The 57,671-nt window shown below is 56.3% G+C and carries 44 protein-coding genes (1 of these 44 running past the window's edge); 18 read left to right on the top strand and 26 right to left on the bottom strand.

Annotated elements, in window-relative coordinates; translation table 11 throughout:
- Positions 1–503: preprotein translocase subunit SecA (secA, locus tag PHP98_00005; GenBank protein MDD5482024.1), on the bottom strand; the 503-nt coding region annotated here is incomplete at its 3' end.
- 42 nt (positions 504–545) lie between these two features.
- Between secA and PHP98_00010 the strand changes: the two genes are divergently transcribed.
- Positions 546–1,757: a protein kinase gene (locus PHP98_00010; protein MDD5482025.1), complete on the top strand. Its 1,212-nt coding sequence runs from the start codon at positions 546–548 to the stop codon at positions 1,755–1,757.
- Between the two features lie 85 nt (positions 1,758–1,842).
- Here the strand turns inward: PHP98_00010 and proS are convergent, their stop codons facing one another.
- Positions 1,843–3,375, bottom strand: coding sequence for a proline--tRNA ligase (gene proS, locus PHP98_00015; GenBank protein ID MDD5482026.1), 1,533 nt, complete (start codon positions 3,373–3,375; stop codon positions 1,843–1,845).
- 143 nt (positions 3,376–3,518) lie between these two features.
- Between proS and PHP98_00020 the strand changes: the two genes are divergently transcribed.
- The 4 genes from PHP98_00020 (at position 3,519) to PHP98_00035 (ending at position 7,200) form a co-directional block, all read left to right on the top strand.
- Entirely contained in the window at positions 3,519–4,118 is a 600-nt protein-coding gene (locus PHP98_00020) for a LemA family protein (GenBank protein ID MDD5482027.1), read from the top strand.
- 151 nt (positions 4,119–4,269) lie between these two features.
- Entirely contained in the window at positions 4,270–6,216 is a 1,947-nt protein-coding gene (locus PHP98_00025; GenBank protein ID MDD5482028.1) for a M48 family metallopeptidase, read from the top strand.
- A gap of 76 nt (positions 6,217–6,292) precedes the next feature.
- A complete protein-coding gene (locus tag PHP98_00030) occupies positions 6,293–6,844 on the top strand; it encodes a DUF6036 family nucleotidyltransferase (protein MDD5482029.1) in 552 nt (183 codons plus the stop codon).
- Positions 6,841–7,200, top strand: a complete 360-nt coding sequence (locus tag PHP98_00035) for a hypothetical protein (GenBank protein ID MDD5482030.1) — start codon at positions 6,841–6,843, stop codon at positions 7,198–7,200. The genes PHP98_00030 and PHP98_00035 overlap by 4 nt, the downstream gene beginning before the upstream one ends.
- A gap of 102 nt (positions 7,201–7,302) precedes the next feature.
- Here the strand turns inward: PHP98_00035 and PHP98_00040 are convergent, their stop codons facing one another.
- The 9 genes from PHP98_00040 to PHP98_00080 all read right to left on the bottom strand — a co-directional run bounded on the left by PHP98_00040 (position 7,303) and on the right by PHP98_00080 (position 16,324).
- Complete coding sequence (locus PHP98_00040) at positions 7,303–7,986, bottom strand: phosphopantothenoylcysteine decarboxylase (GenBank protein ID MDD5482031.1); 684 nt, start codon at positions 7,984–7,986, stop codon at positions 7,303–7,305.
- A gap of 322 nt (positions 7,987–8,308) precedes the next feature.
- Positions 8,309–8,881 (bottom strand): flavoprotein, encoded by a 573-nt coding sequence (locus tag PHP98_00045; protein ID MDD5482032.1) that lies wholly within the window; start codon positions 8,879–8,881, stop codon positions 8,309–8,311.
- Positions 8,882–9,411: 530 nt separating this feature from the next.
- Positions 9,412–10,230, bottom strand: coding sequence for an MBL fold metallo-hydrolase (locus PHP98_00050; GenBank protein ID MDD5482033.1), 819 nt, complete (start codon positions 10,228–10,230; stop codon positions 9,412–9,414).
- A complete protein-coding gene (locus tag PHP98_00055) occupies positions 10,227–11,201 on the bottom strand; it encodes a zinc-binding dehydrogenase (protein MDD5482034.1) in 975 nt (324 codons plus the stop codon). Before PHP98_00055 ends, PHP98_00050 begins: the two co-directional genes overlap by 4 nt.
- Positions 11,198–12,229, bottom strand: coding sequence for an alcohol dehydrogenase catalytic domain-containing protein (locus PHP98_00060; GenBank protein MDD5482035.1), 1,032 nt, complete (start codon positions 12,227–12,229; stop codon positions 11,198–11,200). The genes PHP98_00055 and PHP98_00060 overlap by 4 nt, the downstream gene beginning before the upstream one ends.
- A 96-nt stretch (positions 12,230–12,325) precedes the next feature.
- Positions 12,326–13,315: a LacI family DNA-binding transcriptional regulator gene (locus PHP98_00065; protein ID MDD5482036.1), complete on the bottom strand. Its 990-nt coding sequence runs from the start codon at positions 13,313–13,315 to the stop codon at positions 12,326–12,328.
- Positions 13,316–13,317: 2 nt separating this feature from the next.
- The gene (locus PHP98_00070; GenBank protein ID MDD5482037.1) at positions 13,318–14,469 is read right to left on the bottom strand and encodes a hypothetical protein; all 1,152 of its coding nucleotides are present in this window, start codon (positions 14,467–14,469) and stop codon (positions 13,318–13,320) included.
- A gap of 69 nt (positions 14,470–14,538) precedes the next feature.
- Positions 14,539–15,867: an alpha-galactosidase gene (gene melA / locus PHP98_00075; GenBank protein ID MDD5482038.1), complete on the bottom strand. Its 1,329-nt coding sequence runs from the start codon at positions 15,865–15,867 to the stop codon at positions 14,539–14,541.
- A 130-nt stretch (positions 15,868–15,997) separates the two neighbouring features.
- Positions 15,998–16,324, bottom strand: a complete 327-nt coding sequence (locus PHP98_00080; GenBank protein ID MDD5482039.1) for a hypothetical protein — start codon at positions 16,322–16,324, stop codon at positions 15,998–16,000.
- A 187-nt stretch (positions 16,325–16,511) separates the two neighbouring features.
- Here PHP98_00080 and PHP98_00085 point away from each other — a divergent pair, with 187 nt between their 5' ends.
- Both PHP98_00085 and PHP98_00090 read left to right on the top strand, forming a co-directional pair.
- Complete coding sequence (locus PHP98_00085; GenBank protein ID MDD5482040.1) at positions 16,512–17,852, top strand: UDP-glucose/GDP-mannose dehydrogenase family protein; 1,341 nt, start codon at positions 16,512–16,514, stop codon at positions 17,850–17,852.
- The gene (locus tag PHP98_00090; GenBank protein ID MDD5482041.1) at positions 17,849–18,829 is read left to right on the top strand and encodes an SDR family oxidoreductase; all 981 of its coding nucleotides are present in this window, start codon (positions 17,849–17,851) and stop codon (positions 18,827–18,829) included. The genes PHP98_00085 and PHP98_00090 overlap by 4 nt, the downstream gene beginning before the upstream one ends.
- Here PHP98_00090 and PHP98_00095 read toward each other — a convergent pair.
- Positions 18,808–20,514, bottom strand: coding sequence for a glycosyltransferase family 39 protein (locus tag PHP98_00095; GenBank protein ID MDD5482042.1), 1,707 nt, complete (start codon positions 20,512–20,514; stop codon positions 18,808–18,810). The genes PHP98_00090 and PHP98_00095 overlap by 22 nt on opposite strands.
- Before the next feature lie 87 nt (positions 20,515–20,601).
- On the bottom strand, positions 20,602–21,624 hold the full coding sequence (locus tag PHP98_00100; GenBank protein MDD5482043.1) for a tRNA-dihydrouridine synthase: 1,023 nt from the start codon (positions 21,622–21,624) through the stop codon (positions 20,602–20,604).
- 145 nt (positions 21,625–21,769) lie between these two features.
- Here PHP98_00100 and PHP98_00105 point away from each other — a divergent pair, with 145 nt between their 5' ends.
- The 4 genes from PHP98_00105 (at position 21,770) to PHP98_00120 (ending at position 28,358) form a co-directional block, all read left to right on the top strand.
- Entirely contained in the window at positions 21,770–23,494 is a 1,725-nt protein-coding gene (locus PHP98_00105; protein MDD5482044.1) for a glycosyltransferase family 39 protein, read from the top strand.
- A 53-nt stretch (positions 23,495–23,547) separates the two neighbouring features.
- Positions 23,548–24,711: an aminotransferase class I/II-fold pyridoxal phosphate-dependent enzyme gene (locus tag PHP98_00110; GenBank protein MDD5482045.1), complete on the top strand. Its 1,164-nt coding sequence runs from the start codon at positions 23,548–23,550 to the stop codon at positions 24,709–24,711.
- A 109-nt stretch (positions 24,712–24,820) separates the two neighbouring features.
- A complete protein-coding gene (locus PHP98_00115; protein ID MDD5482046.1) occupies positions 24,821–25,783 on the top strand; it encodes a glycosyltransferase in 963 nt (320 codons plus the stop codon).
- Positions 25,776–28,358, top strand: a complete 2,583-nt coding sequence (locus PHP98_00120; protein ID MDD5482047.1) for a DNA topoisomerase III — start codon at positions 25,776–25,778, stop codon at positions 28,356–28,358. The genes PHP98_00115 and PHP98_00120 overlap by 8 nt, the downstream gene beginning before the upstream one ends.
- Here PHP98_00120 and mutM read toward each other — a convergent pair.
- From mutM to PHP98_00145, 5 genes are all read right to left on the bottom strand, one after another.
- A complete protein-coding gene (gene mutM / locus PHP98_00125; GenBank protein MDD5482048.1) occupies positions 28,297–29,124 on the bottom strand; it encodes a bifunctional DNA-formamidopyrimidine glycosylase/DNA-(apurinic or apyrimidinic site) lyase in 828 nt (275 codons plus the stop codon). The genes PHP98_00120 and mutM overlap by 62 nt on opposite strands.
- A gap of 9 nt (positions 29,125–29,133) precedes the next feature.
- Positions 29,134–29,439 (bottom strand): RNA-binding protein, encoded by a 306-nt coding sequence (locus PHP98_00130; protein ID MDD5482049.1) that lies wholly within the window; start codon positions 29,437–29,439, stop codon positions 29,134–29,136.
- Between the two features lie 277 nt (positions 29,440–29,716).
- Positions 29,717–32,932: a hypothetical protein gene (locus PHP98_00135; GenBank protein MDD5482050.1), complete on the bottom strand. Its 3,216-nt coding sequence runs from the start codon at positions 32,930–32,932 to the stop codon at positions 29,717–29,719.
- 19 nt (positions 32,933–32,951) lie between these two features.
- On the bottom strand, positions 32,952–34,991 hold the full coding sequence (locus PHP98_00140) for a hypothetical protein (protein MDD5482051.1): 2,040 nt from the start codon (positions 34,989–34,991) through the stop codon (positions 32,952–32,954).
- A gap of 225 nt (positions 34,992–35,216) precedes the next feature.
- Complete coding sequence (locus PHP98_00145) at positions 35,217–37,178, bottom strand: VCBS repeat-containing protein (GenBank protein MDD5482052.1); 1,962 nt, start codon at positions 37,176–37,178, stop codon at positions 35,217–35,219.
- A 296-nt stretch (positions 37,179–37,474) separates the two neighbouring features.
- Here PHP98_00145 and PHP98_00150 point away from each other — a divergent pair, with 296 nt between their 5' ends.
- The 6 genes from PHP98_00150 to rpiB all read left to right on the top strand — a co-directional run bounded on the left by PHP98_00150 (position 37,475) and on the right by rpiB (position 44,853).
- Positions 37,475–38,587, top strand: coding sequence for a M24 family metallopeptidase (locus tag PHP98_00150; protein MDD5482053.1), 1,113 nt, complete (start codon positions 37,475–37,477; stop codon positions 38,585–38,587).
- Between the two features lie 81 nt (positions 38,588–38,668).
- A complete protein-coding gene (gene purD / locus PHP98_00155; protein ID MDD5482054.1) occupies positions 38,669–39,931 on the top strand; it encodes a phosphoribosylamine--glycine ligase in 1,263 nt (420 codons plus the stop codon).
- Positions 39,932–40,055: 124 nt separating this feature from the next.
- A complete protein-coding gene (gene purE / locus PHP98_00160; GenBank protein ID MDD5482055.1) occupies positions 40,056–40,613 on the top strand; it encodes a 5-(carboxyamino)imidazole ribonucleotide mutase in 558 nt (185 codons plus the stop codon).
- Complete coding sequence (locus tag PHP98_00165; protein MDD5482056.1) at positions 40,610–41,893, top strand: S41 family peptidase; 1,284 nt, start codon at positions 40,610–40,612, stop codon at positions 41,891–41,893. The genes purE and PHP98_00165 overlap by 4 nt, the downstream gene beginning before the upstream one ends.
- Positions 41,894–42,055: 162 nt before the next feature.
- Positions 42,056–43,159 (top strand): L-threonylcarbamoyladenylate synthase, encoded by a 1,104-nt coding sequence (locus tag PHP98_00170; protein MDD5482057.1) that lies wholly within the window; start codon positions 42,056–42,058, stop codon positions 43,157–43,159.
- A gap of 11 nt (positions 43,160–43,170) precedes the next feature.
- Positions 43,171–44,853: a ribose 5-phosphate isomerase B gene (rpiB, locus tag PHP98_00175; GenBank protein ID MDD5482058.1), complete on the top strand. Its 1,683-nt coding sequence runs from the start codon at positions 43,171–43,173 to the stop codon at positions 44,851–44,853.
- Positions 44,854–44,865: 12 nt separating this feature from the next.
- Here rpiB and PHP98_00180 read toward each other — a convergent pair whose 3' ends face one another.
- The 8 genes from PHP98_00180 to gatC all read right to left on the bottom strand — a co-directional run bounded on the left by PHP98_00180 (position 44,866) and on the right by gatC (position 56,964).
- Complete coding sequence (locus tag PHP98_00180; GenBank protein ID MDD5482059.1) at positions 44,866–46,569, bottom strand: GspE/PulE family protein; 1,704 nt, start codon at positions 46,567–46,569, stop codon at positions 44,866–44,868.
- A gap of 19 nt (positions 46,570–46,588) precedes the next feature.
- Positions 46,589–47,668: a type IV pilus twitching motility protein PilT gene (locus PHP98_00185; protein MDD5482060.1), complete on the bottom strand. Its 1,080-nt coding sequence runs from the start codon at positions 47,666–47,668 to the stop codon at positions 46,589–46,591.
- A gap of 47 nt (positions 47,669–47,715) precedes the next feature.
- Positions 47,716–49,419: an ATPase, T2SS/T4P/T4SS family gene (locus PHP98_00190; protein MDD5482061.1), complete on the bottom strand. Its 1,704-nt coding sequence runs from the start codon at positions 49,417–49,419 to the stop codon at positions 47,716–47,718.
- 81 nt (positions 49,420–49,500) lie between these two features.
- Positions 49,501–52,434 carry a S8 family serine peptidase gene (locus tag PHP98_00195; GenBank protein ID MDD5482062.1) on the bottom strand — a complete coding sequence of 978 codons (2,934 nt, stop codon included), beginning with the start codon at positions 52,432–52,434 and terminating at the stop codon, positions 49,501–49,503.
- A 42-nt stretch (positions 52,435–52,476) separates the two neighbouring features.
- A complete protein-coding gene (locus PHP98_00200; GenBank protein ID MDD5482063.1) occupies positions 52,477–53,658 on the bottom strand; it encodes a CIA30 family protein in 1,182 nt (393 codons plus the stop codon).
- 101 nt (positions 53,659–53,759) lie between these two features.
- Positions 53,760–55,181 carry an Asp-tRNA(Asn)/Glu-tRNA(Gln) amidotransferase subunit GatB gene (gatB, locus tag PHP98_00205; GenBank protein MDD5482064.1) on the bottom strand — a complete coding sequence of 474 codons (1,422 nt, stop codon included), beginning with the start codon at positions 55,179–55,181 and terminating at the stop codon, positions 53,760–53,762.
- 2 nt (positions 55,182–55,183) lie between these two features.
- Positions 55,184–56,629, bottom strand: a complete 1,446-nt coding sequence (gene gatA, locus PHP98_00210) for an Asp-tRNA(Asn)/Glu-tRNA(Gln) amidotransferase subunit GatA (GenBank protein ID MDD5482065.1) — start codon at positions 56,627–56,629, stop codon at positions 55,184–55,186.
- A gap of 35 nt (positions 56,630–56,664) precedes the next feature.
- The gene (gatC, locus tag PHP98_00215; protein ID MDD5482066.1) at positions 56,665–56,964 is read right to left on the bottom strand and encodes an Asp-tRNA(Asn)/Glu-tRNA(Gln) amidotransferase subunit GatC; all 300 of its coding nucleotides are present in this window, start codon (positions 56,962–56,964) and stop codon (positions 56,665–56,667) included.
- A 206-nt stretch (positions 56,965–57,170) separates the two neighbouring features.
- On the opposite strand from gatC, the gene PHP98_00220 reads away from it, so the two are divergent.
- Positions 57,171–57,671, top strand: the 5' portion of a protein-coding gene (locus PHP98_00220) for a PAS domain S-box protein (protein MDD5482067.1). It continues 2,448 nt past the right edge of the window; only the first 501 of its 2,949 coding nucleotides appear in the window; its start codon is at positions 57,171–57,173; the stop codon falls past the right edge of the window.

Consider the following 57,671-nt stretch of genomic DNA (forward strand, 5'->3'; position numbering starts at 1 on the left):
CAGCCGACCGTCAGGCCCAGGTATTGATACACCGTGCCCATCCATTGGGAATCGCGCCGCGCCAGATAATCGTTGACCGTTACCAGGTGGACGTTTTCACCGGCCAGCGCGTTGAGGTAAAGCGGCATGGTCGCCACCAGGGTTTTGCCCTCGCCGGTCGCCATTTCGGCGATCTTGCCCTGGTGCAAAACAATGCCGCCGACCAGCTGCATGTCAAAAGGAACCATGTCCCACGTCAGTTCGTGGTCGCAAACCATTATTTTTGTCCCCGCCAGGCGGCGGCAGGCGTTTTTGACAACCGCAAAAGCCTCGCAAAGCAGGTCGTCAAGCCTGGTCCCGGAGGCGAGCCGCGCCTTGAATTCGGCGGTTTTGTTCCGCAGTTCGGAATCGCTCAGTTTCTGGCATTCGCGCTCAAGGACGTTGATGCGCTCCACGAAGGGGTAAATTTTCTTCAAATCCCGCTCGTGCTTGGTCCCGAAAATCTTGTTGATAAGAAAACGCATAGGCTTTAATGTATATCACCTGAACCGATTCTTGTCAAAAGAATGAACGAACATCTCCAGAGCACCGTAGTCATGGAAAAACCGCCCGCGGCGGGAAAAGAGCCACCGGCCGCCGGAAAAAACGGCGGACGGACGGCGGACGCCGAATTTGAGGAGCTGATCGGCAATTACCGCCAGTTGATCCGGAAACGGAACATCCCCTACCCGGTGGCCTACCGCTTCGTCAAGGAACTGGGACACGGACGGCAGGGCGTCGTTTTCATGGCTGAACGGCACGGCGCCCGGGGCTGCCAGACCTACCACGCCATCAAACTGTTTGACCCCGGCATTTATTCGTCCGCGCCGGTCTACTGGACCGACATGGGACGCATCGCCCAGCAGATTTCAACCCTGCAGCCGATCAACAACGTCAACCTGGTCTCCTGCGATTTTTACGAGGAATGCAACGGTATCGGCTACCTGCACATGGAGGCCATTGACGGCATTGACCTCCAGTTTCTGATTGACGGCAAACACATCAACATGGCCCGCGCCCGCAGCACCGAAGAAGAGTGGAAACGGTTTCTGCAGGTTGTTTTCCGCGTGGAAAACAACCGGGTCAGCCTGCAGCCGGGGTTCGCTTCCTACGTCATGCGCAACGTGCTCCGGGGGCTGATCGTTCTGCACGAACATGGATTCATCCACGGCGACATCAAACCGACCAACATCATGCTTGATATCCAGGGCCGGGTTAAACTGGTTGATTTCGGCCGCGCGGTCCGCATCGGCGAAAAGGTGAATATCCTGCTGGGCAGTCCTCTTTTCATGGCCCCCGAAGTTCACCGCCGCGACCCCGGCTGCCTGCAGGCGGATTTGTTCAGCGCCGGACTGGTCGGCCTGGAAATGCTGGTCGGCGGACAGATCACCGCCATGATGAATTACAATGAAAAAGAGCTGATAGATTTCAAGACCACGCTGGCCTCCAGAATAAAGGACTGGCTGCCGCCCGACGTCCTTAAAAACATTGAGCTCGTAAACGTTTTCAAGCATCTGCTTGAGCCGGACATGGCGAACCGTTTCGCGAGCGCCAAGGAGGCCGAATCCGGGGCCCAGAGTTTTGCAACCGCCCGCCTCTGGCTGCGGGACTACGAGCGCGAAACCGAGTACGAACGGGAACTGGAAAACTATCTGCGCAAGCTTACCGACGAGGATACCGGCGCCTTGAACCCGCACTTCGGCGCCGACAACCTGACGGCCATCATCATCACGCAATGAAAACCGGCCGGTTTGCCCTTCCGAATAACAGCGTTTTTGCGCGCATGATTTCTTACAGCCGGCAGGAACCGGCGCGGCGACCGGCTCAATAGGCCTTTGCAAAAAGAACTCTTCGTTTGCTGGGGCGGCTGCTGATCACGCACTTCCCCTCCTCGGGCGGGGAATCAAAAGGAATGCACCGGATGGTTACGCCGAGGTCCTTTTTGACTTTTTCCTCAACATCGGCATCCCCGCTCCAATGGGAAAGGGCGAAACCGCCGTGGATTTCCGGCTGCTCCTGGTTTTTGGGCGTAAAGAACGAATAAAATTCATCCCGGGAATCAATTTTGCGCGTGTTTTGCTCGCGCAACGCGCGTGCGCGGCCTAATAAGGCATCCTGGATTTCATCAAGAATGCCGGCTATAGATCCGGCCAGCTCCGCGCGCTTGATGATCCTGATTTCCTTGTGCGGCCGGTCGCGGCGGGCCAGCGCGGCCGAGTCGGCCGCCATGTCACGCGGCCCGATTTCAATCCGGACCGGGATTCCCTTCTTGATCCAGTTCCACACCTTTTCGCCGCCCCGCCCCTCCCTTTCATCAATCTCAACCGCCAGCGGCCGGCCGTGATACGAAACCGCCTTCAGTTCCTGCGCGACGCGCCGGCAATACTCAAGTACCGCGCCGCGGGTTTCCTCCTTGTGAGCAATCGGCAGGATGACAACCTGCGCCGGGGCGAGGCGCGGCGGGAGGACAAGGCCGTCGTCGTCGGCATGGGTCATAATGAGACCGCCGATCAGGCGGGTTGAAACGCCCCAGGAAGTGGTCCAGGCATAAACTTCGTTTCCTCCCTGATCCAGAAATTTAATGCCGGCGGCTTTTGAAAAATTCTGCCCCAGGAAATGCGAAGTGCCCGACTGCAGCGCCTTGCGGTCCTGCATCATGGCTTCAATGCTGTAAGTGGCCACCGCTCCGGGGAATCTTTCCGCGGCCGTTTTTTCGCCCATGATAACGGGCATGGCCATGTATTGCTCCGCAAAGTCCCGGTAAACTTTCAGCATCCGGTCGGTTTCGGCTTTGGCCTCGGCCTCGGCGGCGTGGGCGGTATGACCTTCCTGCCAGAGAAACTCGGTGGTTCTGAGAAAAATGCGGGTGCGCATTTCCCACCGGACGATATTGGCCCACTGATTGACCAGGAGCGGCAGGTCGCGGTAGGACTGGACCCATTTGGCGAACATGGCACCGATGATGGTTTCCGAGGTGGGACGCACCACGAGCGGTTCTTCCAGCGGCCCGGCGGGCGCAAGCTTGCCGTCCGGCCCCGCCTCCAGCCGGTGATGGGTAACGACCGCGCATTCCTTGGCGAATCCCTCCACATGTTCGGCTTCCTTCTGAAGAAAACTGAGCGGGATAAAGAGCGGGAAATAAGCGTTGACGTGCCCGGTGTCCTTGAACATGCCGTCCAGAATACGCTGGATATTTTCCCAGAGGCTGTACCCCCAGGGCTTAATCACCATGCAGCCGCGCACCGGCGAAAGCTCCGCCAGGTCGGCGGCCTTGATGACCTGCTGGTACCATTCCGGATAATTTTCCTCCCGCGCGGGCGAGACGGCGTTTTTATTCTTCATCTTCTGCTCTTTCATATCAATGCGCCTATTCCGACCGCGATATTTTTTCCGTCCCCATGCATTTCAAAATTGACATAGCGGCCGATAACGGTATAAAGGACAAGAACGAGGGGTCATATTACGGCATTCTGCCGTAAACAGCAAGGAGTTAAACAAAAATGATTATCACTGTCGCATCTATTATCCTCGTTGTCCTGGCCGTTTTCGTGATCGCCAGGTACAACAGACTGGTCGCCCTGCGCAACCGTTTCAGGAACGGTTTTGCCCAGATTGACGTCCAGCTGAAACGCCGCTACGACCTGATTCCCAATTTGGTTGAGACCGCAAAAGGTTACATCCAGCACGAGCGCGGAACCCTGGAAGCGGTTACCGCCGCCCGCAACCAGGCGGCCGCGGCCGGCCAGAAGGCGGCTTCCAATCCGGGCGATGTATCCGCGATCAAGGGGTTGATGGGGGCCGAAACGGTCCTGACCGGAGCCCTCGGACGTCTGTTCGCGGTGGTGGAGGCCTATCCCGACCTGAAGGCGAACCAGACCATGCAGACCCTGATGGAAGAATTAACCTCAACCGAAAATAAAATCTCGTTTGCGCGCCAGTCTTACAACGACGCGGTCATGACCTATAATACCGCGCGCGAATCGTTTCCCGACCTGCTGATCGCGGGCCCCTTTGGTTTCAAAGAAGCCCAGCTCTTTGAAATCACCAGGCCCGAGGAAAAGGAAGCGCCCAGGGTGTCGTTTGAAAGCAAAACCCCGTGAGCAGGAGGAGCGGACGGCCGCTTTTCAACAACCGTCGGGGGCTGACGCCAAGAAGCTCCGCGATATAAGCGGAGGCCGGATCCGCTAAATCTTGCAAATCGCGCCTCGCATGGATTTCTTTGAACATCAGGAACGCGCCCGACGGAACACAATGTTCCTGACATTTTTCTTTATCGCCGCGGTCGTTTTAATTATTCTGGCCGTCTACACCGCGCTCGCTTTTCTTTTCCTTAATAAACCGCCGGCGGCGGACACCGACCTGTTTGCAAGCATAAAACGTCTCTGGAATCCTGTTTTATTCGCGGGAACCGCCGGCGGCACCCTGCTCGTAATTTTAACCGGAACTCTTTATAAAATCAGCGCGCTGTCAACGGGCGGCGAGGCGGTTGCCCGCATGTTCGGCGCAAAGCCGGTCAACCCGCAGACTTCCGCTCCGGCCGAACGGCGACTGCTGAATGTCGTGGAAGAAATGGCCATCGCTTCCGGGTTGCCGGCGCCGCGGGTCTATTTGCTGGATGAAGACAGCATCAACGCTTTCGCCGCCGGTTTTTCGCCGCGCGACGCCATTATCGGCGTTACGCGCGGATGCATGAACCTTCTGACCCGCGACGAATTGCAGGGGGTCATCGCCCATGAATTCAGTCATGTCCTCAACGGCGATATGCGTCTCAACCTCCGCCTGATGGGCGTTTTGCACGGCCTCCTGCTGATCAGCCTTATCGGCTGGTGGATTTTCAGGATATCGGCGCGACCTTCCGGGGCCAGTTTCGGCGGGTCAACCCGCAAAAAGGGCGGCAACACGGCCGGCCTGCTCCTGGCCGGACTCTGCCTGATGATCATCGGATACATCGGCGTGCTTTTCGGGCGGCTGATCAAGTCGGCCGTCTCGCGCCAGCGCGAATTTCTGGCCGACGCGGCGGCGGTCCAATTCACCCGCAACCCGGGAGGCATTGCAGGCGCTCTCAAAAAAATAGGCGGTTTTGCCTCCGGCGGACGGATCAGCCATCCGAATGCGGAAGAAGCATCGCACCTCTTTTTCGCCGACGGATTAAACCGCGCTCTTTTCACCCTGATGTCCACCCACCCCCCCCTCCCGGAAAGAATTCGCCGGATTGACCCGTCCTTTGACGGAAAATTTTCCGCCGCATTATCATCAACGGCGGCAGTCATGGAAGACGAGGCCGCCCCCGTCTCCGCTCTGGCCGCCAAGCCCGCCGCGGCCGGCCGCCCGGCCGCCCGGGCTATTCGTCTTGATCCGGATAAAACCAGCGAAATGGTCGGCCGCATGGATGCGGAAATCCTGCAACAGACAAGCCGGTGGCTGGCCCTGCTTCCGCCCGCAATCCGCGCCGCGGCCCATGACCCGGCGGGGGCGCAGGCGCTGATCACGGCCGTGCTCCTCTCCCGCGATAACGCAATCCGCGCCTCCCAGCTGCATTACCTGGAAAACAACGCGGACAAAAAAATACATGAAAAAATGCTGGCCTTAATGCCGGATGTTCAAAAGACGCCCCCGGAAAGTTTCCTGGCGCTCTCCGACCTGGCCATGACGGCCATAAGAACTTTGCCGCGGGATGAGTTGGCGGATTTTACCGCCCGCCTGCGGTATCTGACGGAATCCGACGGAACCATTACCCTTTTTGAATACATGATTCAGGCCCGGGCCGCGGGCCAGATAAGAAACTGGCGTCAAAAAACCGGTTATAATTTTCACGCGTTTGATTTTCATCATCATCTGCCGGCCATGGTTGTCGTGCTTTCCACCTTTGCATATTACGGCCACGGCGGAGACGACCGCGCGGCGGAACAGTCCTTCCGGGAAGGCATGCGGAAAATTCCCCGCGCGGAAAAAACGCAAATCCTGCCGAAGGACCAATGCGGGCTGCAGCAGGTTGACCGGGCGCTGGCCGGCTTAAGCGCGGCTTCCCCGCGAATCAGGAAGCATTTCATTGACGCCTGCTGCGCGTGCGTCGCGCACGACAACCTGGTAAACGCGAGCGAGGCCGAGCTCTTGCGCGCCGCGGCCGCCATCCTTGACTGCCCCATCCCGCCGTTTCTGCCGTCAGATTTAACCTCCTCCGCCAATACGCGGTTATGATGTTGGCCGCCGTGCCTCCGGATCACTTCCCAAATATAATCTTGTGATTTGCCGATTGCTGGATATAATTTTTTTCATGGATAAAAGCCGGCTACTTGAATATTTAAAAGCGCTGGATGAGACGCTCTCCGAAAAAACCGAGTTGGTCGTCTACGGAAGCGCCGCTTTTATTCTGTTGGATGAAGACAGCCGGACAAGCCTGGATATTGACGTTGCGGCGCCGTATTCACGAGTAAATTATCCGGCTTTCTGCCGCGCGGCAGAAAGCTCCGGGTTGCCAGTGAACCCGCCGGAGGATACTTTGCGCGACCATATTGAATGGATACCTCCCTTGCGTTTATGCCTCAAAAAACCGAGCCCGGATGACGAGGTCGTGCTTTGGCGCGGGAAACGTTTAACGGTTAAGACCGTTTCCGCCGCCGACCTTATCGCCAGCAAGCTTATCCGCTATGACCCGATAGATCAGGCTGATATCCAGTATGTCCTCAGAATGTCCCGCATCTCGTTTGAACACATCCAGGCGGCCGCGTCCGCTTTACCGGCGCCTTTTAACACGAACCCGCTGGTGCTGGAGAACCTTGAAAATTTGAAAAATGATCTGCGCATGTGGATGGAAAAAAAGCCATGACTCCGCGAGAACGCCTGGAAAAAGCTTACGCCCTGGCATTTGCCCCCTCCAGTCTGAACAAATTGTGGAGCCAAATTAAACATCACAAGCTTGAAAACAAAAAAGAAACTGCCGCGTTGGTGGACATGGCATTGCAACTTCACCAGGCGCTTCCCGAAAGCGGCTATTCTTCCCAGCGGGCATTAAAACGCCTTGCTATTTATCAAGCCCGGGGGCGGGCATTCGGTCTGCCGTGTTTTCTGCGCAATATCCGCCAAGCGCTGGGCGCGGACAAACCGCTTGCGCCCGGGACGGTGCCTCCGGAAATGGTGAGAGACATCGTCTTGCCGGAACTGAATCATCACGCTAGGAAATAAACCACTCCGCCGAAAAATTAAAAAACAATTCTAAAACGGATTCGTCTCGGTTGCCGGAGCGGAACCTGCGCCGCCGGCAATGACGGCCTAAAGACGAAACAATCATACGCTTTCTGCCCTTTCCGCACACGCGCAATTGTCCGCCATAACGCCGCGGCTTTGCCGCCGCTCAATCCATTTGATTATCCGCGCGGCAATTTTTGTCTTCGCCATCAGCGGCAATTGCGTTTCTTCCCCGCCGGCAGAAAACAAGACCACCCGGTTGGTTTCGGCTTCAAAGCCGGAATCCGGCCGGCCGACATCGTTGGCGACGATCATGTCCAGTTTTTTCTCCCGCAATTTGCGCAGGGCTTCCGTGCGCAAACGGCCGGTTTCCGCCGCAAAGCCGACAAAAATTCTCCTTCCCTTCCGGGGGGCGACCGCCTTGAGAATATCCGGGTTGGGTTTGAGCCGGAGCAAGGCGCCCTCCCCCGTTTTTTTGATTTTCATCCTTGCGCAAACGGCCGGCCGCCAGTCGGCCACCGCCGCCGTCATGACCAGGGCGTCGCACCACGGCAGGCGGGATCGGACGTCCGCAAGCATTTCGCGCGCGGTAACGACTTTGCGGAGTTTTACGCCGGCCGGCGGCGCAATCGCAACCGGCCCGGAAATTAAAACCACGGAATGTCCGCGCCGGAGCGCGGCCGCGGCGACAGCGTATCCCATTTTGCCGCTGGAACGGTTGCCGATAAAGCGCACCGGATCAATCGGCTCGCGCGTCGGCCCGGCGGTGACGATAATTTTCATAAATCATATCTCCCGCCAAGGGCGCAAACAATCAAATGTCATTTTAGCGGCGAACATTGCGTTTTTGCGGAAACAATATTTTCGTAACCCCTCAGAACGTGTGAAATAATTAAAACATCGCGCTGGCGGGGCAGCGCTCCTACGAAAAAGGCCATAATAGCTGAGGAAATGTAGGAGCCGAGCCCCGTCTCGGCGATTTTTGCCAATTCTTTCACACTTTCTCAGTTATGTGGGTGGATGGCAATTCAATTGGCCAGTCTTCGTAGGGGCCGCGCTTGTCGCGCGCCCGTCTTTATTGAAGAGGACTTCGCAAGCGAAGCCCCTACGTTTTCTCTCTCCCCCTCAAAACTGAGGCCTTACATATTTTCTCAACCGCCGCCATGATTGTTTCCAGCGCGGCAAGCCGGCCGGCGCCAGTCCAGCCGCAGGCGAGCGGGCCGCTTTCAGGATTCATAATTATGGCTCCGCGCCTCTTGAGAAGACGGAGGTTATCCTGCGTGGCGGGGTGCCGCCACATGTTTTCATTCATGGCCGGCGCAATTACAAGGGGCGCCCGGCAGGCCAAAACCGCCGCGGTCATGGCGTCATCCGCCAGGCCATGCGCCATTTTCGCGATAACGTTTGCCGTGCAGGGGGCAACCACCAGAATATCGGCCCACTCCGCCAGCGAAACGTGGGAAGGATTCCATTGTTCCTTCCTTTCAAATTCGTCAATTAACACCGGGTTCTGGGAAAGCGTCTGGAAGGTCAACTCGCCGACAAACCGAGTTGCCGGCTTGGTCATAACCACGGAAACGAGCCAGCCTTTTTTTTTCATCAGCCGCACAAGTTCTGCGGCTTTATAGGCCGCAATTGACCCGGTTACGCCCAGCAATATTTTAGGTTGTTTTGACATAATCCCCTTCCCGGCCGGCATGCAAACATGCCGTTTTTTTACGTATATTTAGCAATCCGCAGAAAAGAATCGACAGGATTACAGGATGCTTTTTTATCCTGTAAATCCACTATTCCTCAGTTGGTCAACTGCCTGACTTTTCTTTTTACCTCAACTTTGGCAACCCCAAAGTTGATTAAGGCGCTCTTTATATTCCATCACTTTGGCTTTCTGGCCAAAAGATTAACACGATAATCCCGTTATCCTGTCAACTCTTCTGCAGATGGCTTAATGGTTACCATTGAACGAAAAGCCCCCCCCCGGCGGAGACGCTCCGGCGATCCATCACCCGGCAAGTGAAGGAAACAGAATATGTAAAAGTATGAAGGCAGTGCGGAAATAAATCAAGCGGAAACGGCAATTGACAAGGGCTGTGTGTTACCCCTGGGGGTAGCCTTGCCCCATCACTTTCGGTGTTTTTTACTTTCCGTGTTTTTTTGCGAGCTTGCCTGATTCTGCTAAACCAACCCCGTCCTGTCCGCCGTTTTGCCTCAAGGGCGCTTGAGGATCAAACGTTTTCCATAGCCGCAAACGAGAGTTTTTAACGATGGATATTTCACGCGCATATAATCCACGAACAATTGCGGGTCTTCCCTGTTCCCGGCGAACATGTCAAAATGCGCAGGGATCGTCAGATGCGGCGCCACTGCCCCGGCCAGGTCAGCCGCTTCCTGATAAGTCATGTTTCCGATGCAGTTGGATGACAGCCGTTTCGCATCCCGGCCGTTGATCGGGAGAAAGATAACATTGAATTGCCACCGGCGTAATTTGGTTTCCAGGCCTTCGTAGCGGCAAGTGTCGCCGGCATGATAAACAGCCAGACCGTCCCGTTCAACAATGTATCCAAGATATGGATAACGCCCGGTGCGGGGATCGCGGTCAAGAAATTCATGCGCCGCCGCTATGCCCGATATTTTCACGCCGCCGGTCTCAACGCTCCGGTTATCATCCAACCCGACAAACCGATTGGCCGGGATTTTCAAATCGCGCGCCAGGGAACGCAACAGCAGTTCGGGGACCACAAATTTTGCTTGCGGCGACGACTTCGCCAAAAGCGGCCAAATTCCGCGGTCAATATGGTCCGCATGGTCATGACTGCCGAAAATCAAATCGGCGTTGGTTATAACATCGGGCTTGAGAAGCGGTTTTATCCTGCGCCCCTTAAGCGGCGACAAAAAAAGGTCAAAGCACAGGTTTTTTTTGCCCAGCTTGACGATAAACCCATGCTGGCCCAGCCACCATACGGCGCATTCGCCTTTCTTCAACCGGCATTCATCAACGTCTCCAACCAGCGCTTTTCCTGTTTTCATCTATCCCTGCGTAATATGACCTTGATAAGACCGCGGTTGTGCTTCAGGGCGTCAAACGCGGCGGCAAATTGTCCGGCCGGATATTCCGCGCTGATCAATTCCGATAAACTTTTCTGGACGGCCAGCGCGGTCCGGACGGCTTCGGGCCAGGCCTGGGCGCTGGCATTGCTGCCGATCAATTCAAGCTCATTTATGAGCAGATGATTCCAGATGAAATCCGTCCGCGCCTTTTTATAGTCGCCGACAAACAATACCCGGGCCATTCCGGAGGCCAATTCAACCGCCATGTTCGCGGCCGCCGCGGAACCGCTGGCTTCAATTATGTTCGGGAAAGACATTCCCAACGCTTTCCTGACCACCCCGGTCCCGCCATCACGGAAGTGATGATAATTCAACGTGCGTTCCGCCCCCAGCCGGGCCGCCAAGGCCAGCCGATTTTCACGCCCCCCCGTTACGGTAACGCCGCAAACCCCGGCGCGCTTCAGCAAGATTGTCAGCAACAACCCGAGCGGCCCGTCGCCAATGACCAGGGCCGAACTTTTATCCGTTAAGCGGAAACGCCGCAATGCCCGGGTGGCCACGGCCAGCGGCTCGATCAACGCGGCCGCTGCCATCGGAAAATCATCCGGCAGAAAATGAAGCTTGTCTGTTTCCGTAAGAAAATATCCGGCATATCCGCCCGGATGCTCAAATCCAACTTCGCCGCCGTCATGCAAAACGTTTTCGCCGACGCAGTGTCTTCCGATTATGGCTTGGTCGCCGCCTTGGCCGACAGCATCCACGATCCCGGACCATTCATGCCCGGGAATGGCGGGAAAAGATGTCCTTTCCCAGCCGGCAATCATTTCCAAGTCCGTGGCGCAAATACCGCAGGCCATGGTCCTGATTCTGGCCTGCCCCGGCGCCGGAACCGGCATGGGCAGGTCTTTTAATTTCAATTTATCGGGAGCGGTAACGACAATGGCTTTCATGGCATGATAATTATTTTATTGCGTTCCGGAGTTCCCATAATTTCAACGGCCTTGTGAATATCGCGGAGGGCGATCCGGTGGGAAATAATTTTTTCGGGGTCCACCAGGCCGGTTTCCATCAGGCGCAATGCTTTTGACATGGCCAGGGGCGTGGTGCCGAAACTGGCGTCCATGCGGCCTTCCAGAAAATGGGTCAGCCCGCCGTCCAATTCAAATTTTTCGTGGGTGGTGATGCCGAAGACATTCCAGCGCGTGCCGCGGCGCCTGAGATCCACCATCAGTTTTACGGCGGCAATGGGCCCTGCGGCCTCCACGATCAAGTCCGGGCCATTCGGAATAATCTCATAAACGCGCTTTTTCGGATCTTCTTTTTTCAGATTCACCACATGGGTGGCGCCCAGTTTTCTGGCGTTTCCGAGCGCATAATCGCTGGTGTCAACGGCAATCAGCCGTCCCGCCCCCGCCGCCTTGGCCACCATCATGCACAACAAGCCGATGCTCCCGACCCCGATAACCACCACGTCGTCGCCGATCTCCATTTCACTGTATTGAATAACCCCCTTCCAGGCGCCGGACAACGGCTCGGTTATGGCGGCCGCTTCAAATGAGACATTGGCCGGCTTCCGGAAAATGCTTGATGCGGCCGTCTTCATATATTCGGCAAAAGCCCCGGGGCGGACGTCTTGCGTGCCGTCGCCCCCGGTCGTGAAAGCGCTTTTACAATAATGGGGCTTTCCTTCCCGGCAATATTTGCAATACCCGCAGAACCCCGAAGGCATGACCACGACTTCATCGCCCTCCCGAACGTGCTTGACAGAGCGGCCCGCCGCGCTCACTATTCCGGCCGGCTCATGCCCCACAATACACGGAAAATTAACGTTTTTACGGATACCCTTGATGGCCTTGTAATCCGTTGCGCAGAATCCGCATGCTTTTATTCTTACCACCACCTCGTCGGGAGCGGGGACGGGCACAGGCACATCTTCCAGTCTCAAATCGTTGAAATCATGCAATACTGCCGCTATCATATTTTTCCTTTCTGTTTTAATTTGTTTGAGGTAATTTCAAAACTGTTTCTCGCCAAGAGCCAGGCCGGTAATCCCCCAAATTCCCATTCGGAACACTCAGCTTGTCCGGCCTTTGTGCAAAGCAACCGGTATTAATCCAGAAACTGGTCTGTCGTCTGCATGTTGAATTAATTTTAACATCTTCTGCCAAGCCGTCTGGGCCAATTTATGCCAATCAAAAATCACCGTTGTGATTCCGGCCAGCAAGGCCGCCTCCTCTCCGTCAAATCCGGCCAAACGCACGTCTTCCGGCATTCTGACGCCCAAGCGTTTGAAGCGGTGCCATAACTGAAGCGCCCCATGGTCATTCGCGCAAAAAACCGCCCCGCTTCCCCCGACCGCAAATTTTCTCAGAGCATCATCATCCAATTCCGTGATCATGCGGCGTTGAAGAGACGTTTTCGGTTTCTGCCGGAGCCATTCCCGTTCAGCCCCTTTCATACGCGCCACATGTCCCAGGTGGTTTGCCTCCACCCCAATCAGCAGAAAGCGTGCTGCTTTCAATCCGATAAAATGGCGCGCAATTTCGGTGCCGCCGGAAAAGTTGTCTATGGAAACATGGTTCCCGGAATATCCGGCATATGAAGGATGACTGGGATCTAGAACAATCATGGGCCGTTTGTGTAATATCGGGACTTCGGTGATCATCCGGGGCACATCACCCCAGACAAACATGGCTTCCGGCAACATGCTGGATACAGCCCGTTCCGGTGAACCGGCAAGATTTGCGGCCGACAGTATTTGAAAAACAATCCCCATGGATGTGCATTTTTCCGCAAGAACCTGAATTGTCCTTCCCGCCATTGGATTGGCCAGTGAATTCATCATGGCCGGCAGGACAAGACCGACCAGGCGGGGCGAGGAACAACGCAACTGGCGCGCCGCCATGTTTGGCGAATAACAATATTGCCGGGCAAGCTCATGAATGCGACGTTTGGTCGCGGCCGATATTTTCGGACTGTTCCGCAAAGCCAGCGAAACGCTGGAAACATCCAGTTCCAGGATTTCGGCCAATTTTTTCAAAGTAATCCGCCCGGGCGGCTTCATAATTAAAACGCCTTTTTTATTTCATCCAGGCTTGCGCCCAACACCGCGCGGCTGACCGGATCCAAATCTTTTTCGGCCCCCTGCAAATGAAACGTGCGATGGATGTGTTCGCAGGATGCCCGCGGGGACAGGGCCGCGGCCGGCGAAGACGTTTCCAGCTCATAAAAAGGGCCGAGCGCGCTGGAACCCGGCTTGGCCGGGCCGTCATTATAGGAATGGACCGTGTCGCCGCAATAAGGCTCTTTTTGTATTTCCCACATTGAATTCACGTAATCCGGCATGCCTCCGGGTTTTGTGTAATGAACAATGGTCAAGGCCTGATGCTCCGCGTCATAACTGCCGAGAACCGGCCGGGCGCGGCGGGGCGACAGGCCGATTTTAGAGCGCCGTTGCCCATCGCCCTTGAAGAACAAAACGTTTTGGCCGAGGCGCAAGCGGTCGGAAGGCACTTTGCCGAAATAGGCGTCGTTGACAAGCGGCCCCAAATTCGTTTCCGGCCCGGGAATAAAGGGAAGAATAACGGTCGCGGAACGCGCGGGAAACATGCCGACAATCCAAATTGACAACAGGCCGCTTTCTTTGGTCCAGGCCTGGTTGCCCGTGTTGCTGATTTTGTTGACTGACTGATAGGCAACCGATTTTACGGCGGCCGGCGGTTCCACGCCAAGCAGGCGCAACGCTTCCTCCCTTTCCAACACCTCTATTTCCCGGTCAGCGCGCAAAGAAAATGACGCGCCGCTGTAATTAACCAACTGAATGTCTTTTGTCATCCGGGCGCGACTGCCGGTCCTGGATAAAAGCGGGAATGGGTCTGTGTCAATCGGCGCCGGCACAAAGCAATGATCCAGGTCAAAAGGCGCGCCTTTGGCGAAAAAAACAGAGTATTGACCGCCTTCCGGTCCAAGCCAAAAACGGTCCTCGCCGCCGTAAGCATTGATATGTTCTTCAATTTTTCCAGACGCAATCAACGCGCGGTTAATCCAGCCGAAACTTAACCCATGCTCCCCATCCGCAGAACTGGTTAAAACCCGGCCCTGCAATGAAGGCGAAACGACCGCCTGGGCTTTGCCGGCGCTGTCCTTCAAAACAACGGTTTCAACGTGATCCCTGAGAAAGGCGAGATCCTCGCCGAATGTTATGTCTTGTGTTTTCATGGTTGTGGCACGCTCAATCCGCAGGCAATGCCTGCCTGTTACCAATACATAGAACCTCCTGCCGGACGGTCATGCTATCCTTATATTTTTAAATTGCGGCAAATGAGCGCGGTTGTGTACCAGCATTGCCCGGGCCATTTCCTTGATTTCCGCCAGCGAAAGAACCGCCGCCGACAGAGGATCATTGGCGAGGGCGTGAAAAACAAGCTGCGGGTCGCCGGTAAGGGCCGCTTCCACCGCCATTTCTTCAACCGCGATATTGACATTGTTTAAGGCCGCCAACTGCGGCGGGAGCGGCCCGACGTAGGCCGGGTTAAAACCGCGCCGATTGGCGAAGACCGGCACTTCAACGCAGACGTTCGGCGGAAGGTTCGGAATGATGCCGGTGTTCGGCACATTGCCGTTGAACTCAAAAATCTCGCCGCCCATGCAGGCGTTGATAATGCTGGAGGCATATTCCAGGCCGCGTTTCAGATCAAGCGGCTTGGGATCATCCAGCCATTTTTTTATTTCCTTTCTCCATGTTGCTTTTCTCCGGCGGTATTCATTCAAAGTGAAGGCGTAATGGCCGGGATTCCAGTTGGTACCGTGCGTGCAATATTTTTTAATCAGGCCCGGTCGCTTGCGGAACCACCAGTTGTATTCGGAATTATGCCCGCTTGACTCGGTAACGTAATAGCCAAGCTGCAGGAACATTTCGTTGCGCACCTGCTCGGCATTGCGGATTTCAGGATTGCGCATGGCATTCCGCAACGCGGGATATGCGTCTTTGCCATTGCGCTCAAACTTGATAAACCAGGATTGATGGTTAATCCCGGCGCTGACATAGGTGATTTCATTCATCGGCGCCCCGATCCAACGCGCCAGCTCGCAGGCCGTTCCCTGCACGCTGTGGCACAGGCCGGTCACTTTGATCTTTGTCTCCCTCTGCATGGCGCGGCAAAGCATGGCCATGGGATTGGTGTAGTTAAGAACAATCGCGTTGGGGCATTCCTTTTCCATGTCCCGGCAGATATCAAGCATGACCGGAATCGTGCGCAACGCGCGGAAAACACCCCCGACCGAACGCGTATCGCCCACGTTCATGTCAATGCCGTATTTCTTTGGTATAAGTATGTCATACTGCCAGACGTCCACGTCTCCCGCCAAAACCGTGCAAATGACGGCATCCGCCCCTTTTAACGCTTCCCGCCGGCTCATGGTTGCGATGATTTTGGCCGGATATTTTCCTTCCCTGACAATTCTTTCCACGGCCTGCCTGATAAAGGCAAGGCGCTCCCGGTCAATATCCATCAAAACCAGGGTGGAATCGCCAAGGAGCGGAAAAGTCAGGATATCCTTGACAAGATTCCGCGTAAACCCGAAACTGCCCGCGCCAATAAATGCAATTTTTGCCATTGTTTGTTTCCTTTCGTTTTATAATTCAATCGTTTGACTAAAAGAGAAAAATAAAAAAGCGAATGTCTCCTGTTATTTAAAGAATATTGATTTCATCCTTAAAAAGCAATCTTTTTTTTTATTTTTTTCTTCATGATAAAGGGTCTTTCTCCCAGATGTAATCATATTCAAGCCCCATCCGGCTGAATATCTCCTCGCACCGCACCAGCTTATCCACGCCCAAGATCTTGCCTGTTTCGCTTTCCCCGCCCCAAATTCCAGGTGCAGGTTGACTCGCATGTATCTTGTCTTGTATCCCTTCTTTCTCAGAATGTCCGCCAGGAGGATGCGCAATATGCCCTTTCCGGAAGGCCGCCAAAAGCGGCAACTGTATTTGATAAACGTAGGAGCCGCATCCCCATGCGGCGATTCCGGACGAACCGCATCCCCATGCGGCGATTCCAAACACCAGATGCATCGCCGAACAGGGGTTCGGCTCCTACCCACGATTTTGCGCTCTTTTGCGGCAAGTTTGAAATTTCTATGCATAGATTTAAAGATTATGTCCGCTTGACTTGCAAAACAGTTCCGCTAGCATGTCTTCATGCGCAGAAAACGCTCGCTCAACACAAAGGATAACCCGGAAATTTTAATTTTAACCAAACATGAAAATCACCATCGTCGGCACGGGCTATGTCGGACTGGTTACCGGAACCTGTTTCGCGGAAACGGGCATAGCGGTGGCCTGCGTTGACAAGGACCGCGCAAAAATTGAAAAACTAAAAAACGGCGCTGTGCCCATTTACGAACCCGGCCTGGACGACCTGATTAAACGCAACGTCGGCAAGGGCCGCCTTTCCTTTTCAACCAGCCTGCCGAAAAATATCGCCGGCAGCGAAGTGGTTTTCATCGCCGTCGGAACGCCGCCGGACGAGGACGGCAGCGCGGACCTTACGCACGTCATTGCTGTCGCCCGGGAAATCGGCGCGGTCATGACGCACTACCTGGTGGTGGTAACCAAAAGCACGGTGCCGGTCGGCACGGCCGGCAAGGTGAAAGCGGCCATTCAGGCGGAATTGCGGCGGCGCGGAATTTCCCTTGATTTTGACGTCGTCTCCAACCCTGAATTTCTCAAGGAAGGCAATGCGATTGAAGATTTTCTAAAGCCCGACCGGATTGTCATCGGCGTGGAATCGGAAAGGGGGGAAAAAATGATGCGCCGGCTTTACAAGCCTTTCCTGCTGAACAACCACCCGATCCTCTTCATGGATATCGCCTCGGCGGAAATGACCAAGTACGTTGCCAACGCCATGCTGGCCGCCAAAATCAGTTTCATGAACGATATTGCCAACCTCTGTGAAATTGTCGGCGCCGACGCGGCCGCCGTGCGCCGCGGCATCGGCAGCGACCCGCGCATCGGCAACGCGTTCATTTATCCGGGCATGGGGTATGGCGGCTCATGTTTTCCAAAGGACGTCAAGGCCCTCATCAAGACGGCCGACCTGCATGATTATCCGCTCAAAATATTGAAGGCGGTGGAAAACGTCAATGTCCGCCAGAAGACGATCATGTTCGCAAAAATTTCGCGCCATTTTGCGGACCGCTTGAAGGGCAAAACCTTCGCCCTCTGGGGATTGTCTTTCAAGCCGAACACCGATGACATGCGCGAAGCGCCAGCGCTGGCGCTGATTGAACAGCTTTTAAAGGCGGAAGCGCGGGTCAAGGCGTACGACCCGGCCGCCATGCGCGAGTGCCGGAGGATAATCGGCGGCGCCATTCGCTACGCCAAGAATCAATACGATGCTTTGCGCGGCGCCGACGCCCTGGTGATTGCAACGGAATGGAACGAATTCCGGGCGCCGAATTTCGGGCAGATGGGCAAACTTTTAAAAAACAAGGTCATCTTTGACGGACGGAACATATATGAGCCGGCGGAAATCAAAGAGGCCGGTTTTATTTACTACGGCATCGGAAGAGGAAGCAACAACGGGAAACGGACGGCATGAAAAAAATACTGATAACCGGCGGGGCCGGGTTTGTCGGCGCGCATCTCTGCGAGCGGCTCCTGAAGGAAAAAAACGAAGTGATCTGCCTGGATAATTTCCTGACGGGCGCGAAAGAAAACGTGGTGTCCCTGCTGGACAATCCCTATTTTGAGCTGGCGCGGCACGACGTAACCATGCCATATTTCGCGGAAGTTGACGAAATCTACAATCTGGCCTGCCCGGCTTCCCCCGTGCATTACCAGCACAACGCCATCAAGACCACCAAGACATCCGTCCTGGGGGCCATCAACATGCTCGGCCTTGCCAAGCGAGTGAAAGCGAAAATACTTCAGGCCTCCACGAGCGAGGTCTACGGCGACCCCGAGGAACACCCCCAGCCGGAGCATTACTGGGGACACGTCAATCCCATCGGCGCGCGCTCGTGCTATGACGAGGGCAAACGCTGCGCCGAATCGCTCTTCATCAATTATCACCTCCAAAACAAAGTCATTATCAAAATCGCGCGGATTTTCAACACATACGGCCCGAAAATGCATCCCAACGACGGGCGGGTGGTCTCCTCTTTTATCGTCCAGGCCCTGCGCGGGAAAAACCTGACCGTGTTCGGGAAGGGCACCCAGACGCGCAGTTTTCAATACGTTAACGATTTGATTGAGGGCTTAATCCGCGCCATGAATTCGCGCGATAAATTCACCGGCCCGGTCAACATCGGCAACCCCTCGGAATTCACCATCCTGGAGCTGGCCGAAAAAATCATCAGGCTGACCGGCTCTAAATCAAAAATCGTTCATCGCCCCCTGCCCCCGGACGACCCTGTCCAGCGCCGGCCGGACATCGCCCTGGCGAAAAAGGAGCTCGGGGGCTGGGAACCGCGCGTTCCCCTGGAGGAAGGGTTAAAACTGACGATTGATTACTTCAGAAAAAAGATGAACAACAGCCGCATGCGCCGGCCGCCTTACGGCCTGACCAGCTCATAAATTATCGTATCCGGATCACGCGGCAGGGTTGTTTTCCGGAAAGGCAGATTTAACGGCAAAAACTTCTTTTGCAAATCCTGCGGTTCCACAACGGCAAAGACGCGGCCGCCGGAATTTTCCAGCAGCGCAAGCGCTTCGCCGGCATCCTTCAGGTCTTCCCCGCGTTCCGGTTCCATATCCATCCCGTGGAAAAGCTCATTCTTTTCCTGAAATGGAAGATAAAACCGGCCGGTGTAAAAAGGCAAGGCGGGCCGATACGACCAGAACACAATGATTTTATCGTCCGGTTTAAGCTCCCGCGCCAGGCTCTTATAAACAAAGGACGAATTGATGTGCAACAACACGTTAAAGTCCTTGCCCGCCAGCGGAGAAAGCAGCAAAGCGCACGCCAGTAAAATCCCGGAATTGAAGAAAAACAAATCATTGAAGTCCGGATTTGCCCTGCGCCAATACGCAAACGCCAAAACCGCGGCGATTGGAATCAAGGCCGCCGCGCTCGCGCCGCTGATGGGATAAATCGTCCCGGGGGCAAGCCGGAAATAAGCCGCGATCCAGACCGCGATGATTACCGCGGCCATAATCATACAGCCCGCCGCGCCGAATCGCCATAAACGCCCATCCCACGCCCCCTCCCGGCCCTCCCGCGGCTCGGCAACCCCCCAGCGCCCGATGAGCAAGCCCAGCGGCGGAATCGCCGGCAGAATATATGACATCAATTTGCCGGTGCCGGCGGAAAAAAAACAAATGACGACGGCCGCCCAGACAAATAAAAACCGCGAAAACGAATCCCACCCGAACACCTTCCGCCGCCATATGGTCCGGCCAGCCCGGAACAGAAACAGGGTCCAGGGCAGAAGCAGAAGCGGAAGGACCAGGAGGAAAAACCAGAACGGCTCGGGGTGCAGCTGCATGGCGCGCGTCCCCTGAAAACGGGCGATATGTTCCTCAAAAATAAAATGGCGGATAAAGCCCGGATTGTGCCGCTCAATGAGCCACAGAACCGGCAAGACAAAAACCGCCAGCAAAACAGCGGCTGACAGCGCCGAAGGTTTAAATAAAAATTTCAGGCGTCTTTCCCATAAAAGCCAGAGAAAGACAATCCCCGCCGGCAGGACAACCGCCACCGCCCCCTTGGTCAGGAAGCCGAGCGCCGCCGCCACGGCAGCCAGCGTCAGATACTTATGACCGCCCGCCGGCGATTGGCCGCCGTCAAAAGCAAGATAGAGGCAAACACACGCGGCGCTAAAAAAGAAAAGCAGAAATGAATCCGTCAAAAGCAAACCGTTCCCAGCGATAAATCCGATCAAGGAAGCCGTGATCAGCGCAGAGGCCAAGCCGGCGCGGCGGCCAAACCGCCTCACGGCAACCGCCGACAGCAAAACAAAACAGCCGAATCCCGAAAACAACAAGGGGATACGGACAGCCCAGTCATGCGCGCCGAAAATTTTTATGGCCGGCGCGACGAGCCAGTAGGCAAGCGGCGGCTTTTCGTAATAACGGAAACCGAGCATGCGCATTTCCATCCAATTGCCCGTTGCCGCCATTTCCCGCGGAATCTCGGCGTAGCGCCCCTCGTCGGGATCGCTGAAACCGCGATAGAAAAGAATCAAGCCGTAGGCCGCCAACATCGCAACCACCGCCGCTGAAAATATAATATTATGTTTTTGCCAGCGCACCGTATTCATCCCTGAAGAATTTGCAACATTACGGGCGGCCTGTCAATGTTTTGCGGAAAAACGCCAAAACACTTTCCGTTGACCGCCCGAAACACATTATCCGGACTGCGCCCCCGGCAATCCGTCCACAGCGGCAAGGACATCCGCCATGCGGCGCATGTCCTGCAATTTCCGCCTGACCTCAATGCCGTTTGCGAACCCCCTGATGTAACCCAGCAAATGCCCCCGGAAATGAAGCACGGCCTGCTGTTCCGCCCCAAGCCGCGTTTTGCGTCTTGTTTTCGGGGCCTTCCCCATGTGATTTATGAGCAGCCGGAGATGTTCTTCTATGATCGCTCTGTGTTCCGCCGGGGAATGAGGACGCCCGGGCAGGCCATGCAGACGCGACCATATTTCGCTGAAAATCCAGGGGTTGCCGATGGCGGCCTTGCCGATCATGACGCCATCCACGCCGGTCTCGGCAAACATTTTGGCCGCGTCATCGGCCGAATTTATTCCGCCGTTCCCAATCACGGGAATGGAGCGCTCCTCTTTAATTTTTGCCAGAACCTGCCAATTTGCATGGCCGGCGTGGCGGGCGCTGGCATGGCGGGCGTGAAGCGTAAGAGCGGCCGCCCCGCCCTCTTCAATCGCGTGCGCAATTTCCGAAATATTCATGCGGCCGGGCAGTATATCCAGGCGGGTTTTGACGGTGAGCGGCAGGGAAATGACCAGCCGGATTGCCCGCAGAATACGCGCAATTTTTTCAGGATGCTTCATCAGTGCCGCGCCGGCGCCCCGGGCCACAATTCTCGCCACCGGACAGCCGCAGTTCAAGTCAATCACCTGAAAGCGACCCGTCTTTTCAATGATCGCCGCGGCCTGGGCAAGCGAATCGGGGTTTGAACCGTAAATATGGGCGGCCACCGGCCGCTCGCCCGGCAAAGTGTCAAGAATATGCAGGGTCGTTTTCGTCCCGCGCGCAATCCCTTCCGCATTTGCAACCTCAGTAAAAACCATGCCGCAGCGGAATTGCATGGCCAGCGACCGCATGACCGCGTCCGTGTAACCGGCCATGGGGGCCAGCATGACGGGAAAATCAATTTTCAGCCCGCCGATTATGAGAGGCTTGATATTCATTGATAAACGGCCTTGTATAGCACAGCGGGGCGGAAAATTCAACCGCGCGATTACCCGGAATGCGACCGCGCATTTCGGCGTCCGAAGCCGCCAAAACAAAATGTCGTCAACAGACGGGCGATATGTTATGCTGGCCGGAAAAAAAATGAGCGCCGCACCCGAAAGCGAACAAAACCAAAAGCAGTCCGGCATCTTCCGGCCGGGTCTGCTGGCCGCGTTGATTATCACCGTTTCCCTGGCCGGGATCGCCGATCATGATCTCTGGACGCCGGACGAACCGCGCGAGGCCGCCATTGCGCTGGAAATGAGCCGGGGCGGCGGCCTCATTGTTCCACGTCTGGCCGGCCAGCCGTTTGTTGAAAAGCCTCCTCTTTTTTACATCATTGCCTCGTTTTTTCTCGCAACGCTCGGAAATTTTACCGGCCAGACCGCCGCCCTGCGGCTGACATCGGCCTGCTGCGGGCTCGGCACATTGTTTTTCACCTATCTGATCGGAAGAATTTATTTTGACCGTCAAAGGGCGCTGATCGCCGCGGCGATCCTCGGCACCATGATCGGTTTTGTCCAAGTAACCCACTGGCTCCTGGTGGACAACGCCCTCGCGTTTTTCATCACCGCCGCCCTCTGGGCTCTGGCCCGGGCTTACGAACACAAACGTTACGGCTTTTTGCCGCTGGCCGGCCTGTTTGCCGCCGGCGCTTTCCTTGTGAAGGGATTTATCGGCCCCCTGATCATCTTCATCGCCGGACTGGGCTTGTTTGTTCCCTGGCTGAACAAGCCGAAAGGCCAGGCCGCAATCGGCAGGCTTATTTTCATCCATGCCGCCAGCCTGGCGACAGCCCTGTTGATATGCGCGGCATGGATCATTCCTTTTGCCATGCGGGGCGGATCGGAACTGTTCCGCGAGTGGTGGTGGCTCAACCATTTCGGCCGTTTTACCGGCGAGGCAAAGCACCTGGGCCACCTTTCCCTGTGGCCCTATTATTTTGCGGTTTTACCCGTCTATGTTCTGCCATGGCTTGGACTGTTTATTGCCGCGCTGATCATGCTGGCAAAAAAAATCCGGACCGGCGCCAGACCGGCGGGCGGCGGCCTGTTTGTATGGTGGGCGCTGGGCACGTTCCTGATCCTCTCCTTATCGGCGACCAAGCGCGAGATTTATCTCGTCGCCCTTCTGCCGGCCTGCGCTCTCCTGTGCGTCCACGGATTGCACATCTTTAACCTTGAAACTCCGGCGGCAAGAATCTGGAAAAAGTTCTGCTGGTTATGGCTTTCCCTGCTGCTTGTCATTCTGGCGGCATTAACCGCGGCGCCCCTGGCCGAAAACGTTTTTTTCAAAAACGCCCTGCCCCCGGGATGGCGCCAGTTCCTGGCGCCGGCAATTGTTATCGCGTCTCTACTGGCCATGTCCAGAACCAAAACCCCCCTCCTGCAGCGCTTTTTGACGGCCGTTCCGCTGTGTTACGCGGCCATATTGATTATGATTTGTCCGCTCGTGGACCGCCACAAAAGCTACGGCCCCGTTTTCCGGGCAACGGCGGATGCGATCCGCGCGCGGCCGGAACTCGCTATTGCCGGCTGGAAACTTGACGAAACAACTGCGGCCGGTTTTTTTTATTACGCCGGCCTCGTATTTCCCGCCGTGTCGGACGAGGCGATGCTGGCGGATATCCTGGGCGGCCGCAACTCCCGTTTCAACGGCGTGCTCGCGTTGAAAAAAAATACTTCGCCAAAACACTTGCCAGAAAAAGAAAATACGGTTATTTTTGAGAGCCCCATGGGAAAAAGGCGATTGTTGCGGGTGCTGGCGGCGCCGAACTGGCAAATAAAAAACAGACGGCGGCAAGCTCCCCGGAAACAAGATGGTTGAAAAAAAAGAATTAAACCGTGAAAAAGCATAACAGGTTTACAGAATAGGGTATCATGCGTCCTGATTTTTTGCCATTCTCAAAACCGACCATTGACGAAAAAGATATCTATGCCGTGGACGAAGTTTTGCGTTCCGGCTGGATCACCACCGGACAAAACTCCTCCAAATTTGAGGAGGAATTCTCAAATTACACCGGCGCGCCGGCTTCAATCGCCCTGGCTTCGGCGACCGGCGGCATGCACCTGGCCTTGAAAGCGCTGAATATCGGCCCCGGCGACGAGGTCATCACGCCCTCCCTGACATGGGTATCCACGGCCAACCTGATCGCGCTCAGCGGCGCCAGACCGGTATTCGTTGACGTTGACCGCGACACGTTGATGGCGCAACCGGAACTGGTTGATGAAGTTGTTACCGAACGCACCAAACTGATTGCGCCCGTCCATTTCGCCGGCGCGCCGGTTGATCTTGATGCGTTCCGGCAGATTGCCCAAAAGCATAAAATCCCGCTGATTGAGGACGCGGCCCACGCCGTCGGAACCGAATATAAAAACCGGAAAATCGGCTCTTCCGGAACGGCCATATTCTCCTTCCATCCCATAAAAAACATCACCACCGGAGAGGGCGGCATGTTCTGCTCCGATGACGCCGTCCTGATTGAAAGAATCAGGCGCCTCAAATTCCACGGACTCGGGGTGGACGCTTTTGACCGGAAAATGCAGGGGCGTTCTCCCCAGGCCGAGGTGGTGGAACCGGGATACAAATACAATCTGACCGACATCGCCGCGGCCCTCGGCCGGACCCAATTGAAACGCCTGGATAATTTCATTCAAAAGCGGTCGGAACTGGCGGGGATGTACAGGGAAAAGCTGAAAAACATTCCGGAACTGATCCCCTTGAAAGACCCGGCCTGGCCGATACGCCACGCCTGGCACTTGTTTATCGTGCGCATGGATGTTGACCGCGCCCGGATCAGCCGCGATGATTTCATGGAGGCCTTGAAACGCTTGAACATCGGCACCGGCCTGCACTTCCGCGCCGTCCATCTTCAGAAATTTTACCGCGAGCATATGGGATTTGAACGCGGCATGCTACCGGCCACCGAGTGGAATTCGGACCGGATTCTTTCCTTGCCGCTTTTCCCCGACATGCACGCGGAAGACGTTGACGACGTAATCGGGGCGGCCAAGGAAGTGCTCGCGAAAAAAGCGGGAAGTTGAAATTGGAAATTAGCAAACATAAAAACAGGATGATCCAAGGCGGCAAGGACGCCATCCGAAATTTACCGCTGAAAATTCTCCGTTAATATTGAAAATATCGCCTGAGTTTATGACCGAATCTGCTCACACAATTTCCGTCGTTATTCCCGTTTACAACGAAGCGGAGAATCTGGACGCCCTGGTCGCGCGCACCCTGGCGGCCTGCCGCAGCCTGAATTCCCCCTTTGAAATCATTCTCGTGGATGACGGCAGCCGGGACGGGTCCGACACCGCCATCGCATCAATGGCAAAAAAACACACGGGCGAAATTATCGGAGTGCTGCTGAACCGCAACTACGGCCAACATGCTGCGGTCATGGCCGGGTTTTCCCAGGCCCGGGGGGAAATTATCGTTACCCTTGACGCCGACCTCCAGAACCCGCCCGAAGAAATCCCGCGCCTGGCAAACAAAATAAACGAGGGGTTTGACGTGGTCGGCTCCATCCGCACGCCGCGCCGCGACAGTTGGCTGCGCCGCTTGCCGTCAATGCTCGTAAACAAAATGACGGCCTCCGTGACGGGCATTGTCATGCACGATTACGGCTGCATGCTGCGCGCTTACCGGCGCCACGTGGTGCAGGCCATGCTCCAGTGCCAAGAACGGAGCACATTTATCCCGGTTCTGGCCAACAGCTTTGCCCGTAAAACGGCTGAAATTGAAGTCCGCCACACGCAGCGCCAGGCGGGCGGATCAAAATACAGCCTCTGGAAACTGATCAACCTGCAATTTGACCTGCTCACCAGCATAACCACAATCCCCCTGCGTTTTCTCAGCTTTGTCGGCGTAACCGTTGCCCTGATGGGCGTCGGGCTGGGAATCCTGATCCTGATCCTGCGTATTTTATGGGGGCCGGAATGGGCCGCCAGGGGAGTTTTTACTCTTTTTGCGATTCTCTTTATTTTCATCGGCGGACAATTTATCGCCATGGGTTTTCTGGGAGAATACATCGGACGCACTTACGTTGATGTGCGCGCCAGGCCGCGCTATTTTGTGCAGTCGGTTGAAGGGAAAAGCAGGCTGGATAATGGATAAAACCCTGATCATCGCCGAAAAGCCTTCCGTAGCCTCGGACATAGCCCGCGCCCTTGGCGGATTCCGCAAGCATGAAGGTTACTTTGAAAGCGACCGCCACCTTCTTGCCGCGGCCAGCGGCCATCTGCTGGAAATCCATCCGCCGGAAGGATGCGAGCCGAAACGGGGCAAGTGGAATCTGGTCAACCTGCCGGTCCTGCCGCCCGCGTTTGATTTGCGGCCGATCGCACGAAGCGAATCGCGGCTGAAAATACTCCTGCGGCTTATCAAACGCAAGGACGTTGCCGCCCTCATTAACGCCTGCGACGCGGGCCGCGAGGGCGAGCTGATCTTCCGCTATATCGTCCAGTATTCCCGAACGCCCAAGTCAATCCGGCGCCTCTGGCTCCAGTCCATGACCGCCGCCAGCATCCGCGAAGGATTTACCGCGCTGCGCACCGACGCTGAAATGCGGCCGCTGGCCGATGCGGCCATGTGCCGTTCCGAGTCCGACTGGCTCGTCGGCATCAACGGCACGCGCGCCATGACCTCATTCAACTCCAAACACGGCGGTTTTTTCCTGACAACCGTCGGCCGGGTGCAAACCCCCACCCTGATGATCGTGGTGGAACGCGAAGAACAAATAAAAAAATTCGTTCCGAAAGATTACTGGGAGATCAAGGCGTCTTTCCAGGCCGCGGCCGGGCTTTACGAGGGGTTGTGGTTTGACCGTAAATTCAAGAAAAATGGACCAGTTTCAGAAGGCGAGTCGCGGCCGGAAGAAGCAAAACCGGAACGGATATGGAGCGAAACACAGGCCGAAAATATCTGCGAGAAATGCCGGGGACAGCCCGGCGCGGTCTCCGAAGAAAGCAAGCCCGCAACCCAGATTTCGCCGCTCCTCTACGACCTCACCAGCCTCCAGCGCGAAGCCAATAACCGGTTCGGCTTTTCCGCCAAACGCACCCTGCAGATAGCCCAGAGGCTTTACGAGCATCACAAGGTTTTAACTTATCCCCGCACCGATGCCCGCGCCCTCCCGGAAGACTACCTTGAAGTCGCCGGAAAAACATGCTCGGTCCTGACCGCAGCCGAACAATACGCCCCCTTTGCCCGGCGCATCCTGGAGGAGAACTGGATCCGCCCCAGCAAACGCATTTTCAACAACGCAAAAATCTCCGACCATTTCGCCATTATCCCGACCAATGTGCTGCCAAAGGCGCTCCATGCCGATGAATCAAAAATCTACGACATGGTGACAAGACGTTTCCTGGCTGTCTTCTTCCCGCCGGCGGAATTCCTGACCACAACGCGCATTACCACCGTCCGGGAAGAAACCTTTAAAAGCGAGGGAAAAGTCCTTGTAAACCCAGGCTGGCTGGCGGTCTACGGCAAGGAAAACACGCCCGGACAGCAGCCGGCCCTGACGCCTGTGCAAAACGGCGAAAACGTGCAGACTGTTGACATCGCCGCCGAGCGCCAGCAAACCAGGCCGCCCGCCCGCTTTACGGAAGCAACCCTGCTGACCGCAATGGAAGGCGCCGGAAAACTGGTTGATGACGAGGAATTACGGCAGGCCATGAGCGCCAAAGGCCTCGGCACCCCGGCCACCAGGGCGTCCATAATTGAAGGATTGATTTATGAGAAATACCTCGTGCGGCGACTCCGGGAACTGGAACCAACGGCAAAAGCTTTTTCCCTGGCCGCCCTTTTGCGCGGGCTTAAAATTACCGAGCTCTGCTCGCCGGAATTAACCGGCGAATGGGAATTCAAATTGAAGCAAATGGAGCAACAGCGCCTGGTTCGGACAGACTTCATGCGCGAAATCGTTTCCATGACCGTTAAAATGGTGGAAAAGGTCAAAAACTCCGAACACGACTCGGTGCCCGGCGATTTCGGCCCCCTGGAGGCGCTCTGTCCGAAATGCGGCGGCGAAATGCGGGAACAATACAGCCGTTTCCAGTGCGCCGCTTGCGGCTATTTCCTCTGGAAAAATCTGGCCGGACGCCAATTCACGGCGGAGGAAATGAACACCCTCCTTTCCACAAAAAGACTGGGCCCCCTGACGGGATTTCACAGTCATAAAGGGCGCTCTTTCGCGGCCGTTATCAAGTTGAACGGCGAATATAAAATTGAGTTTGAGTTTGACGGCCAGCGCAACATGGCCGCGCAAACGGCGGACAAAACGCGGGAGCCGCTCGGGGCCTGCCCGATTTGCGCGGCACCGGTCTTTGAAACCGGCTCGCTTTACGCCTGCGAAAAAGCGTTTGGCGGCGCCCCCACCTGTTCTTTCCGCTCAGGCAACATAATCCTGCAGCAGCCCATCAGCCGCGAACAAATGCAAAAACTGCTGGCCACCGGCAAAACCGACCTCCTGACCGGTTTTATTTCAAGAAAGGGCAGACCCTTCAAAGCCTTTCTGGCCCTGAAAGACAAAAAAGTGGTATTTGAATTCTTGCCCAGGAAAAGCAAGCCTCAAAAGCCGGCATCCGGCGGCCGGAACCGTCAGAACCAGTCCACAAAGAAAAAAGACGTTAAAGCCTCTGGCAACGCGGACAATGATAACTTGCGCGCTGGCCGACCAGCAGGCGGCTGACGGCGCCGCCGCATCTGGGACACAACGCGCCGCGGCGGCGCGGAATATTAAGTTGCCCCTGATTCCGGCCTTGTTTTCTGCCCGGCCGATGATAATTACCCGCACCCGTCCCCAGGCTCGTGCCTTTGTTGCGGATAGCGCGCCGCAAAACGCTCCGGATGGCCTTGAACAGAAAAAAAGCTTCGCGCTCGGTCAATGAATCGGAAAGACGGCGGGGATGCAGGCGGCCCTCCCAAAGGGCTTCATCCGCGTAAATATTCCCCACCCCGGCCAGGAAACCCTGATCCAGAAGAAGCGGCTTTAACTGCCGGCGATGCGAGTGCAAACGGGAAAACAAGTCCGCGGGCCGGAAAGATTTTCCCAAAGGCTCCGGGCCGAGTTTCCCCAGAACGCGGACGGTGTCCGCGGCAATCTCCCACCGGCCGAATTTGCGGGCGTCGCAATAGCGCAATTCGCGGCCGCCGCTCAAACGCAGAATGATATGCTGGTGTTTTTCACGGCCGCGCCCGGCGCGGACAAGGCAGAACTGGCCGCTCATGCGCAGATGAACCAGAAGAAACAAGCCGCCGGAGAGGTTGAAAACAATGAACTTGCCGCGGCGATTGATGGCGGTGATTTTCCTGCCGACAAGCCGTTTCCTAAAAAAAAATGGCCGCCCCTTTATGAGGGGCGGCCAAAAAACAACACAATCAGTTATTTTCCGCCCTATAATCTCCGCACATCGCAGTTCCCTGACGATGGTTTCAACTTCGGGCAGTTCAGGCATTATTGATGATTAACGGTCTCTATCGCGTCCGCGTCCGCCGCCGCCGAAATTACGCGGAGGCCGATCTTCGCGCGGCTTGGCTTCGTTGACTTTCAGGGCGCGACCTTGAAAATCCTTGCCGTTCAACTCGGCGATGGCCTTGTTGGCTTCTTCCGGGCTTCCCATTTCCACAAACGCGAAACCGCGGGATTTGTTTGTATATTTGTCCATAATAACGCTACAACTCACAACCGTCCCCATCTGGGAGAAATGTTCCTGCAAATCTCCTTCGGTGGTGTTAAAGGACAGGTTGCCAACATACAGTTTAACTGCCATAGTTACTCCTTACGATCGCCGAATAATCAGAGAGTGAGTATCCCAAACCTGTTCGGGATTTCCGATTGTGACAGACTTTTCTATTTGCCTGACAATCTGCAAACGCATCCTCACCACAAACCAACGGCAAACATCGTAGAATCTAAGGAAAGCAGGCGATAATGCAAGGAAAAAATGCAAATATTTTCGCCCCCCCCCGTTTCTGTCTCCCAAACGGCGTTTCCGGAGATACACCCGCAGTATATAATACCGGAGACTTTACACGCGTATAAACGGATTATTGCCCGTCAAATTCGGCCGCCAGCGGCGTACCGGTCAGGCCGAAATTCCACGGCCCGCCGGCCAGCTGGTAACCGGCGCTGCTGAAATAAATATACCACAATCCGCCATTGGCGGACACCACGGCCGGATCCGCCGAACCGTCGCCGTCAAAGTCGCCGGCCACCGGCGTGCCGGACACGCCGAAATTAAACGGTCCGCCGCCCAACTGATAACCCAGGCTGGAGAACCAGATATACCACCATGGGCCGACCGCCACGGCCGGGTCGGCGGAACCATCGTTGTCAAAATCACCCGCCACCGGCAACCCGGAAACGCCAAAATCAAACGGCCCGTCGCCCAGTTGATATTTCAGGCTGGAAAACCAGATATACCACAGGGGACCAACCACAATGGCCGGGTCGGCGGAACCATCGCCGTCAAAATCACCCGCCACCGGCTGACCCGAAACACCGAAGTTATAAGGCCCGTCCATCTGATATTCCAGGCTGGAAAACCAGATATACCACAAAGAAGAAACCACCCCGGCCGGATCGGCCATACCGTCATTATCAAAGTCCCCGACAACCGGCGTGCCCGGGACATCAAAATCAAACGGCTCGCCGCGTTCATAATTTGAACCGGAAAACCAGACATACCAGCGCCCGGCGCTGTCAACGATGGACGGATCGGCAATTGTCCTGGCAACCGGCGGGGGCGCAAGATAAACAAGACGCACGGACTCGCAAACCGAAACCGAGTTGTTGAAATAACCGCAGCGGTAAAATCCGCGCGCGCGGATATAGACATTCGTATTAAGCGGCAAATCCACGCCGGCAATCCGCCAGCCGTTGGTTGTGCGCGCGCCGTCACCCAAAACACTCCAGGCGGCGTTATCGGGCGACTGGTCAAAAACCACCGCGGAAAAGTCCGGCCCGCCGCCGCTCCTTGTCCAGACAATCTCCGTTAATGAGGCGCTTACCGCCAGACTCTGGAGAGCGGAAGCGTCGGTCGTAAGCCGGCCGATGCGATTGCGGTTCTGCCCGGTCAATTGAAGAAACGCGCCGCCGAGGACGGCCTTGCCGTCCGATTGCAAGACCAGGCCGTGCACAGTCCCGTTGGCGCCGTCCGGCGGCATATAACCGGCATCTAGCGCGCCGTCGCTGTTAAGCCGCGCGATATGCATAATATCCATTTCGCCAATCTGGGTAAAAGCTCCGGCAACCATGATTTTGCCGTCGGCCTGCGGCACAATGGACCGGACTGAGAGATTGGCGCCGCCCGGCACAACAAAGGAAGCATCCAAGGCGCCGTCGGGGTTCAAGCGGCAGATCCGTTTGCACTCGGCAGCGGCATCCCCGACCTCCGTAAAAACGCCGCCCAGCAGGATTTTGCCGTCGGCCTGCAGGGCCAGCGCATAAACGCTGCCGTTGACATTGGGATTAAAATCGTCATCAAGGGTGCCGTCGCTATTGAGCCGCCCGATATGATTGCGGCTTTCGCCGTTCAACAAAGTAAAAGAGCCGGCCACCAGGATTTTGCCGTCGGGCTGGAGAAGCGCCGAATAAACGGTGTTGTTCGCGCCTCCCGACAAATGAAAATCGTTATCCAAAGTGCCGTCGGAGTTTAAACGTCCGATCCGCGGGAGATCCGATTCGCCGATCCTGGTAAAATCGCCGGCAATGATGATTTTGCCGTCCGGCTGAGGCAGAATACAGCGGGCGCCGCCATTTAACTGCGCATTAAATTCCACATCAGGATTGCCGGAGGCATCCAACAGCGCAATATATTTATATTCCTCCCCGCCCAAATGCTGGAAGAAACCGCCGATCAGAATTTTACCGTCGGACCGGACGACGATTGCGCGAAGGCTTCCGTCCGCATCCGGATCAAAACCGGCATCCAATGTCCCGTCCACGGCAAAACGCCCGATCCGGCTGCGGTCCGCCCCGGAAAGCCGGGAAAACAATCCGCCGACAAGCAACTTGCCATCCGGTTGTTGCGCCATGGCGTAGACCTCGCCGTCTGCGGCTCCCAGATCCGGATCGGCATCGGCATCCAAAAAATTATTATCCAGCCGGCCGGCCGGATACAATCTTCCTAAAAAATTCCGTTCAACGCCGGCCAGACGGGAAAATTGGCCGACGACCAGGATCCCGCCGTCCGGCTGGATCGCCAGCGAATCAACGGTACAATCAGCCCCGCCGGGCGGATTAAAGTCATCATCCAGAGCGCCGTCGGGATGCAAACGCGCGATACAGTTGCGCTCAACGCCGCCGATGTGGAAAAAATCGCCGCCAATCAGGATCTTGCCGTCCGGCTGGACCAGCGCGGCATAAAGCGACGCGCCAACGTCATTGATAACAACCTCAAAAGAGGCGTCAACCGTGCCGTTGGTATTCAAACGCCCCAGATATGTGCGCGAGACGCCAATCAACTCGGTAAATGCGCCGGCAACCAGAATTTTACCGTCGGGCTGCAAGGCAATTGACCGGACGGCCAAATCGGCGCCGTTTGTCATAACAAAGGAGGAATCCACCGTGCCGTCGGGATTCAATCTGGCGACATTATTGTTCGCCTGGCCGCCCATGCGCGTGAAATCGCCGCCGACCAGAATCTTGCCGTCCGGCTGGACGACAATCGCGTAAACCTCGCCGTTGGCAGCCGGATTAAAGGCGGCATCCAGACTGCCGTCGGCATTAAGCCGGCCGATGAAATTCCTCACCTCCCCGCCGAGGTTAATAAAAAAGCCCCCGACCAGAATCTTGCCGTCCGGCTGAACGGCCAGAGCGGTTACCGATTTGTCGGCCTCCGTAGCAACCACATTTGGATTGAAATCAAGGTCCAGCGAGCCGTCGGCATTAAGCCGGGCAAGATTGCATCTGGTATGCTCGCCAATTGCGCTGAATTCTCCGCCAATGACAATCTTGCCGTCAGTCTGGACGGCTATGGATTCAACCAGTCCAGGGATGGCATCCGGAACAAAGGCGGCGTCCAGACTGCCGTCCGGAAGCAACCGCGCCACTCTTTGGCACGCTTCACCGCTGATCGCGCCGAATTGGCCGCCCAGAATTATTTTTCCATCCGCCTGAACGGCAACGGCGTAAACCGGATTGTTCGGGTTCGGATTGAAACCATCGTCAGACGCTTGCCCGAAACATGTTCCGGAGCAGACCATCCATGCCGTTACAAGAAACAGTTTTGCGGCCAACCGGCATTCATATTTGTATTTCATATCATTCCAATTTGTCTGTTTATTGCACGATAATTGTCACCACATCGCATAAAATCGGTCCTTCCAGATTGAGGACGCCGTCCATGGGATAATCAACCGCGAACCAGAAGTAATATGTTCCGCGCGGGAGCGTCATGTTGCTCAACACCGGCATGGTGGAGAGGCTAAACAAGGCCCCTTGATATGCGGGCCGGCACAGCCCCAGGTCGCCGCTGAAGGGCGTCCATTGTATGGCGCCCAGGTAATACCAGCCGATGGAAGCGCCGTAGGCAACCGCCCACCAATCCACCGGAATGCCGTTATAAATGTCAGGATTCATCTGCACGGTAATCGTCACCGGCGCGGGGTAAGCAACGGTAAGGGTGCCGGCGGCCCCATTGGCTTTAATCACCGGCCCGACCGGGTCAGGAGCCGGCTCCGCCGAAGCGCGCCCAATAGTATAAACTGAGAAGTGCTCCACTTGACAGGCTATCGTCATGTTGTTGGTATCCACGGCAGAATCCAGCTTATCCCATGTTCCCGTCTGCCCGTCGCTGCCCGCGGGATTATAGACATAAACGGCAAGATTGGTCGCCGAAACGCCGTCCGGTATATCAGCCTCGGAAAAATGGAGCGTCATCGTTGCGTTCGTCGTCAGATTAAACTGGCTTGCGACTCCTTCAACGGTAAATTCGCGGGCAAACCCGGAGAACTCGCCGTTGAAATTATTGGTGTCCACCGAAGGCGGCGCAACAATGCTGAAAGTTGTATTGCTGTTAATGGCATCTCCGGAGATGTCCACGGCCGTGTAACTGGCATCCGTCAGGACGTTGGTAACAAACGCGCCGGTTACGGCAACGTTGTCAAACTGCAAGGGAATGACATAGACCTTGTGGTTAACGGTAAAGGCCGCTTTCATGCCATCGGGCGAAATGCTCAGCCACTGTTTCTGGCCGCCGGTAATGCTCTCCGGCACTTCAAATTTTACCGCCTCGTTCAGGGGGTTATCAGCGCGTTTGGAATAAAGATCCGTGGCCGGCGGATTCGTCCCCGTGCGCCCGTACATCACGTATTGACCGTCAAAAGTCCAGCTGACCTGGGAGTTCATGGTCATGTTTGTCTCCAGTTGCACAAGGCGCGAATCAGCCAGCGTGGCCGGCGGCGGGGCGGCCCCCTCCATGACGGCGCGCACATTGTTGAAAATAATTATTCTGCTGTCCTCTGCCGGCAAATCCTGTTTGACCGGCGCGGGCGGCGCGGGCGGCATGGTAAGCAATATTTCCAACCGATCGCAAAGCGGATGGTAATTGGTCCCCAGTTCCGGGCACCATTTCACGGATATTATTGAGAGGTTGGTGTTAAAATCGGTCAATTGCACGCGCTCATTCCAGCGCGGCGCGCCGCCGCTCTCATAAGCAACCGAGTAAAGATTGATCCGCCCGCCCGGCCCGGGGTCGGTCGGCGAATCGTTTTGCGACGAGGATACGAGAAAGAGAAGGCGTTCCTTGCCGACGGCATGATCGTATAAAACGCTGGGCGAATAGACGTGGTTGGATGGGTTTTGCCGGGGATCAGCCACTAGAAACGGCGCGACGTTGACATCCCCGGTAGCGGCACAGCTCATCAACCGGCACTTGCCGGACGGTTGCCCCTGAACCTGCGGCATCCAACCGAACAAAACGCGGTCATCATTCCATGTCCAACTGGTAATATTGGCAAAAACCGGATTAGTCACGGCCGAACTGCGCGCGCCCAAAACCTGAACGTTGTCAAGATTGCGGACATCCAGAATGCAAATATACTTCTGCGACGCATCGGGATCCATCCGGTCAACCGCTATCATCCGGCCGTTGTTTGACCAGACAAGGTTATCGTCGCCGGAATTTTCAGGATTATCCGTAATCTGGAACATCATATTTGAAGGCGGCGACTGAATCTCGTATTGTCCTCCGGTCTCCAGCCGATTGGTGGAAGCCTGGGATAGAGCCGTCTTCTGCGCCGATGCGGTAACCGCGAAACAAATTGCCGGCATTAAGCCAAACAGCATACCATGATATAATTTTTCCGTTATTGTGTTCATATTATCCCTTCTGTATCACATGTTTTACCGCAAAAACCCGTTTATGCGTTGAAGGATCAACGCGAAACGTCGGACAGCAGAGGCGGCAAACGCATTTGACAGACCGCAAATAATGGTTTTATGAATCCCATAAACCACATAATGCAAGCAGTCAAGATCAAAGCAACGCCGCGCGGCAAACGCGGCGTTGCCCGAAATGAATAATCGCCGGAGATAGAGCTTGTTTTACGGAACGAACGGGAACGGCCCCTGGGGCGCGTACCCATGGGAAGACATCAAGAATATCCAATTGTTGTTGACCACCACGGCCGGGTCGGCCGAGCCGTCGCCGTCAAAATCACCAACCATCGGAGCGCCTTCAACATTGAATTTCCACGGCCCGCCGGCCAGCTGGTAACCGGCGCTGCTGAAATAAATATACCACAATCCGCCATTGGCGGACACCACGGCCGGATCGGCCGAGCCGTCGCCGTCAAAATCGCCGGCTACCGGCGTACCTTCCACGCCCAAGTTAAACGGCCCGCCGCCCAATTGATACCCCAGGCTGGAGAACCGGATGTACCAAAGGGGGCCAACCACCACGGCCGGATCGGCGGAACCATCGTTGTCAAAATCGCCGGCTACCGGCGTACCTTCCACGCCCAAGTTAAACGGCCCGCCGCCCAATTGATACCCCAGGCTGGAAAACCAGATGTACCAAAGGGGGCCAACCACCACGGCCGGATCGGCGGAACCATCGTTGTCAAAGTCGGCCGCCACGGACATGCCCTCCATGCCGAAGTTAAACGGCCCGCCGGCCAACTGGTAGCCGGCGCTGGAAAACCAGATATACCAATTACTGCCAATCACCGTGTATGGATCGGCCGCGCCGTCATTGTCAAAATCGCCTTCCACGGCCGAGGCGCTGGTCTTCATGCCCATCATACCGGCGACGCCGCTGTGAAATTCAAAATCAAAGCGCATTTCAAATCCGGCTTCGCCGACGCCGTCGCCGTCGTAATCATAGAGAACATTGGTGCCGCCTTCTATGCGCGTAAAACTGGCGGTAACCTGCACGGGCGAGTCCAGCGGAACATTGTTCGTGTCAAAATGCTGGACAAAGCCGGCCAGCATATTGGTGGCGTCATAAACGTTGGTAAACCCCTGGCTGATCAGGAACGCATCCGAGAGGAACATTTTCAAATAACTTTCCGTGGCGGTATGCCCTTTGACATACAATCCCAGGCGTCCGTCGGCGTTCTCGCCGACACTCTCCGCCTGGCTCATGGTGCTGGTGGGGCCAACATCCATGTAATGGGCGGTGGTGCACATAATAGTGCCTTCGGGCATTTCCTCGTCTTCCGCGAAAAGCGGCGCGAACCCGACATGGGAATTAAGGTTGGTGGAATAAGAACTGCGCCATGGGCTGCAACTGGTGATATCAATTTCCAAACGCCCGGCCCCGGACGGATTGGCGGCATCATCGGGCATCCAGATCCAGCGTTTGATCTCGCCCATGCCCATGAAACCGCGCGGACGCGCGTGCAGGCTCACGTTAAAACGATAATGAGTGCCGGACGGTTGGTAGCGGGCGGTGTCGGTATAGGCGATGTCCTCCTCTTCGGGAGTCATTTCCCCCGTAATATTGGTAACATTGAGCAGGTTGCATCCGATGCTCCCGACGCCTGAAGGATCCATGTTCAGGCCAATGTCGTGCAATTTAACCTTGGCAAGACTAACGTCCACCCATGTGCCATCAGGGTCATAATCCGCAACTGAAATTTCATCGGAAAGATACTTGATGCTGTTCACCTTTCCCGAAACGGCGCGCGTTACGGTTACGGTTACCGAAGCGGTGGCCGTTTGCGGCCCATACATTTTTGAAAGCGCCATGGGCACGTCCACGGCGGTAATATCAACTTTAAACACGCCGGTAAAATAAGGGTTCCAATTGCTGTCGCTCCATTTGCCCTCCACCACATCGCTCGGATAAAAATAGCGCCGGTTAAGACCGTCGGCCGAGGTGGCCTGAAAATGCGCGAAAGTGTAACCGGTCCCGTTATTGACATCAGCGCTGACGGTGATATTACCGGACGCGCTGTCCGCCCCGGAAACGACAATGTTTTCAATGGTCAATGCGGGTACAGCGCGGAGGTTTACGACGGCAAACGCAAAAAAAACAGCCAGCGACATCAATGCATTTTTCATTTGTCCCCTTCTTGATTCTCGTTTATATTACTCGCTACTCGCATATTTTTACAATTCAATTGAAATATTATCAAAAACAGTTTTCAAGTCAATATTTTATTTTTCCCGGGTGTAACCCCTCAGTTATGTGGGTGGATGGCAATTCAATTGGCCAGTCTTCGTAGGGGCCGCGCTTGTCGCGCGCCCGTCTTTATTGAAGAGGACTTCGCAAGCGAAGCCCCTACGGTTTCTCTCTCCCCCTCAAAACTGAGGCCTTACTCCCGGGTTTAAATCCCTGCTTCATCGCGGCGCCATACATGAAAAAAACAATTTTAATCGCCGGCTCGCCCGCCAAACATCCGGATTTGCGCCATGCGACCGGTTTTTTTTCCCTTGACCCGGTTATTTTTCTGCAAGCCGGCCGGAAACGGTGCCTGGCCGTTTCCCCGCTTGATTTCAGCCATGTCAGGCGGACCGTCAAAAACATGGAAGTGTTGTCATTCGCGGACCTGCCGGCGGCGAAAGAATCAAAATCTCCGTTCTGCGGCCGGATATTTTGCCTCTTGAGGAAAAAAAACATCCGCGCGGTAACCGTCCCCTCTTATTTCCCGATCGGATTGGCCGAACAGCTGGCGGGCATGGGCGTCAAAATATCAGTGGCCGACGGCAGAATTTTCCCGGCGCGCGAGACTAAAAACGCGCGGGAGATAAACCATATCACCTGCGCCCAGCGCGTCGCCATAAAAGCGATGGAGGCGGCCATCGGCCTGATCGCCGGAGCAAAAATCGCGCGCGACCGCTCCCTGCGAATCGGCAACAAACCGTTAACGTCCGAAGCGGTGCGCGCCAGAATAGACGATATCGCGCGCGGTTCCGGCTGCGTATGTTACGGCACAATTGTGGCCGGCGGACGCCAGGCGGCCAATCCGCACGAAACCGGATGGGGAACGCTCCGGGCCGGCGAGCCGATCGTGATTGACATCTTCCCGCAGCACATCGCCAGCGGCTACTGGGGCGACCTGACCAGAACCATCGTCCGCGGAAAACCGACGCCGGAAATGAAACGAATGTATGCGGCTGTCCGGGACGCGCAAAAGGCGGCCATTTTAAAGATAAAGGCCGGAGTTCCGGCCGAAAAAATCCACAACGCCGCCGTTGACTTGTTCAAAAAACGCGGATTTTTTACCGGCCTGCAAAAAGGCAAACAAGTTGGTTTCATCCACGGCATCGGCCACGGGGTCGGACTTGAAATCCACGAAAATCCTTCCGTCGGACCGCGGACGGTAAAACTCAAAGCGGGCAACGTCATCACGATTGAACCCGGACTTTATTATCCCGACCGCGGAAGCATCAGAATTGAAGACGTTGTCCTGGTTACCCGTGCCGGCGCGCGCATTCTCGCGCCTTTCGGCGGCCGATTTATAATCTGACTTTACCGCCGTCCCATAAAGGGCGGCAAAACACTGGCGGCATCCTGCGGGATGCCAATGATTCAGAAGGGAGCGGACTGAATGAAAATACTCATCATCGGCGGCGGCGGCCGCGAACACGCGCTGGCCTGGAAAATCGCCGGGGATGATCCCGGCGCGGAGCTTTTTATCGCGCCCGGCAACGCCGGCACCGCCATGCTTGGAACCAATCTGCCTGTCCAGGCCGAAGACATCGCCGGCATCATCAGCTGGGCAAAAAAAGAAAAACCGGATTTGACCATCGTCGGCCCGGAAGCGCCGCTCTGCGCAGGCATTACCAACCTGATGCAGGCGGAAGGTTTGCGCGTGTTCGGACCTTCAAAGGAAGCGGCCAGGCTTGAAGGCAGCAAGATTTTCGCCAAGGAAATTTTACGCGCCGCCAACGTGCCGACGGCCGCCGCCGAATTTTTCACCGAAGAATCAAAAGCGCTGGCTTACCTGAAAACGCGCCCCCTGCCCCTCGTGGTCAAGGCCGACGGCCTCGCCGCCGGCAAGGGCGTCATGATCTGCAAAACCCTTCCGGAAGCCGAACGGGCCGTTCAGGAAACCCTGACCGCAAAGACTTTCGGGCAGGCCGGCGAAAAAATACTGATTGAGGAATGCCTGGCCGGCGAGGAGATTTCCGTGCTCGCTTTTGTTGACGGGCATAAGGCCGTGCTCCTGCCGACGGCGCGCGACCACAAGCGCGTTTTTGAGAACGACCAGGGCCCGAACACCGGCGGCATGGGCGCTTATTCGCCGGCCCCGGTTGAAAACGCCGTTTTTATGGAAACGGCGCGAAAAATAATTTTTGAGCCGGTCATTGCGGAGCTGGACCGGCGCGGGATTTGCTATCGCGGGGTGCTTTACGCCGGATTGATGCTCACGGCGGAAGGGCCGAAAGTGCTTGAATTCAACTGCCGTTTCGGCGACCCGGAAACGCAGGTGATTCTGCCGCGCCTGCAAAATTCCCTGATCCCGGCCTTTACGGCCTGCATTGAGGGAAAACTGCGTCCGGAACATGCCGCCGCTCGTCTTGAAAACTGCGCCTGCGTAGTCATGGCGGCCGGCGGGTATCCCGGCAAATATCGGAAAGGAGACGTCATTACCGGGCTGGAGAGAGCCGCAAAACTTGAGGGCGTCACGGTCTTCCACGCCGGCACAAAATCGGAAGGGGAAAAAATTGTTACCGCCGGCGGCCGGGTGCTGGGCGTCACGGCGCTGGGCCGGGACATTTCCGGGGCCGTGAAAAAAGCCTACCAGGCCGCCGGCCGGATTAAATTCAAGAATGCCCATTACCGGCGCGACATTGCCGCGCGCCAATGACAAAATTTTCACGCCGCACAGCGGCATGACGCAGCGCATCCCGCGCCGGACGCCGATTACGGTTGACACCGCCAGTCCCGCATATTATTTTTCTTGTCGTTGACGAACGGAATATAAAAACCCCATGCCGGAAAACAATACAAGAGAAGATGTGGTCGGCGTAGTCATGGGCAGCGACTCGGACTGGCCGCTGATGGAAGGCGTTGTCAGAACCCTGCGCGACTTCGGAGTGGCCGCTGAAACACGGATCATTTCAGCGCACCGCGCTCCGGCCAGCGCCGCGCAGTACGCAAAGTCGGCCGAGCGGCGCGGCCTGAAAATAATCATTGCCGCCGCGGGCGGCGCGGCGCATCTGGCCGGCACGTTTGCCGCGCACTCCATCCTGCCCGTAATCGGCATCCCGGTCAAAGGCGGCGCATTCGCGGGAATGGACGCATTGCTTTCAACGGTGCAGATGCCCTCCGGCGTGCCGGTGGCCACGGTGGCCGTCGGCCCCTCCGGCCCGGTCAATGCGGCCCTGCTGGCCATCCAGATTCTGGCCCTGCAAAACCGCGCCCTGGCGCGCAAGCTACACCAATACAAGCGCGATCTTTCTAAAAAAGTAATGAAAAGCAACCGGAAAATCCAGTCCTCTCTGCCGGAGAACATGCGGCGGAAAGGCGCAAAGCGAAAAAAACAATGAACACCATGAAAACAGGAAAATCATTCCTTATCGTTACCGGAGCGCTGGCTGTGTTTTTATCCTGCCGGCCATTTCCTTCATTTGCGGCGGCTGGCCAGTCGGAAACCATCGCCGGGATTATACGCGAGGTAACCGAGCTCGGCGATATTCTGCGGGAAAAACACGCCGTGTTTGAGCCGGCGGCCATAAGCACAAACATCACCGCGGCCATCGTCAAGGCGATAGACCCGCACGGCGAAGTGCTGACCAAAGAACAGGCCGAACGCCGCGCCGAGGAATTGCGCGGGATTTTCTACGGCCTGGGAATCAAAATCACGCTCAAGGAAAAACGGCCGGTCGTCATGGAAATTGTCCGGGGCGGCCCCGCGGAAGCGGCCGGACTGAAAACCGGCGAAATTATTGAAAAAATAGACGGCCGGGAAACAGAAGGCATGTCCATTGAGGAAGCGACGGCAAAACTGCGCGGAGCCAAGGGCGAAACCGTCCTGCTCACAATCCGCGCCGGCGAAAAAAAACAGGAAACGCGGGAATGCGAGCTGAAACGTTCCCTGATCCAGATGCCGGTTACCGGTCTCGCCGAGGAATGGCCGCACCAGATCGGATATCTCAAGGTAAACGGACTTTATGAAAATTCCGGCCTCCAGATTGCCACCCAGCTGGTCGCGTGGGCGGAAACAAACCGCACGGGCATTATCCTTGACCTGCGCGACGCAAACGGCGGCGATTTGCAATCCGCGGCGGATGTGGCCGGAATTTTCCGGCCGGCCGGCGCGGCCGTCATGAATACCCGCGACGGAGCCGGCGCGGCGGACGCCTCCTATCAGGGCCAAGCCGCCAAAACAATGATCAAGACGCCTTTGATGGTTTTGATCAACCAGAATACCTGCGGCGCGGCCGAGGCGCTGGCCGCTGCGCTCGGAACATGCCAGGGGAGTTTAATTATCGGAACTCCGAGCAGGGGCGATGACCGCATCCGCGAGTTCATTCAGCTTGCGGACGGGCGCACAGTGCATCTTGCCACGCGCCGGATAGAAATTAAAAACAGCGTTTCCTACTACGGAACCGGAATAAGCCCGCATGTACCCGTGCTCCTGACAAATGAAGAAACGCCCGCGGACGGCGAAGCCGCCGGCAATGGAAACCATGATCCTTTCGTCAACCTCTCCGAGCAGGAAAAAATCAACCGCGCCCTGCTCCGCCGGACACAAAACGACGCCGTTCTCCAGAAAGCCGCCGATATTCTGCTGGGGCTGAAAGCCCTAAACATCAAAGGGCGGTGAATAGAACTCGCATGAGTCAATCGCAAAAGCCAGGAAAAGATTATCTCTCACAGAGACCACAGAGTTCACAGAGAGGGCGAGAATTGAGCAGAGATGGCCTATATTCTCTCTCTGTGATCTCCGTGAACTCAAGCGAGCTTTGAAAGCGGGTGAGAAACGGTTTTGAAATTAACGCGCATATTGAAGTTGTTGTCCGTAGGAGCCGTTGATCAAAAAATCAGCGCCGAGACGGCGGCCGTCCTGAAGCGGGGCGGAGTGGTGATTATCCCCACCGATACCGTCTACGGCGTGGCCGCCGGTCTGCAGAACGCGAAAGGCATTGAGATGCTGCAGCGGATTAAGAATCGGCCGGCCGGCAAGCCGATTCCGATCCTGGCCGCCGACCGCGCGTCAATTGCGAAGCTAAACGCCCGGTTCGGCGCAATCGGCGAAAAGCTCGCCCGTGATTTCTGGCCCGGACCTTTGACGCTGGTCGTGGCGGCCGGCGGGACATGGGAAGGATTCCGCATTCCCGCCCATCCGCTTGCCCGGGCAATCATCAAGGCCGCCGGGGGCCTCTTGCGGGTAACCAGCGCCAATATGAGCGGCCACGAGCCGGCGCGAACAGCCGCCGAAGCCATCCGGCAACTGCGGGGAAAAGCGGACCTGGCGGTTGATGCCGGTCCTTCCCCCGCCGGAAAACCAAGCACCGTTGTTAAAATAGAAAATGAAAGAATCATTATTCTGCGGGAAGGCGCAATCCCGGGCGAAACAATTTACAACAGCGCCCATCGTCCGGCTTGCAAGAAAACCATTCTTTTTGTCTGCACGGGCAACATCTGCCGCAGCCCCATGGCGGAATACATGTTGCGCAGCCGGCTGGAGCCGGGTTCGCCATGGATTGTGCGCTCCGCCGGGCTGGCGGCCATAGACGGCCTTCCGGCGAGCGAGACGGCGGTAACCGCCATGAAAGAAACCGGCCTTGACGCAAGGCCGCACCGCAGCCAAGGGCTCACGCGTGAACTTGTTGACGCCGCCATCATAATTCTGGTAATGACTGAAAGCCAGGCCATGGAGTTGAAAAAACGTTTTCCGGCGGCGCGCGACCGGGTGCATTTGCTCGGCGCATTCCGCCCCCCCGCGCACGGAACTACCGGAGACGTCCCGGATCCGGTCGGCGGGAGTCTTGAAGTTTACCGCCGGACGCGCGACAATATCGCCGGCTGCCTGGCGGACCTGACGGAATACCTGAAAAATTATTGTAAAAAACAACCGTGTCCAATTTGAAAGGAAAAGACATGCGCATCGTCATAAGCTCCGATCACGGCGGTTTTCGCCTGAAAGAAGTTCTGAAAAGCCACCTTGCCGGCAAAAAAATTGAGACGGAAGATTTGGGATGCTTCAACGCCGATTCGGTTGACTACCCCGACTTTGCCGCGCGCGCCGCTGAGGAAGTGGCCATGAACCGGGCCGATTCGGGAATCGTAATCTGCACCACCGGCATCGGCGCCTCAATCGTCGCCAACAAATTCCCGGGCGTGCGCGCCGCGCTCTGCCTGAACCCGCACATGGCGAAAATGTCCCGCGCGCACAACAACGCCAACGTGCTGGCCCTCGGCGGCGCCCTGATAAACGAGGACGCGGCGAAAGAAACCGTTGATTGCTGGCTGGCAACCCGCTTTGACGCCGGCGAACGACACAGTCGCCGCGTGCGGAAAATTGAGGATTACGCGCAAAGCGCGAATGAAACCGCCGGCATCGCCAGAACCGATCCGGAAATTTACGCGGTTATCCGGGGCGAAGCCTCCCGCGAAAAGGACAATCTTGAGCTAATCGCCTCGGAAAATTACGCCAGCCGGGCAGTGCGGGAAGCGGCCGGATGCCTGATGACCAATAAATACGCCGAGGGTTATCCCGGCAAACGCTGGTATGACGGCTGCCAGTTCGTGGATAAAGCCGAACAACTCGCCATTGACCGCGCCAAAGAACTGTTCGGCGCGGAACACGCCAACGTCCAGCCGCACTGCGGCAGTTCCGCCAATCTGGCGGTCTATTTCGCGGCGCTCAATCCCGGCGACCGGGTGCTGGCGATGGATATCGCCCACGGCGGACATTTGACGCACGGAATGAAAACCAACCTTTCGGGACGGCTGTTTGACGTCCGCCATTACGGCGTCAGCCGCCGGACGGAACAGCTGGACTACGATGAAATCGCCGGACTGGCCCGCGAGCATCGTCCGAAACTGATCGTGGCCGGGGCAAGCGCTTATCCGCGCGCCATTGATTTTGAAAAATTCCGCGCGATAGCCGACAGCGTTTCCGCCTTGCTGATGGTTGACATGGCGCATATCGCCGGCCTGGTCGCCGCGGGCTGCCACCCGAGCCCGGTGCCTTACGCCGAGTTTGTCACCTCCACCACGCACAAGACCCTGCGCGGTCCGCGCAGCGGGCTGATTCTCTGCCAAAAGCGGTTTGCACAGGACATTGACCGCCAGATATTTCCCGGGATGCAGGGCGGCCCCCTGATGCACATTATCGCGGCCAAGGCCGTTTGTTTCCATGAGGCGCTGCAACCGGAATTCAAGCAATATCAACAACAGGTGCTCCGCAATGCGCGCGCGCTGGCGGAAACCCTGCAATCCGAAGGCTTAAGAATCATCTCCGGGGGCACGGACAACCATCTCATGCTCGCGGACCTGACGCCGATGAACATCACCGGCAAGGCGGCCGCGGTCGCGCTTGACAAGGCCGGGATCACGGCCAACAAGAACCTTATTCCTTTTGACGCCAAAAGCCCGTTTGTAACTTCCGGCATACGGCTCGGCTCACCGGCGGTAACCACCCGCGGCATGAAAGAGGAGGAAATGCGGCAGATCTCCGCCCTGATCATGGAAGCCTTGCGGAACATAAATGATGAAGGGGCGCTGGAGGCGGTCCGGCGGAAAGCAACCAACCTGACGAATAAGTTTCCGCTCCCCTAGCCTTCCACGGAATCACGTATAGCGCAAAATTTCCTCGGCGGTGGTGTAGCCGTCAAAAATATTCTGGATGCCGTCTTCGCGCAAGAGCCGCATACCCAGTTCAACCGCCTTGTTCCGGATTTCAATGGTGGGCTTTTTAGTGTTGATCAGCAAGCGGATCGGCTCGCTGATCGGCAGATACTCATAAATACCCTTGCGGCCCCGATAACCGGTGTCATGGCATTCAGAGCATCCCTTGCCGTAGTAAAAAGGCCGGCCGCCGGAGATTTTCTCGTTTAAATTCAAACGTTCAAGCATGGCTTTCTCGGGCTGAAACGGGGTTTTGCACTTCTTACAGATGGTCCGCACCAGCCGCTGGGCAAGGATTGATTCCAGCGTGGAAGAGATCAGGAAGGGTTCCACGTTCATATCAATCAGCCTGGTAATGGCGCCGGAAGCGTCATTGGTATGCAAGGTGGTCAGCACCAGGTGGCCGGTCAGCGAGGCCTGAATTGAGACCTGGGCCGTTTCCAGATCGCGGATTTCACCGACCATGATAATATCCGGGTCCTGGCGGAGGAAAGCGCGCAGACAGCGCAAAAAAGTAACGCCGATATCTTCGTTGGTCTGCACCTGCACGATGCCTTCAATGTCATACTCAACGGGCTCCTCAACCGTGAGGAGTTTTATATCCACGGAATTGATGCGCCGCAGGGCGGAATAAAGCGTGGTGGTCTTGCCGGAACCGGTCGGCCCGGTTACAATAATGATGCCGTTCGGCTTTTTGATATCAACATTGAAAGCGTCGTAAATCTCGGACGGCATGCCCAGGTTTTCAAGCTCCAGCGAAACGGTGGAACGGTCCAGGACGCGGAGCACGACGCTCTCGCCGAACTGGGTCGGCAGGGTTGAAACGCGGAAATCAATCTGCCGGCCGAGCATGGTCATCTGCAAACGGCCGTCCTGAGGCAGGCGGCGCTCGGCAATATTGAGATTGGACATGACCTTTATGCGGGAAATGACCGGCAGGGCAAGTTTCTTCGGGGGCGGCGACATTTCATAAAGAGCGCCGTCCACGCGGTAGCGGATTTTAAATTCGTTTTCAAACGGCTCAAAATGGATATCGGAGGCCTTAGCCTGGACCGCCTCGTAGAGAACCACGTTGACAAAACGAACAACGGGCTTGGCATTGGCGGCCTGTTCAATGCCGGTTTCATCGTCCTTGCCCTCCGCCAGCTCAATTACGCCGCCGGCCTCAATATCGGTCTCAAGGGCGGAAAGCATTTCGTTCATCGTCTCCTCGCCGTAGAACTTGTTGATAAAGTTTTTAACGTCACCCTCGCGGGCCAGGACAAAGGTAACATCCCTGGTCAGGACAAAACGGATTTCGTCCACAATTTCCGGGCTCAACAACTGCGAGACGGCCAGCACCACGGAATTTGAATCGGCGGAAATCGGGATGACGTTGTACATGCGGGCGACGCTGGGCGGAATGGATTTAATCATTTCTTCCGGAATATCGCGCTCCGCCAGTTTGACAACCGACGTGCCGAGATGGCTGGCGATCAGCACCAACAGGTCGTCTTCATTGATGATGCCCTTATCCAGGACTATCCGGCGCGCGGAATTGCCGGAGCTTTGCATTTCCGCGGCTATTTCTTCGGCCTGAGCATCCTTGACGATGCGGTGGTCAACCAGAAGCTGCAACAAAGGTTCGTATTTTACCATTTCCGGCATTGCTCCCGCCTTTCCCGGATTATCTCTGCCCGCCCTGGAGCTTTGCCGTCAGGGCGGTCGGATCCTGTGCTTTAATAATCATATTCTCGTAACTTATCATGCCTTTTTCAAACAATGACAACAAATAGGCATCCAGGGAAACCATGCCCCATTTTGCGCCGGTCTGGATATCGGAAATAATCCGGAAGGTCTTATTATCCCGGATCAGGGACTGGATGGAAGGCGTGGTGATCATCAGCTCAAAGGCGGCGACGCGGCCGGGCTTGTCTTTGCGGACAAGGAGCAGCTGGGAAATTGCGGCCACGAGGGTTGAAGCGAGCTGGGTGCGGATCTGCTCCTGCTGGTCGGTCGGGAACGCGTCAACAATCCTATCCACGGTGCGCGCCGCGCCGGTGGTATGCAGGGTGGCGAAAACGAGGTGGCCGGTTTCAGCGGCCGTAATGGCCGCCTCCATTGTCTCCAGGTCGCGCATTTCGCCCACCAGAATGACGTCGGGGTCCTGGCGCAAAGCGCGGCGCAAGGCCTCCTTGAAATTGGGCACATCCACCCCGATTTCACGCTGGGTAATTATGGAACGTTTATGCTGGTGATAATATTCAACCGGGTCTTCAATGGTAATGATATGGCAGTCGCGCTCGGAGTTAATCAGGTCAATCATGCTGGCAAGCGTGGTGGTCTTGCCGGAACCGGTCGGCCCGGTTACCAGGATCAACCCGCGCGGGCGATAAAGAAGATCCTTGACCTGGGCCGGCAGGCCGATCTGCTCAAGCGACATCAGGCTGGAGGGAATCTGGCGCAAAACCATGCCGATATTTCCCCGTTCCCGCAAAACGCTTACCCGGAAACGCGCCTGTTTGCCGAAACCGAAGCCGAAATCCACGCCCCCCATCTCGCGCACCTTTTGCTGATTGTTTTCGGAAGTGATGCTCTTCATCAGCCGTTCGGTGTCGTCCGGCTTCAAGGGCGGGCAATCCACCGCCTGCAAAGCGCCGTGCAGCCGCAGCATCGGCGGCAAGCCGACCGAAACGTGCAAATCCGAAGCGCCTTCCTCAACCACCATCGCCAGGAGATCGTTCATGCCATATGTGTTGTCCGTCATGCTTTCACCTTTTTGTCAATCAAAGCGCGCATCAGAAAACCAGCGGGTCAATCGCCCATCGTCACGCCGATTATTTCCTCCAGAGTTGTTATACCGGAAAGCACCTTGCGCAAACCGTCTTCGCGCAGCGTGCGCATGCCCAGTTCGCGCGCCTTGATCCGCAACTCGGAAGCCGGCAGCTGCTGGTAAATGAGCGACTGCACCTCTTCGTTGACGAGGAATATCTCATAAATTCCCTTGCGGCCGTAGTAACCGTTCTGGCCGCAGGCGCCGCAGCCTTTCCCACGGTAGAGCTGGACATTGGCGAACTGCGCCGCTTCCGCCGGGTCCAGGCCCTTCAATTCCGCTTCGGTGGGCGTGTATTGCTCCTTGCATTTTTCGCAGATCACCCGCACAAGGCGCTGGGCCATGGTGCACCGCAGAGACGAGGCCAGCAGAAAGGGTTTTATTCCTATATCAAGCAAGCGCGCGATCGCGCTCGGCGCGTCGTTGGTATGGAGGGTGCTGAACACGAGGTGGCCGGTCAACGACGCGTTGATGGCGATTTCCGCCGTGTCAAAATCGCGGATTTCACCCACCATGATAATATTCGGCGCCTGGCGGAGAATAGAGCGCAGAACGGCCGGAAAGGTCAAGCCGATATCCTCGCGCACGTGGACCTGATTGATGCCTGAAATCTGGTATTCAACCGGGTCTTCCACCGTGATGATCTTGCGGTCCGGCCGGTTAAGATGATTCAGGCAGGCATAGAGAGTGGTCGTTTTGCCGGAACCGGTCGGCCCGGTAATCAGCACGATGCCGTCGGGCATGGAAATCACTTTTTCAAACACCTGCTGGTCGTCGGCGAACAAGCCGAGTTTTGAAAGTCCGAGCAGAAGGCTCTGCTTGGAAAGGATACGCATAACGATGCTTTCGCCGTGGGAAGCGGGCACGGTGGACACGCGCAAATCAAGGTCCTCGCCGGCCGCGTTGATCTGGATTCGGCCGTCTTGGGGAACGCGTCTTTCGGAAAGTTTCATGCCCGCCATCAGCTTAATCCGGCTGAGAATGATCGGCTGCAGTTTCTTGGGCGGATTCTGGACCTCGTACAACACGCCGTCTATCCGGTAACGAACCCGGAACCGCTTTTCCATCGGCTCCAGATGAATATCGGACGCCCTTTTCCGCTGGGCTTCAAGAATGAGCAGGCTGACCAGCTTGATAATCTGCGAATCGGCCTCGGTGGCGGGCATGTTTTCATCGCCTTCCCTCTCCGCAACGGAAATGTCGCCGTCCACCTGTCCGCCGTTTTCCATGATTTCCTCAACCGATTTTTCTTCCTGCCCGTAATAAGCGTCAAGGGCGGCCGCGATTTCCTCGCTTGAGGCGATCACGCCTTCCACGTTGCGCTTGAGAATGTAACGCAGGCTGTCAAGGATTTCAATATTCAACGGATCGCTGATTGCAACCGTCAAAGCATTTTCCGAATCCGAGACAGGGATAATCTTGTAGCGGCGCGCAATGGCCGCCGGCACCTGGCTGATAACCTCCTGCGAAACGTCGCGCTCCGATAGAACCACCACGTCCATCCCGAGCTGCATGGCCACGGTCTTCAAAACCTCCATTTTGGAGAGCGTGCCCCTTTCAATCAGCACGTCCAGCAGGCTTCCATGGTGTTCTCCGGCCATGGCGCGGGCTTCCTCAATTTGTTCAATCTTGAGAAGCCCGACGTCCCTCAGGATCTCCAGAATATAATCATCGTTTGAGGTCAATTAATCCTCCGTGCCGACAAGCAGAATACAGTATCTGGGCCTCCAACCTCAAGCATTCAATTGTTACTTCAGTCCGACCGATTATTGTCCGTCAAAATCGCCGGCCACCGGCGTCCCGGTCATTCCAAGGTTAAACGGCCCGCCGGCCAGCTGATAACCGGCGCTGCTGAAATAAATATACCACAATCCGCCATTGGCGGACACCACGGCCGGGTCCGCCGAGCCATCGCCGTCAAAATCGCCGGCCACCGGAACCCCGGACACGCCAAAATCAAACGGCCCGCCGGCCAGCTGGTAACCGGCGCTGCTGAAGTAGATATACCACAATCCGCCATTGGCGGACACCACGGCCGGGTCCGCCGAACCATCGTTGTCAAAATCGGCCGCCACGGGTAAACCAGAAACGCCGAAATCAAACGGCCCGTCGCCCAGTTGATATTTCAGGCTGGAAAACCAGATATACCACAGGGAATTAACAACTACGGCCGGGTCGGCGAATCTATCGTTGTCAAAATCGCCGGCCACCGGAACTCCGGACACGCCGAAATTGAACGGACCGTCGCCCAATTGATACCCCAGGCTGGAAAAACAGATATACCACCATGGGCCGACCGTTACGGCCGGGTCGGCCGAGCCGTCGTTGTCAAAATCGCCGGCCACCGGAACCCCGGACACGCCGAAATTATAGGGACCGGACATTTGATACCCGCTGCTGTAAAACCAGACATACCAGTTGCCGCCGATTACCACGGCCGGGTCGGCATATGCTTGTGTTTTTGACGGCGCGCCCTCGCCGCGAATGACCAAAGCATAAGGCTGGGGGCCGTTCGGAACGTTGTGGCCGCGGACCGTGATCTGAACTGTTCCGGTAACGGCGCAGGCGGCATCAACGCTTTCCACGTTGTTGATTCGGTCGGCCTCTGCCAATCCGTTGGGATAATGGGTAACGCCATCGGGCGTTTTGACGGTCAAATCAAGGTCGTTGACCAGTTGTTTCGCGGCCGCGAGCGTGGCCGGATAATCGGACCAGCACAAAGTGATATTGACCGTATTGGTCCCGGAGAGGGCAAACGAATAAATTTTAGCGGCCCCCGTAACCAGCGCGCCGGCCGCATTGGTCACATCATAATAAACATTGGTCTTGTCCCCCCCGGGAAAAAGGGTGTTATCCATGTCCACCTGCCCCCAGCCTTCAACATTGTTCGGCCGCGCATTCGGAATTTCGCGGTACCGGCCGGCGCCGTACTGGCCGGGCGACAGGGAGCGGGCCCCGTTGAGAAGAATCGCCTTCATCAATGCCGCGCTCGGGGATGCAAAGCCGCAGTGTTGCTGGAGACACTGGCGCATCAAGGCGGCCGCGCCGGTCGTGAGGGGGGCGGACATGCTTGTGCCGCCGCTGAATACATAAAAATTGCTGGCGGCATTGCCCAATACGCCCACCCCCGTGCCCCAGGCAATACTGGCGCCCGGCATGCGGGAACGGCAGGAAACGATATCAGTGCCCGGCGCCGCGATATCCGGCTTGAAGCGCCCGTCAAGGCACGGGCCGCGGCTGGAAAAAGCCGCCATGCCCTGGTGCGTTTCAAAGGCGGTGGAGATCAGGTCTCCCCGAATCGGATCAACCGGATAATCACGGGGCCAGACATCTCCGTATATTTCAGCCGAGTACCCCCCCGAGCCGGAAGGCCGGTCGGTCTCGGACGCGCCCACGGTAAGAACATTCTTGGCGGTACCGGGCGAACCAACGGAAGAAGGATCAATTACGCCGTCACGGTCGGCGTCTATCCCTTCATTGCCGGAGGAAAACACAACGAGCATGTCCCGCACATCCCACATGAACTGATCGGCATATTGCGACTCGGCGTCGTATCTCCCGGCGACGGAAGACCCCCAGCTGTTGTTATGCAGACGGGCGCCGTTGGTATATGCCTGATAGAAAAGATTTGTCAATACGTCGGGGAGCCCGCCCAGTCTCCCCGCATTATCCATGACGCTTTGAAAGACCAGGGACGCCTCATAGGCCGCGCCGCGGAACAAACCATTGCTCCAGGCCACACCGCTGCCCAGCACGGACCCGGCCACATGCGTGCCATGGCCGCCATGCGAAGTCGCATCAGACCAATCGTTGCTTTCCGGCCGGCCGAGGGCAAATGCGGCGACGATGCGGTTGCTGAAATCAGGATGAATCGTGTCGGCGTCGCCGGTATCCAAACCGGTGTCGGCCACGGCCACAATCTGCCCCGCGCCCGTAAGATTGCTGTTTGTCCACAGGTTCCGGACGTTCATATGTTCGTCATCCGTGGCAATATTGTTGTGCAACCGGGGGGCGACATAAATTTCAATGAATTCAACTTCCGGAAGCGCGATCAGTTCAGCCGCGGTTGCGACCGGCATCCGGGCGCGGATCAAACCGCGGCGGCCCGCCGCCGCAACCGAAAAAACCCGGCAGTTTTTTGCCAGGATAACATCGCGCACCACTGAAACCGTTTCGGCGGAAAAAGTCTGGATTGTAAAATTTTCAATTGCGGCGCCCGCCGTGCCGCCCGTTTGGCGCGCCAGGGCAAAACGGCGCCCCAGACCGTGATCAATCTTGTAATCGGGTTGGAAAGCCCCTATCCAGCGCACGCATTCCAGTTCGGCGACCAAGCCAAGCTGGGCCCGGGTCAATTCCGCGATAAAGGCGTTTTCAGGCAGATAACCGCCCAGACGCGCGCCGGTTTGCTCCACCGCTTCCTTCCATAACTGGCGGACCGGACCGGCAAACTGGATAATGAACAGCCGGCGAGCGTCCGGGTCGTCGGATTGGACAAACATGGAGCCGGAATCGGCGGCGACTTTATCCTGCGGCTTGAACAAACCGCTCCGGGCCTGCCGCGCGGCGGGCGAGGTGTCAATGACGGCATTGCGCAATCGGATGGACGCCCCATCAACCGGCGCGGCGGACGATAACATTGCGAACAAAAATGACGCGCCCAACACCCCCGCCAATGCCGCGGCATTATGTTTTTTTTTCATGCGGTTTTCCCTTTTTCCTGTTTTATACATTCAATTCTTTTTTCAAGGGCAAACGCACGGCGCCGCCTGTCTTTCGCCGCAAAACATTTCACATATTTTACGCGCGACCAGCTCGTGTCCTTTTTCGTTAGGATGCGCCAAATCGGCAAAATAATTCACAACGCCGTTTTTTCCCATTTTTTTAAAGGTTTCATGCAGATCAACACAAGCCGTTTTTCTTGCCCCTGCAACAACTTTTACCATCGCGGCATAATCGTCAAGCATGTTGAATCTCGGCCCCCTTCCGGGCATCGTCGCCAGCAGCAGGATTGACGTCCGCCCGTTTGTGTCGCCGGCGATCCTGTCCAGGTAATCATCCAGCGATTTGCCGAAAGACTCCGCCGAAAATTTCCTGGATTTGTCATTGTAACCGAAATGAATGATCACCAAATCGGGCTTCGCCCCGTCAAAATCCCTGGGCAGCCAAGTCCGCGCCCATACAAGATCGGAACCTCCGACGGCTTTGCTTTCCGAGTATATTTCACCGTAACCGAACTTTTCCCTGAGCATTGTTTCCAGCGCTTTTGCATATCGGTCGCGATCCATGTTTTTCAGCCCCACTCCGACCGTGATGGAGTCGCCAATGCAGAATATCCTGACCGGCTTTTTATCCCGGAGTTTGGCCAAAACTGTTTCAAACGGAAGAAACGTTTTGGCTTTCACCGCTTGGTCTTTTATTTTACCTTCAAACATCAAGTCATCAACGCAGAATTCATGAACCGGGATGTTTTTATTGTTGTGCGAAATTTTCCACCCAGTGCCGAATTGAAAATTAATCAGACCGCTCGGGACGAGGGCCGTTCCGCTGAAATTAACCGGCTCAAAATCGCCCTGCGGAATGAAGTCGGACCAGCCGACGCAAAACGGGCGCCATTGGGTATTCTTCAGCGAAAAAGCGCAGGCGTATGAATATCCATATCTGTCTGATGCCGTTATATATCCGTAATTATCGGAACCATCCCCCTTGACCTTGAAGGATATCCCCTCAAATCCATCCATGTCCATCTTGTCGCTCCCTGGAAACCAATATTTCCCGTAGTTTTTGCGGACAATACCCGGCATTTTGATTTTTATCGCCGAATTTCCCGGCTTTTCCCCTGCGCATCTTTCAAAAGATGCCGTGGCGCTCGCGTTCGTCCAGCCGTTAAGAGTCTCAAAATCATCTATCATTATGTTTTCAGGCATAGCGCCGGGCGCTTTTGAAACCAAAAGAAAGACGGAAAACAAAAAGATAAAAAAACGGGCGGAATTCAGTCTGATCAATTTGACTCCCTTGAAAAAAAATTTCATCCCAGCTTTTGTTTCAACAACTCCCGTGCCATTTGCGGATTGGCCTTGCCGCGGCTCAGGCGCATGACCTGGCCAACCAGGTATTTCAGGGCCGCCTCTTTCCCGGCCCGGTAGTCGGACACAGATTTGGGATTGCTCTCCATGGCTTTCCGGACAAAATCTTCAATTTCACCCGCATCGCTCACCTGGACGAGCCCCATGGCTTCCATCAACCGGCCGGGGGCGCCGCCTTTTTCAAACAGCGCCGCGAAAATCTGCTTGGCGCTGTTGGAATTGATTTTCCCCTCGTCCGCCAGTTTCACGAGTTCCGCGAGGGACTGCGGCGTGATCTGCGCGTCCTTGATCTCCATTTCCTTTTCGGCAAGCAGGCGGAGCATCTCGGTCATGACAAAATTGGAAACCGCCTTCGGGTTAACCGAGAGGCCGGCGGCCTTCTCAAAAAAATCGGCGAGGTCCTTGTCGGCCGACAACACCTTGGCGTCATACTCGGGGATTGCATACTGGCGCGCGAGGCGCGCGCACCGCTGGCGCGGCAGTTCGGGGATATCCTTTTCCCAGAGCTGAATCTGCTCCCGGCTCAAGAGCACCGGCAGGAGGTCCGGGTCCGGAAAATAACGATAATCATGGGCTTCCTCCTTGGAGCGCATGCTTTCGGTTACCCCCCGTTCCGAGTCCCAGCGCCGCGTTTCCTGGGTGATCATGCCTCCGGAATTCAACACTTCCGTCTGCCGGGCGATTTCGTAATTCAAGGCCTGGAAGACCCCCTTGAAAGTATTAAGGTTTTTTATTTCGGTTTTAACGCCCAGACGCTCCCGGCCTTCGGGGCGGATGCTGCAGTTTATATCGCAGCGCACGTTTCCTTCTTCCAGATTGCAGCGGCTGACAAGGCCGTAGTTTAAAATCTGTTTCAGGGCCAGCAGAAAGGCAAAGGCTTCTTCCGGCGAAGCCATGTCAGGTTCGGTTACAACCTCCATGAGCGGATGGCCGGCGCGGTTAAAATCAACGCTGCTCAATTCGCCGATGTGCATGTTTTTCCCGACATCTTCCTCCAGGTGAATGCGCGTCAAAGACACTTTTTTGACCTTTTCGCCGCAAGTGATTTCCACGGCGCCGCCGACGCAAAACGGGCAATCGTACTGGGAAATCTGGTAATTTTTAGGCATGTCCGGGTAAAAATAATTTTTGCGGTCAAACTTGCTGAAGCGGTTGATTTTTGAGCCAAGCATGAGGCCGGTCAAAACGGTCAGGCGGACGGCTTCCTCGTTGATCACCGGCAAGGCCCCGGGATAACCGAGACAGACCGGACAGACCTGGGTGTTTTCCCCGGCGCCGTAATCGGTTTTGCAGGCGCAGAACATTTTTGTCCTGGTCAGCAGTTGCACGTGCACTTCAAGTCCGATGGTCGCCAGAAATTTCATACTCATTTTTTTACGTCCGGCCGCCGCAGATGCCACTGCGCGGCCTGTTCATAGGCATAACCGGCGCGCAAAAGCACATCTTCGCGGAAGGCCGGCCCCAGAATCTGCAGTCCCACCGGGAGATTTTGCGCCGTGAAACCGCAGGGAACGGACAAGGCGCAGATCCCGGCCAGATTGGCGGGGATGGTGAAAATATCTCCCAAATACATTTGTAACGGGTCCTCAATCTTTTCACCTATTTTATAGGCGGGGGCCGGCGCCACCGGCGCCAGCAAAACGTCGCATTCTTCGGCAAAAACCCTTTCAAAATCGCGGCGGATCAAGGTGCGCACTTTCTGCGCCCGCAGGTAATAGGCGTCATAATAGCCGCTGCTCAAAACGTATGTTCCCAGGATAATCCGCCTTTTGACTTCAGCGCCGAATCCTTCCGCCCGCGTGCGGCAATACATTTCATACGGATCGTCCGCGTTTTTCGCCCGGCAGCCATAACGCACACCGTCAAAGCGGGCCAGATTGGCGGAAGCTTCGGCGCATGCAATGATGTAATAAACGGCCACCGCATGGGGGGTCATGGGCAGATTCACATCAACAATTGCGGCCCCCAGCCTTTCGCATTCGGCGACCGCCGCCCGGACACATTTTTCAACTTCCGCGTCCATGCCGTCAATGAAATACTCCTTTGGCAGGCCGATTTTCAATCCTTTCAAATCGGTCCGCAGGCCGCTTTCATAATCCGGGACGGTAATTTTCGCCGAGGTGGAATCGCGCTCGTCATGTCCCGCGATTGTTTTCAGAAGGATGGCGGCATCCCGGACGCATTTCGTCATGGGGCCGATCTGATCCAGAGATGAGGCAAAAGCCGTAAGGCCGTAGCGCGAGACGCGGCCGTAGCTGGGTTTTAAGCCCACACATCCGCAAAATGAAGCGGGCTGGCGCACCGAACCGCCGGTATCGCTGCCCAGCGCGGCAATGGTTTCATCGGCGGCCACCGCCGCGGCCGAGCCGCCGCTGGAACCGCCCGGGACATAATCCCGGTTCCACGGATTTCGCGTTATTTTATAAGCCGAATTTTCGGTAGAGGCGCCCATCGCAAATTCGTCCATGTTGGTCCGCCCCAGAAACACGGCCCCTTCCCTGCGCAGCCGCGCGATCACAGTGGCATCGTATGGAGCGACATAACCGGAAAGAATCCGAGAGGCGCACGTGCAGGTCTGGCCCTGGACGTTGATAAGGTCCTTAACGGCCAGCGGAACTCCCAAAAGAGGGAGTTCCGTTCCCTTCCGGCGGAGTTCGTCCGCCCGGCGCGCCTGGGCGAGCGCATATTCTTCATCCAGACTGACAAAGGCGCCTATTTGCGAATCGTTTTTGCGGATGACCGCGATCAATTCCTGAACGAGTTCCAGGGAAGAACACTTGCGCTCCCGCAGCAACGCGCTGACTTCAGCCATATTCTGTTCATGCCACGCCTTCATTGCCTTAAAAATCAAACGATTTTCGGAACAAGGAACTGCCGGCCGTCATGGACCGGCGCGTTATGCAACACGGCGTCCCGGTCCAAGCCGGGACGGCATTCATCGCGGCGGAAAACATTTTGATCCGCCGTTGAATGAGCCGTAGGCGGCGCATTCTCCACGTCAACCATGGAAATATCGTTGACATAGGCAACAATTTTCTCCAGCTGTTGCTGGAAAAGCGCCTTTTCTTCCGCACTAAGCGAAATCCTGGCAAGCTCAGCCACGTATTCCACGTCAATTTTACTGACGGCATCGTTTTTGTCTGCCATTGGCCTGACTCCTCCCGCGAAACGTTCCCGCCTTGCAAGGAGCGGAAACGCAATTGGACAATTTAAGCGCGGCATTCACGAGTTGTCAATTCCATTCCACATCATTTCATGTTAACCGGACGCCGAAAAAAGAATTGAACATTGCCGGCGGTTAATATAATAATGTCAATAAGGATCAAAATTCGTTTTTACATATCAAGGCAATTGTGGCGGCAACAAACACCATAACGACCGCGGAAATTGACCTGCTCCAACGAAGCAACCGCCTGTGGCGCGCCTCAACCGAGGCAATCAGCATTCTTTTATCCAGCCAGGATTCAGCAGGCAATATCGCCCGCGTCCTGGAAGCAATCGGCGGGGCGGCCGATGTGGACCGGGTTTATATTTTTGAAAACCACCCCGGCCGCCGGGCCGGCGAGCAGCTCACCAGCCAACGCTATGAATGGACCCGCACCGGCGTCTCCGCGCAGATTGCAAATCCCGCCATGCAAAATCTTTCCTATTTTCCGGAGTTTAAGCGCTGGTATGAAACGCTTTCCGCCGGACAACCGGTTTCAGGCCTGATCCGCGATTTTCCGGAAGCGGAAAAACAACTGCTGGCGCCGCAGGATATCGTCTCCCTTCTGGCCGTGCCGATAAAAATCCGGGAACAGCTTTGGGGGTTCATCGGTTTTGACGATTGCCGGCGGGAACGGGCATGGACGCCG

The organism is Kiritimatiellia bacterium (assembly GCA_028715905.1).
Lineage (GTDB): Bacteria > Verrucomicrobiota > Kiritimatiellia > JAAZAB01 > JAAZAB01 > JAQUQV01.

What these genes read in the sequence shown, in the direction of transcription:
- PHP98_00010 (MDD5482025.1), top strand. Translation starts at nt 546, where the DNA reads ATGAACGAACATCTCCAGAGCACCGTAGTCATGGAAAAACCGCCCGCG.
- proS (MDD5482026.1), bottom strand. Translation starts at nt 3,375, where the DNA reads ATGAAAGAGCAGAAGATGAAGAATAAAAACGCCGTCTCGCCCGCGCGG.
- PHP98_00020 (MDD5482027.1), top strand. Translation starts at nt 3,519, where the DNA reads ATGATTATCACTGTCGCATCTATTATCCTCGTTGTCCTGGCCGTTTTC.
- PHP98_00025 (MDD5482028.1), top strand. Translation starts at nt 4,270, where the DNA reads ATGTTCCTGACATTTTTCTTTATCGCCGCGGTCGTTTTAATTATTCTG.
- PHP98_00030 (MDD5482029.1), top strand. Translation starts at nt 6,293, where the DNA reads ATGGATAAAAGCCGGCTACTTGAATATTTAAAAGCGCTGGATGAGACG.
- PHP98_00035 (MDD5482030.1), top strand. Translation starts at nt 6,841, where the DNA reads ATGACTCCGCGAGAACGCCTGGAAAAAGCTTACGCCCTGGCATTTGCC.
- PHP98_00040 (MDD5482031.1), bottom strand. Translation starts at nt 7,986, where the DNA reads ATGAAAATTATCGTCACCGCCGGGCCGACGCGCGAGCCGATTGATCCG.
- PHP98_00045 (MDD5482032.1), bottom strand. Translation starts at nt 8,881, where the DNA reads ATGTCAAAACAACCTAAAATATTGCTGGGCGTAACCGGGTCAATTGCG.
- PHP98_00050 (MDD5482033.1), bottom strand. Translation starts at nt 10,230, where the DNA reads ATGAAAACAGGAAAAGCGCTGGTTGGAGACGTTGATGAATGCCGGTTG.
- PHP98_00055 (MDD5482034.1), bottom strand. Translation starts at nt 11,201, where the DNA reads ATGAAAGCCATTGTCGTTACCGCTCCCGATAAATTGAAATTAAAAGAC.
- PHP98_00060 (MDD5482035.1), bottom strand. Translation starts at nt 12,229, where the DNA reads ATGATAGCGGCAGTATTGCATGATTTCAACGATTTGAGACTGGAAGAT.
- PHP98_00065 (MDD5482036.1), bottom strand. Translation starts at nt 13,315, where the DNA reads ATGAAGCCGCCCGGGCGGATTACTTTGAAAAAATTGGCCGAAATCCTG.
- PHP98_00070 (MDD5482037.1), bottom strand. Translation starts at nt 14,469, where the DNA reads ATGAAAACACAAGACATAACATTCGGCGAGGATCTCGCCTTTCTCAGG.
- melA (MDD5482038.1), bottom strand. Translation starts at nt 15,867, where the DNA reads ATGGCAAAAATTGCATTTATTGGCGCGGGCAGTTTCGGGTTTACGCGG.
- PHP98_00080 (MDD5482039.1), bottom strand. Translation starts at nt 16,324, where the DNA reads ATGCATCTGGTGTTTGGAATCGCCGCATGGGGATGCGGTTCGTCCGGA.
- PHP98_00085 (MDD5482040.1), top strand. Translation starts at nt 16,512, where the DNA reads ATGAAAATCACCATCGTCGGCACGGGCTATGTCGGACTGGTTACCGGA.
- PHP98_00090 (MDD5482041.1), top strand. Translation starts at nt 17,849, where the DNA reads ATGAAAAAAATACTGATAACCGGCGGGGCCGGGTTTGTCGGCGCGCAT.
- PHP98_00095 (MDD5482042.1), bottom strand. Translation starts at nt 20,514, where the DNA reads ATGAATACGGTGCGCTGGCAAAAACATAATATTATATTTTCAGCGGCG.
- PHP98_00100 (MDD5482043.1), bottom strand. Translation starts at nt 21,624, where the DNA reads ATGAATATCAAGCCTCTCATAATCGGCGGGCTGAAAATTGATTTTCCC.
- PHP98_00105 (MDD5482044.1), top strand. Translation starts at nt 21,770, where the DNA reads ATGAGCGCCGCACCCGAAAGCGAACAAAACCAAAAGCAGTCCGGCATC.
- PHP98_00110 (MDD5482045.1), top strand. Translation starts at nt 23,548, where the DNA reads ATGCGTCCTGATTTTTTGCCATTCTCAAAACCGACCATTGACGAAAAA.
- PHP98_00115 (MDD5482046.1), top strand. Translation starts at nt 24,821, where the DNA reads ATGACCGAATCTGCTCACACAATTTCCGTCGTTATTCCCGTTTACAAC.
- PHP98_00120 (MDD5482047.1), top strand. Translation starts at nt 25,776, where the DNA reads ATGGATAAAACCCTGATCATCGCCGAAAAGCCTTCCGTAGCCTCGGAC.
- mutM (MDD5482048.1), bottom strand. Translation starts at nt 29,124, where the DNA reads ATGCCTGAACTGCCCGAAGTTGAAACCATCGTCAGGGAACTGCGATGT.
- PHP98_00130 (MDD5482049.1), bottom strand. Translation starts at nt 29,439, where the DNA reads ATGGCAGTTAAACTGTATGTTGGCAACCTGTCCTTTAACACCACCGAA.
- PHP98_00135 (MDD5482050.1), bottom strand. Translation starts at nt 32,932, where the DNA reads ATGAAATACAAATATGAATGCCGGTTGGCCGCAAAACTGTTTCTTGTA.
- PHP98_00140 (MDD5482051.1), bottom strand. Translation starts at nt 34,991, where the DNA reads ATGAACACAATAACGGAAAAATTATATCATGGTATGCTGTTTGGCTTA.
- PHP98_00145 (MDD5482052.1), bottom strand. Translation starts at nt 37,178, where the DNA reads ATGAAAAATGCATTGATGTCGCTGGCTGTTTTTTTTGCGTTTGCCGTC.
- PHP98_00150 (MDD5482053.1), top strand. Translation starts at nt 37,475, where the DNA reads ATGAAAAAAACAATTTTAATCGCCGGCTCGCCCGCCAAACATCCGGAT.
- purD (MDD5482054.1), top strand. Translation starts at nt 38,669, where the DNA reads ATGAAAATACTCATCATCGGCGGCGGCGGCCGCGAACACGCGCTGGCC.
- purE (MDD5482055.1), top strand. Translation starts at nt 40,056, where the DNA reads ATGCCGGAAAACAATACAAGAGAAGATGTGGTCGGCGTAGTCATGGGC.
- PHP98_00165 (MDD5482056.1), top strand. Translation starts at nt 40,610, where the DNA reads ATGAACACCATGAAAACAGGAAAATCATTCCTTATCGTTACCGGAGCG.
- rpiB (MDD5482058.1), top strand. Translation starts at nt 43,171, where the DNA reads ATGCGCATCGTCATAAGCTCCGATCACGGCGGTTTTCGCCTGAAAGAA.
- PHP98_00180 (MDD5482059.1), bottom strand. Translation starts at nt 46,569, where the DNA reads ATGCCGGAAATGGTAAAATACGAACCTTTGTTGCAGCTTCTGGTTGAC.
- PHP98_00185 (MDD5482060.1), bottom strand. Translation starts at nt 47,668, where the DNA reads ATGACGGACAACACATATGGCATGAACGATCTCCTGGCGATGGTGGTT.
- PHP98_00195 (MDD5482062.1), bottom strand. Translation starts at nt 52,434, where the DNA reads ATGAAAAAAAAACATAATGCCGCGGCATTGGCGGGGGTGTTGGGCGCG.
- PHP98_00200 (MDD5482063.1), bottom strand. Translation starts at nt 53,658, where the DNA reads ATGCCTGAAAACATAATGATAGATGATTTTGAGACTCTTAACGGCTGG.
- gatB (MDD5482064.1), bottom strand. Translation starts at nt 55,181, where the DNA reads ATGAAATTTCTGGCGACCATCGGACTTGAAGTGCACGTGCAACTGCTG.
- gatA (MDD5482065.1), bottom strand. Translation starts at nt 56,629, where the DNA reads ATGGCTGAAGTCAGCGCGTTGCTGCGGGAGCGCAAGTGTTCTTCCCTG.
- gatC (MDD5482066.1), bottom strand. Translation starts at nt 56,964, where the DNA reads ATGGCAGACAAAAACGATGCCGTCAGTAAAATTGACGTGGAATACGTG.